Origin of the sequence: Nonomuraea mesophila, from assembly GCF_004352805.1 — a bacterium.
Taxonomy (GTDB): domain Bacteria; phylum Actinomycetota; class Actinomycetes; order Streptosporangiales; family Streptosporangiaceae; genus Nonomuraea; species Nonomuraea longispora.
The window spans coordinates 1-43,932 of record NZ_SMLD01000069.1 but is presented as its reverse complement, the minus strand read 5'-3'; the positions used below and the strand labels follow the sequence as shown (position 1 = coordinate 43,932).

General features: G+C 70.7%; 33 protein-coding genes and 1 pseudogene. 30 read left to right on the top strand and 4 right to left on the bottom strand.

Translation table 11 applies throughout. From position 1 onward, the window contains the following. Positions 1-25: 25 nt before the first annotated feature. A complete protein-coding gene (locus E1295_RS24835; protein ID WP_132633154.1) occupies positions 26-1,120 on the bottom strand; it encodes an FCD domain-containing protein in 1,095 nt (364 codons plus the stop codon). A 161-nt stretch (positions 1,121-1,281) separates the two neighbouring features. On the opposite strand from E1295_RS24835, the gene E1295_RS24830 reads away from it, so the two are divergent. The 9 genes from E1295_RS24830 to E1295_RS49690 all read left to right on the top strand — a co-directional run bounded on the left by E1295_RS24830 (position 1,282) and on the right by E1295_RS49690 (position 14,173). Continuing rightward, positions 1,282-2,553 carry an ABC transporter substrate-binding protein gene (locus E1295_RS24830; RefSeq protein WP_132633152.1) on the top strand — a complete coding sequence of 424 codons (1,272 nt, stop codon included), beginning with the start codon at positions 1,282-1,284 and terminating at the stop codon, positions 2,551-2,553. After that, entirely contained in the window at positions 2,550-3,479 is a 930-nt protein-coding gene (locus E1295_RS24825; RefSeq protein ID WP_220448879.1) for a carbohydrate ABC transporter permease, read from the top strand. Before E1295_RS24830 ends, E1295_RS24825 begins: the two co-directional genes overlap by 4 nt. Beyond that, positions 3,476-4,282: a carbohydrate ABC transporter permease gene (locus E1295_RS24820; RefSeq protein WP_220448878.1), complete on the top strand. Its 807-nt coding sequence runs from the start codon at positions 3,476-3,478 to the stop codon at positions 4,280-4,282. The genes E1295_RS24825 and E1295_RS24820 overlap by 4 nt, the downstream gene beginning before the upstream one ends. Positions 4,283-4,284: 2 nt before the next feature. After that, positions 4,285-6,243 carry a DUF8034 domain-containing protein gene (locus E1295_RS24815; RefSeq protein WP_132633150.1) on the top strand — a complete coding sequence of 653 codons (1,959 nt, stop codon included), beginning with the start codon at positions 4,285-4,287 and terminating at the stop codon, positions 6,241-6,243. Between the two features lie 8 nt (positions 6,244-6,251). Next, positions 6,252-7,019, top strand: a complete 768-nt coding sequence (locus E1295_RS24810) for an RraA family protein (protein WP_132633148.1) — start codon at positions 6,252-6,254, stop codon at positions 7,017-7,019. Then, positions 7,016-8,851, top strand: a complete 1,836-nt coding sequence (locus tag E1295_RS24805) for a right-handed parallel beta-helix repeat-containing protein (RefSeq protein ID WP_220448877.1) — start codon at positions 7,016-7,018, stop codon at positions 8,849-8,851. Before E1295_RS24810 ends, E1295_RS24805 begins: the two co-directional genes overlap by 4 nt. Next, positions 8,848-10,647: a right-handed parallel beta-helix repeat-containing protein gene (locus E1295_RS24800; RefSeq protein ID WP_132633144.1), complete on the top strand. Its 1,800-nt coding sequence runs from the start codon at positions 8,848-8,850 to the stop codon at positions 10,645-10,647. Before E1295_RS24805 ends, E1295_RS24800 begins: the two co-directional genes overlap by 4 nt. 77 nt (positions 10,648-10,724) lie before the next feature. Beyond that, the gene (locus E1295_RS24795; RefSeq protein ID WP_132633142.1) at positions 10,725-13,661 is read left to right on the top strand and encodes a glycosyl hydrolase; all 2,937 of its coding nucleotides are present in this window, start codon (positions 10,725-10,727) and stop codon (positions 13,659-13,661) included. 302 nt (positions 13,662-13,963) lie between these two features. Continuing rightward, positions 13,964-14,173 (top strand): hypothetical protein, encoded by a 210-nt coding sequence (locus E1295_RS49690; RefSeq protein ID WP_181958040.1) that lies wholly within the window; start codon positions 13,964-13,966, stop codon positions 14,171-14,173. Positions 14,174-14,340: 167 nt separating this feature from the next. On the opposite strand, the gene E1295_RS24785 is transcribed toward E1295_RS49690, so the two are convergent. Next, complete coding sequence (locus tag E1295_RS24785) at positions 14,341-15,549, bottom strand: MFS transporter (RefSeq protein WP_181958039.1); 1,209 nt, start codon at positions 15,547-15,549, stop codon at positions 14,341-14,343. A gap of 99 nt (positions 15,550-15,648) precedes the next feature. On the opposite strand from E1295_RS24785, the gene E1295_RS24780 reads away from it, so the two are divergent. Further along, positions 15,649-16,188: a MarR family winged helix-turn-helix transcriptional regulator gene (locus E1295_RS24780; protein ID WP_132633140.1), complete on the top strand. Its 540-nt coding sequence runs from the start codon at positions 15,649-15,651 to the stop codon at positions 16,186-16,188. On the opposite strand, the gene E1295_RS24775 is transcribed toward E1295_RS24780, so the two are convergent. After that, positions 16,177-17,103 (bottom strand): SDR family NAD(P)-dependent oxidoreductase, encoded by a 927-nt coding sequence (locus E1295_RS24775; RefSeq protein ID WP_132633138.1) that lies wholly within the window; start codon positions 17,101-17,103, stop codon positions 16,177-16,179. The genes E1295_RS24780 and E1295_RS24775 overlap by 12 nt on opposite strands. 139 nt (positions 17,104-17,242) lie before the next feature. Here E1295_RS24775 and E1295_RS24770 point away from each other — a divergent pair, with 139 nt between their 5' ends. From E1295_RS24770 to E1295_RS48940, 20 genes are all read left to right on the top strand, one after another. Continuing rightward, positions 17,243-18,730 (top strand): pectinesterase family protein, encoded by a 1,488-nt coding sequence (locus E1295_RS24770; protein ID WP_132633136.1) that lies wholly within the window; start codon positions 17,243-17,245, stop codon positions 18,728-18,730. Continuing rightward, positions 18,717-20,033 carry a hypothetical protein gene (locus tag E1295_RS24765; protein WP_132633134.1) on the top strand — a complete coding sequence of 439 codons (1,317 nt, stop codon included), beginning with the start codon at positions 18,717-18,719 and terminating at the stop codon, positions 20,031-20,033. The genes E1295_RS24770 and E1295_RS24765 overlap by 14 nt, the downstream gene beginning before the upstream one ends. An 82-nt stretch (positions 20,034-20,115) precedes the next feature. Continuing rightward, positions 20,116-20,985, top strand: coding sequence for a nucleoside hydrolase (locus E1295_RS24760; RefSeq protein ID WP_220448876.1), 870 nt, complete (start codon positions 20,116-20,118; stop codon positions 20,983-20,985). A 1-nt stretch (position 20,986) separates the two neighbouring features. Further along, positions 20,987-21,976: a sugar phosphate isomerase/epimerase family protein gene (locus E1295_RS24755; RefSeq protein WP_132633130.1), complete on the top strand. Its 990-nt coding sequence runs from the start codon at positions 20,987-20,989 to the stop codon at positions 21,974-21,976. After that, positions 21,973-22,881, top strand: coding sequence for a transketolase (locus E1295_RS24750; RefSeq protein WP_220448875.1), 909 nt, complete (start codon positions 21,973-21,975; stop codon positions 22,879-22,881). The genes E1295_RS24755 and E1295_RS24750 overlap by 4 nt, the downstream gene beginning before the upstream one ends. Then, positions 22,878-23,828 carry a transketolase family protein gene (locus E1295_RS24745; protein WP_220448874.1) on the top strand — a complete coding sequence of 317 codons (951 nt, stop codon included), beginning with the start codon at positions 22,878-22,880 and terminating at the stop codon, positions 23,826-23,828. The genes E1295_RS24750 and E1295_RS24745 overlap by 4 nt, the downstream gene beginning before the upstream one ends. Next, the gene (locus E1295_RS24740) at positions 23,815-25,308 is read left to right on the top strand and encodes an FGGY-family carbohydrate kinase (protein WP_132633126.1); all 1,494 of its coding nucleotides are present in this window, start codon (positions 23,815-23,817) and stop codon (positions 25,306-25,308) included. Before E1295_RS24745 ends, E1295_RS24740 begins: the two co-directional genes overlap by 14 nt. 37 nt (positions 25,309-25,345) lie before the next feature. Further along, the gene (locus tag E1295_RS24735) at positions 25,346-26,320 is read left to right on the top strand and encodes a sugar-binding transcriptional regulator (RefSeq protein ID WP_246080316.1); all 975 of its coding nucleotides are present in this window, start codon (positions 25,346-25,348) and stop codon (positions 26,318-26,320) included. Positions 26,321-26,690: 370 nt separating this feature from the next. After that, positions 26,691-28,955: an Ig-like domain-containing protein gene (locus E1295_RS24730; RefSeq protein WP_132633124.1), complete on the top strand. Its 2,265-nt coding sequence runs from the start codon at positions 26,691-26,693 to the stop codon at positions 28,953-28,955. Positions 28,956-28,973: 18 nt separating this feature from the next. Beyond that, positions 28,974-30,959 carry an ABC transporter substrate-binding protein gene (locus tag E1295_RS24725; RefSeq protein ID WP_166427395.1) on the top strand — a complete coding sequence of 662 codons (1,986 nt, stop codon included), beginning with the start codon at positions 28,974-28,976 and terminating at the stop codon, positions 30,957-30,959. Positions 30,960-30,968: 9 nt separating this feature from the next. Further along, positions 30,969-31,967 (top strand): ABC transporter permease, encoded by a 999-nt coding sequence (locus E1295_RS24720; RefSeq protein WP_132332102.1) that lies wholly within the window; start codon positions 30,969-30,971, stop codon positions 31,965-31,967. A gap of 6 nt (positions 31,968-31,973) precedes the next feature. Beyond that, positions 31,974-33,152 carry an ABC transporter permease gene (locus tag E1295_RS24715; protein WP_132633120.1) on the top strand — a complete coding sequence of 393 codons (1,179 nt, stop codon included), beginning with the start codon at positions 31,974-31,976 and terminating at the stop codon, positions 33,150-33,152. A gap of 6 nt (positions 33,153-33,158) precedes the next feature. Continuing rightward, positions 33,159-34,175, top strand: a complete 1,017-nt coding sequence (locus E1295_RS24710; protein ID WP_132633118.1) for an ABC transporter ATP-binding protein — start codon at positions 33,159-33,161, stop codon at positions 34,173-34,175. Beyond that, on the top strand, positions 34,172-35,221 hold the full coding sequence (locus E1295_RS24705; protein ID WP_132633116.1) for an ABC transporter ATP-binding protein: 1,050 nt from the start codon (positions 34,172-34,174) through the stop codon (positions 35,219-35,221). Before E1295_RS24710 ends, E1295_RS24705 begins: the two co-directional genes overlap by 4 nt. Then, positions 35,218-36,261, top strand: coding sequence for a sialidase family protein (locus tag E1295_RS24700; RefSeq protein WP_132633114.1), 1,044 nt, complete (start codon positions 35,218-35,220; stop codon positions 36,259-36,261). Before E1295_RS24705 ends, E1295_RS24700 begins: the two co-directional genes overlap by 4 nt. A gap of 17 nt (positions 36,262-36,278) precedes the next feature. Beyond that, complete coding sequence (locus E1295_RS24695) at positions 36,279-37,439, top strand: sialidase family protein (RefSeq protein WP_166427394.1); 1,161 nt, start codon at positions 36,279-36,281, stop codon at positions 37,437-37,439. A gap of 13 nt (positions 37,440-37,452) precedes the next feature. Continuing rightward, positions 37,453-38,901 carry an ABC transporter substrate-binding protein gene (locus tag E1295_RS24690; RefSeq protein ID WP_132633110.1) on the top strand — a complete coding sequence of 483 codons (1,449 nt, stop codon included), beginning with the start codon at positions 37,453-37,455 and terminating at the stop codon, positions 38,899-38,901. After that, positions 38,898-40,298, top strand: coding sequence for a DUF5060 domain-containing protein (locus tag E1295_RS24685; protein ID WP_132633108.1), 1,401 nt, complete (start codon positions 38,898-38,900; stop codon positions 40,296-40,298). The genes E1295_RS24690 and E1295_RS24685 overlap by 4 nt, the downstream gene beginning before the upstream one ends. A gap of 11 nt (positions 40,299-40,309) precedes the next feature. Next, a complete protein-coding gene (locus E1295_RS24680; RefSeq protein ID WP_132633106.1) occupies positions 40,310-41,296 on the top strand; it encodes a DUF5605 domain-containing protein in 987 nt (328 codons plus the stop codon). Then, the gene (locus E1295_RS48940) at positions 41,293-43,377 is read left to right on the top strand and encodes a hypothetical protein (protein WP_166427393.1); all 2,085 of its coding nucleotides are present in this window, start codon (positions 41,293-41,295) and stop codon (positions 43,375-43,377) included. Before E1295_RS24680 ends, E1295_RS48940 begins: the two co-directional genes overlap by 4 nt. A 34-nt stretch (positions 43,378-43,411) precedes the next feature. On the opposite strand, the pseudogene E1295_RS24670 reads toward E1295_RS48940, so the two are convergent. Then, positions 43,412-43,806: pseudogene (locus tag E1295_RS24670) on the bottom strand (RNA-guided endonuclease TnpB family protein); the annotation flags it as partial. Positions 43,807-43,932 lie beyond the last annotated feature (126 nt).

Below are 43,932 nucleotides of genomic sequence, written 5' to 3'. Positions count from 1 at the left end.
ACTTGCCGAATTGATCTCTTAGGTATCAAGCGGCGGCGCTGCGCGCCGCCAGCGCGGCCCTGCGCTCGGCCGCACGCTGCGCGTGCGGCCTGGGGGCCGTTCTCGCGCGCGTCCGTGCTCGGGCCGCCTCGTCAGGGTCGCCCGACGACAGGGCGGCCACCAGGTCGTCGTGGTGGCCCGCCATCGCCATCCAGTCGCCTTCGTAGAGCGGGTTGCCCACGACGTGCAGGCTCCACAGGTTCGACTCGATGGTCCGCCACAACCGCAGCAGGAAGGAGTTGCCGCACGCGGCGCACACCCGCCGGTGGAAGGCGAGGTCGGCGTCCCTGAACGCCCCGATGTCACCGTCGCCCGCCGCCCGGCGCATGGCCAGCACATCCCCCGCGAGCTGCTGCAACGTCTCGGGCTGGATGCGGGCGGCGGCGCCGCGTGCGGCATACTCCTCCAGCAGCACCCTGATGTCACGCACCTCCCGGGCCTGCTCGTCGGAGATCTCCGCGACGTAGCTGCCCCGGTTGGGATAGGAGATGACGAGTCCTTCGTGGGCCAACCGTTTGATCGCCTCTCTGGCCGGGGCCTGGCTGGTGCCGACCCTGCGGGCGATCTCGGCCTCCACCAGGCGCTGCCCCGCCACGAGCTCCCCCGAGACGATCCAGCCGCGCAGCAGCGCGTAGACCCGGTCCGACAGCAGCTCCCTGGGCAGCACCTGGCTGGCGGGCGGGGCGATCTGCTGCTCCTGCCAGATGCGCGCCACCGTCGACTGCGACAGCCCGAGCTGCCTGGCCATGGAGCGGGTGGAGGGCACGGCGGAGCCGCGCGCCGCGGCGGCGATCAGCCGTTCGGCCTCCTGCCGCTCGGTGCTGCGCGGCCGCCCGGGTCGCGGCGCGTCGGCCAGGCCGTCGAGGCCGCGCTCCACGAAGCGGGCGCGCCATTTGGCGACGGTCGCCGAGCTGACGGCGAGCCGGGCCGCGATCTCCTTGCGGGACAGCCCGTCGGCGCACGCCAGCACGATGCGGCTGCGCAGACCGAGCCCGCTGCCGGCCTGCTCCGCCCATGCCTCCAGGGTTGCGCGCTCCTCGGCGCCCACGGCCAGCCGCTTGTCGTCTTCACGTCCAGTCACACCCCGACCCTAACGCATTTATGACTCAGCCACCCGCTGGAAACGTATTTGTAGCACGACATAACCCCTTGACCGACCCCGGTTACCAGCATATTAAATAATCGCTAATCGAGTATCGACCCATTAAAAGGCGTCGCAGATCTCGCCCCCTTGGAGGTGCGATGCGGTCCCCCCGTCCATCCCTCGTCCTGTCCGGCATCGGATGTCTGCTCCTGCTCACCGGCTGCGGCGGGGGCGGCTTCGCCGGTGACTCGCAAGCGCGGCAGAGCGAAGGCGGCCAGATCACCGTCAGGATGCTCGTCAACATCAGCCCGAACCTCACGCAGGCGTACTGGGACGGCCTGGTCAAGCCGTTCGAGCAGGCCAACCCCGGCATCGACGTGAAGATCGAGGCGCCCACCGGCAAGGGCGTGGCCGACACGCTGCCGCAGCAGCTCGCCGCCGGCAACGCGCCCGACGTGGTCGAGACGCTCATGGCGGACGAGACGCTGGCCAAGCAGATGCTCGACCTCAGCGACCAGCCGTGGGCGAAGGACACGCCGCTGGCCGAGCAGGCCAAGCTGGGCGGCAGGATCTACACCGTCGGCGTCGGCGTGCAGGCCCAGTCGCTGGTCTTCTACAACAAGAGCGCCTTCGGCAAGGCAGGGATCGACGAGCCGCCGGCCACGTGGGACGAGTTCGACGCCGCCATGGGCAAGCTCAAGTCGGCCGGCTACCTGCCGCTGCAGACCGGCGGCGACTTCCTGACCGGCCTGCAGCTGCTCCAGCTCTCCAACCCCTCCCGCGCGCAGAAGCACCCCACCTGGCAGCAGGACGTCGGCTCCGGCAAGATCAAGGCCGGCGAGTCGCTGCTGCCGTACCTGAAGCGCTACCACGACTGGATCGGCAAGGGGTACGTCGACAAGAACGCCCTGGGCCTGAAGTACGCCGACGCCGAGACCGCGTTCCTGTCCGGCAAGTCGGCGATGTACGTCATGGGCAGCTGGTTCACCGCCGCCGAGGCCAAGGCCGAGAAGGACTTCGAGGTCGGCGTCTTCCCCGCCCCCGTCGACAAGGGCCAGCGCTACCCCGGCCCGCAGGGCGCGACGCTCGCGGCGCCGTACATGATCCTCAAGTCGAGCCCGCAGAAGGACGCGGCGCTCAAGCTCGTGCGGTGGCTCGTCACCGACCCGGCCGCGGTCAAGAGCCAGCTCAAGCAGGACGGCAACTTCCGCACCGGCGTCGAGCGCGAGTTCACCCCGCTGGAGCGGCAGGTGCAGGAGATCCTCGACGCGGCGCCGTCCGGCGTGCCGCAGGGCGAGGGCTACGGCGACGCCACCCTCCCCAAGGGCTTCAACTCCGCGTGGAACACCGAGGTCCAGGGCCTGTACGTGGGCAGGTCGCCCGAGCAGGTCGCCGAGGGCGTGGACCGCTGGCTGGCCGGACGGTCATGACGCTCACCCGAGAAGCACCCGTCGCCACCGTGCGGGAGACGCCCCCGAGGCGCAGGCGGTACGACGGCCTGACGACCGCGCTGATGGCCGGCCCGGCCACCGTCCTCTACGTGGTGATGCTGGTCGTCCCGGTCGGCCTGGCCTTCTACCTGAGCCTGACCGACTGGGACGGCTTCAGCGCCGACCCCGCCTTCGTCGGCGCCGCCAACTACGCGCGGCTGCTCGACGATCCCGAGCTGCGCCGCGCGGCCCTGGTCACGCTGCTCGTCGCGGCGGCGGGCACGGCCGGGCTCAACCTGCTCGGCCTCGGCTTCGCGCTCCTGGTGAACGGCGCCTCCCGGGCCAACGCCTTCTTCCGGATCGTGCTGTTCTACCCGCACGTGCTCAGCGCCCTCGTGGTCGGCTTCCTCTGGTCGGCCATCCTCGGCACCAACGGCGCGGTCAACAACCTGGTGACCACCTGGGGCGGCGAGGTGCTGCCGTTCCTGTCCGACCCCGCCTGGGCGACCGTGACGATGATCGCGGTGCTGGTGTGGGCCGGGTTCGGCGTCAACGTGGTGCTCTACCTCGCAGGGCTCCAGGCGGTGCCGCACTCGCTGGTCGAGGCCGCCAGGATCGACGGGGCGACCCGGTGGCAGGTGTTCAGGAACGTCACACTGCCCGCGCTGGGACCGTCGGTGACGATCAACATCGTGCTGTCGCTGGTGACGCTGCTCAAGACGTACGACCTGGTGGTGTCGCTGACGGCGGGCGGCCCGGCCGGGCAGACCCAGACCGTCGCCTACCTCATCCTGTGGAACTCCTTCCACGACGCCCGCCTCGGCTTCGGCTCGGCCCAGTCGGTGATCCTCATGCTGGTCACCGCGGCGCTGGCGTTCGTGGTGACCCGGCTGCGCCGGCGCGGCGAGATGGCGGTGCACCAGTGAGAAGGACCTTCCTCTGGGCGACCGTCGCGTTCATGCTCGTCCCGCTCTACGTGCTGACCGTCAACGCGTTCAAGGGCCAGCAGGAGATCCTGCGCGACCCGTTCGGCCTGGGCGGCCTCACGCTCGAACCGCTCGGCAGGGCCCTGACGAACCCGCAGTTCGACGTGGTCAAGGGGTACGCGATCACGCTGCTGTTCGTGGTCGCCGTCAACGTGCTGTCGGTGCTGCTGGCCGCACCCGCCGCGTACACGATCGCGCGCAGCCCGAAGCGGCGCTTCCGGGTGCTCATGCTGTTCTTCCTGGCCGGGACGTTCATCCCGGGCCAGGTGCTGGTCATCCCCGTCGTGTACGTGCTCAAGACCCTCGGCCTGATGGGCACGATCCGCGGGTTCGTGCTGTTCGAGACCACGCTCACGCTGCCGTTCTCGATCTTCCTGTACGCCGGTTACATCGCCACCATCCCCGCCGTGCTCGACCAGGCGGCGGCCGTCGACGGGGCGGGGCGGCTGCGCACGTTCTGGCAGATCGTCTTCCCGCTGATGCGTCCCGCGGTCGCCACGATGGTCATCCTCAACACGTTCTCGGTGTGGAACGACTTCGTGAACCCGCAGATCATCCTGGGCCCCGGCAGCGGCCTCTACACGGTGACCACGGGCGTCTACGCCGCCGTCAGCCAGTACTCCACCGACTACACGGTGGTCTTCCCGACGCTGCTGCTGGCCATCGCCCCGCTCCTCGTCTTCTTCGTCTTCATGCAACGGCACATCATCAGCGGCCTCACCACCGGGGCCACGAAAGGTTGAAGATGCGCACAGTGCCCTCGCCCCCCGATTCCCTCACCACCTCCGCCGGCGATCCGCAGCCCTCCGTCACCGCGACCGTCCCGCTCGGCACGCCGCCCGCCTGGGCGGTGCTGGAGCGCCGCCTGTTCGACACGCTCGACGAGGCCTGGCGGGTCTTCGCCGCCCGCTACTGCGGCCCCGACGGACGGCTCGTGTACCACGGTCCTGCCGCCGACCGGGACGGCGCCGACGACTTCTACGAGGCGTTCTTCAACTGGCCGACGCTCTACCAGCTCGGCGGCGCGGACGACCTGCTGGACGCCGCCAAGCACCACTGGGAGGGCGTCACCGCGCAGCTCACGGAGCTCGGCTACCTGGTGGACGAGTTCGAGCGCGGCTATGACTGGTTCCACCAGGGCGAGTCGCTGCTGCTGTTCTACGGCATCTGCGCCGCCGACCCGCGCGACCACCGTTTCCGCGAGCGCGCCCGCCGCTTCGCCGACCTCTACCTGCCCGGCTCGGCCAACTACGACGCCGAGCACGACATCATCCGCGCCCCGCACAACGGCGCCGGCGGCCCCCGCTACGGCCTGCAGTGGGAGTGGGCCTCCTACCACACCGACCTGGTGAGCATGCGGCCGTTCGGCCTGCCGCTGCGCGACCTGCCGGGCATCACGCGGTGGGAGGACCTGGCCGACCCGTGCAACGCGGCCCGCATGGGGGCCGCGATGAACGAACGCATCGGCCGCGGCGACGTGGCCGTCAACCTGGCCGCGACCAGCCTCGCGGTCAACGCCTGGCTGTACGACGGCGACGAGCGGTACCGCGACTGGGCGCTGCGCTACATCGGCGCCTGGCAGCGCAGGGCGGAGGCCAACGGCGGCGTCCTGCCCGACAACGTGGGCCCGTCCGGCGTCGTCGGCGAGTTGCACGGCGGCCGCTGGTACGGCGGCAACTACGGCTGGCAGTGGCCGCACGGCATCTACAGCGTGGGCGCCGCCGCCGCGATCGCCGCGGTCAACGCCCACCTGCTGACCGGCGACGACGCCGCGCTCGCGATCGGCCGCGACCCGCTGGAGACGGTGTACGGCCGCGCCGTGCAGGCCGGCGTCACCGCGACGGACATGAGCATCAGCGACCGCTGGCTGGCCGAGCTCGGCGACGAGGCGGGCAAGCCGACCATGCTGGTGCCCAACCGCCACGACGACCAGGGCTGGTTCGACTTCCAGCCGCCGCAGCTCGGCCTGCCGGTCTGGCTCTGGCACGCGAGCCAGTCGGGCGGCGACGCCGACCGGCTCGACCGGCTGCGGGCCGGCTCCGGCTACGACTGGACGGTCGTGCGCCCGTTCCGCAACAAGGAGGAGGCCGGGCACGAGGCGCCGTGGCTGGAGTTCCTGCGCGGCACGAACCCCGGTTTCCCCGAGGCGATGTTGTCGGCGGCGCTCGGCCAGGTGCAGCGGCGCATGGCGCTCATCGACGCCGACACCGCGGACCTGTCCACCATCCACGTGCACCACTGGCAGCGGCTCAACCCGGTCGTCACGGAAGCGCTGCTGCAGCTGGCCACCGGCACCCCGCAGGTGCTCTACAACGGCGGGCTGCTGCCCACCCGGCTCGCCTACTACGACGCCGACCGCCGCCGCCCCGGCCTGCCCCCGGACGTGGCCGCCCTGGTCGACTCGGTACGCCCCGGCGCCACCGGCGTCGAGCTGGTCAACCTCGGCGTCGCCCGCACCCGCAGGGTCGTGGTGCAGGCGGGCGCGTTCGGCGAGCACCGGATCGACCGCGCGGTGGTCACCCGGTCCGGCGGCGACTACCCGGGCGACCCGCGCTCCTACACCTCTCCCCCGATCACCGAGGCCGGTCAGGAGGTGGCGGTGGACGGCCCGCGCCTGCTCGTGGAGCTGCCGCCCGGCCGCCGCATCCGGCTCGACCTGCACACGACCGCGCGCGTCCGCACGCCGTCGCACCAGCACTACTGAGGAGTTTCATGGACGACGCCATCTGGGATCTGCCCGTTCGCGGGGACCTGCCCGCCGAACCCGATCCCGCCCTCGTGGAGGGACTGTCCCGGATCAGCTCGGCCACCGCCTGCGCCAAGCTCCACGCGCAGGGCATCCGGCGTACCTTCATCGAGGGACCGCGTCCCATCGCCCAGGGGCAGAAGGTCGCCGGCCGGGTGCGCACGCTGCAGTTCATGCCGCAGCGCGAGGACATCGCCTCGGGGCTCGGCCAGGAGTACGTCGAGCGGCACACCGCCCTGTGGGCCGTGCTGGAGGAGATCCGGCCCGGTGACGTGCTGGTCGTGCAGGCGTACGGCAGCGCCTACACCGGTTGTTTCGGCGACATGCTGGTCCGCTACTTCAAGCGCAAGGGCGGCGCCGGCATCGTCGTGGACGGCCGGATCAGGGATCTGCCCAGGGTGAGCGGCCTCGGCCTGCCGATCTGGTCGACGGGCGCCACCCCCCACTACGCCTCGCAGGCGGAGCTGTTCCCGTGGGCGTACGACGTGCCGGCGGCCGTCGGCGGGACGCTGGCGCTGCCCGGCGACCTGTGCGTGGCCGACGACGACGGCGCGGTGATCGTGCCGCGCCGCCGCGCCCAGCAGGTGCTGGACGCCGCCGCCGACCACGAGCAGTGGGAGCGCTACAGCCGCGCCCGCATCGAGGAGGGCGGGGCGCTTTCCGACTACTACCCCCTCACCCCCGAAACCCGCGCCGAGTACGAACGGTGGCGCAACATCAAGGAGAGCCAGTGATTCTCAGGTCCGTCGGCGCGATCGTCTTACTCATCGGCAGCTTGACCACACCCACCCCCGGCCCGTCGGCTGCCGGCAGACCCACCTGCGACTACCACGTCTCCCCCTCGGGCAGCGATCGGGGCGACGGCAGCGAGAAACGCCCGTGGAAGACGATCGAGCAGGCCCGCGACGCCCTGCGGGCCGACAGGAAACCCCAGAAGTGCGACATCGTGGTCAACGTCGCGGCCGGTGACTACGTCGTGGACAAGACCATCGAGTTCACCGAGGCCGACTCGGGCGAGAACGGCCACACGATCACCTACCGCAGCGCGGACGGGCCGGGCAAGGCCCGCCTGCTCGGCGCCAGGCCGCTCACCGGCTGGCAGAAGTACAAGGACAACATCTACAAGACCAAGATCGACCGGACCTTCTACACGCTGTTCGAGGAGGGCAAGCGCGCCACCACCGCCCGCCACCCGAACAGGACGAGCGACGACCTGTGGTCCCCTTACCTGTTCTCCATCCTCGGCGAGCCGGAGAAGGAGGCGGTGCGCCAGTGGCTGTACTTCAAGCCGGAGGACGTGCCGCAGGAGTGGGACGCGGACTTCGACCAGAACGCCCAGGTCGTGGTCTGGTCGGGCGGCTCGTGGAGCTGGTTCACCGACACCGTGCCGCTGGGCGGCGCCGACTTCCGCAAGAACTTCTTCACGCTCAACCACTGGGCCCGCTACTCGTTCGTCAACAGCCGCAGCGGCTCGCGCTACTTCCTGCAGAACACGCTGCGCTTCCTCGACCAGCCGGGTGAGTACTACTTCGACTTCGCCAAGGGCGAGGTCTACTACTGGCCGCGCGGCTCGATCGACAAGGTCATGGCACCGACGGTGAAGACGATCCTGCAGATCGCGGGCAGCACCCCCGAGCAGCGGGTGCACGACCTGGCCTTCGACGGGCTGGCGCTGCAGTACAGCGACTTCGTGGACTGGTACCGCGCCGGCTGGATCAGCGAGGGCGACTCGGGCTACGTGCACAAGTATCCCGTCTACGACCGGCAGATCGAGATGCCGCGCAACCGGTTCGGCATGATCACGGTGACGAACTCGCGGGACATCGACCTGACCCGGCTGCACCTGTCGGACAGCGGCTTCATGGGCGTCTACCTGCTGTTCGCCAACGAACGGGTCAAGGTGTCGGACAGCCTGCTGGAGAACATCGGCGCCGACGGCATCAAGGTCGAGGGCGGCTATCCCGGCGAGGGCGACATCTCCGGCCATCACACGATCACGAACACCTACATCCACCACGTCGGCGAGCTGGTCCCCGGCGACGCGGCCGGCATCGAGCTGATGAGCACGGGCAACAACACCGTCAGCCACGTCAACGTCCGGCACAGCGCCCGCTACGGCATCAGCCTGGAGGTGCGCCCCGAGATCAAGGACGAGGACAACTACGCCCGCAACAACCGCTTCTCCTACATCCGCATCGACGAGGCGGGGCTCGACAGCGGCGACATGGGCGCCTTCTACACCTACGGCGTCAGCAACACGGAGCCGCACGAGATCGACAACCACGTCTCGCAGATGGTGATCGGCGACGTCATCAACGACCCCGCCGGCGCGATGCCGGACAGCGGGACGCGCGGCGTGCACATGGACGCCGGCGGCTGCGGCTTCTCCTTCGCCAACATCGAGGTCGGCGAGGTCAGCGACGACAAGTACCAGAGCTACCAGTGCAACGAGGTCACCAACGCCAACTGGGCCGACGGCTTCGACGCCTCGAAGATGGAGTACGACAAGATCGGCGTGACCGGCGCGTTCCCGTACCCGCTGCCGGAAGCGAAGGTGACGCGGTGAAGGTCGTGAGCGCGGCGGTGGTCGTCCTGGCCGCGCTGGTCGTCGCCCCGGCCGCGAGCGCCCAGGCACCCTGCAGGCCGACGGAGTTCTACGTCGCGCCCGACGGCGCGGACCGCGGCGCGGGCGGCGCGCGGCACCCGTGGAAGACGATCGAGCACGCCCGCGACCAGGTCAGGGCCGCGAAGAAACACCAGAAGTGCGACATCGTGGTCAACGTCGCGGCCGGTGACTACGTCGTGGACAAGACCATCGAGTTCACCGAGGCCGACTCGGGCGAGAACGGCCACCGGATCGTCTACCGCAGCGTGGACGGGCCGGGCAAGGCCCGCCTGCTCGGCGCCGAGCCGCTCACCGGCTGGGAGAAGTACAAGGGCGAGATCTACAGGACGAAGGTCGACCGGACCTTCTACACGCTGTTCGAGGACGGGAAGCGCGCCACCACCGCCCGCTACCCCAACCGCAGGTCCGACGACGTGTGGGCGCCCTACCTCACCTCCGTGCTCAAGGAGCCGGAGAAGGAGGCGGTGCACCAGTGGCTCTACTCCAAGCCGGGCGAGTGGGACAAGAGCTGGAACCTCGACAACGCGCAGGTGACGGTCTGGTCGGGCGGCTCGTGGAGCTGGTTCACCGACACCGTCCCGATCCAGAACCCGTCGTGGGACGACAACCAGCTCACCCTGGAACACTGGACGCGCTACGCCCTGGTCAACAGCGGCGGCGGCTCGCGCTACTTCCTGCAGAACTCCCTCGACTTCCTCGACCAGCCCGGCGAGTACTTCTTCGACTTCGCCAAGGGCGAGGTCTACTACTGGCCGCGCGGCTCGGTCGACGAGGTCGTCGCGCCGACGGTGCGGACGATCCTGTCGCTGGCGGGCAGCTCCCCGGGCAAGCGGGTGCAGAACCTCGCCTTCGACGGGCTGGCCCTGCAGTACAGCGACTTCGTCGGCTGGTACCGCAACGGCTGGATCAGCGCGGGCGACGCGGGCGTGCCGCACAAGTACCCCGAGTACGACCGGCAGATCGAGATGCCGCGCAACCGGTTCGGCGCGGTCACCCTCACCAACACCCGCCACATCGACCTGACCCGGCTGCACATCGCCGACACCGGATTCACCGCGCTCTACCTGCTGTTCGCCAACGACCACGTCCGGATCTCCGACAGCCTGCTGGAGAACATCGGCGCCGACGGCATCAAGGTCGAAGGGCCGTACCCGGGCGAAGGTGACGTGGCCGGTCAGAACGTCTTCACCAACAATTACATCCACCACGTCGGCGAGCTCGTGCCCGGCGACGCGGCCGGCGTCGAACTCATGAACACCGGCGGCAACGAGGTCAGCCACACGGTGGTCCGGCACAGCGCCCGCTACGGCATCAGCCTGGAGGTGCGCCCCGAGGTCAAGGACGGCGACGGGTACGCCCACGGCAACGTGTTCAAGTATCTCCGCATCGAGGAGGCGGGCCTGGACAGCGGCGACATGGGCGCCTTCTACACCTACGGCGTCAGCAACAGCGACCCGCACCCCGTCACCAACCGCGTCTCCCAGGTCGTGATCGGCGACGTCATCCCCGACGCGTCGATGCCCGACAGCGGGACGCGCGGGGTGCACATGGACGCCGGCGGCTGCGGCTTCTCCTTCACCGACATCGAGGTCGGCGAGGTGACCGACGACAAGTACCAGAGCTACCAGTGCAACGAGGTCACCAACGCCAACTGGGCCGACGGCTTCGACGCCTCGAAGATGGAGTACGACAAGATCGGCGTGACCGGCGCGTTCCCGTACCCCGTTCCCCGCTAGACGGCGCCCGCGGGCGGCGGCCGACCCGCCGTCCGCGGGCGTTTCCACCACGGGCACGACCCTCTGGAGCACCCCCCATGAACGACCTGACGCGCCGTGGCTTCCTCTACCTGAGCACCACCACGGCCACGCTCGCCCTCTCCGGAACACCCGCGGCCGCCGGCCAGGGAAGGACCTGGTTCTCCCGCCCGGCCCGGTCCGTACGGCCCATGGTGCGCTGGTGGTGGCCCGACGCCCACGTGGATCCCGCCGAGCTCAGGCGCGAGGTCGACCAGCTCGCCGCCGCCGGGTTCGGCGGAGCGGAGATCGCGGCCGTGCACCACAGCATCCGCGACAAGTCCGTGCTCGATCCCGCCGGCCACGGCTGGGGCACCCCCGCGTGGAACGCCGCCGTCGAGGCCGCGCTCGACCAGGCGGCCAGGCGCGGCATCCGGATCGACCTGACCATCGGCCCGGCCTGGCCGGCGGCGGTGCCGTCCATCACCCCTGACAGCCCTGCCGCGGTCAAGGAGCTCGCCCACGGCTCGGTCACCGTCGCCGCGGGCGCCACGTACACGGGCGACGCGCCGCCCCCGGCCGTGCCGCCCGGCGAGGGCGTCACCGAGCGGAAGCTGCTGCTGGTGCAGGCGGCCCGGATCGAGCCCGCCCACTCCACCGGCGACGAGACCGGCCTCGACCCCGCCTCCGTGCGGGAGGTGCCGGTGAGCGGGGAGACCGTGTCGTGGACCGCGCCCGGCGACGGCGAGTGGGTGCTGATCTCCTACTGGGAGCGCGGCTCCGGCCAGCGCCCCGAGTCCGGCCCGCACACCGCGCCCGAGGCGTACGTGGTCGACCACTTCAGCGCGGCGGGCACCCAGGCGGTCATCGACTTCTGGGAGGCACGGCTGCTCACTCCCGCCCTGCGGCGGCTGCTGAGGAGGGCGGGCGGCGCGCTGTTCGAGGACTCCATCGAGATCGAGACCGACGCGCTGCCGTGGACGCCGGGGCTGCTGGAGGAGTTCGGGCGGCGGCGGGGCCATCCGCTCGCGCCGCTGCTGCCGGTAGTGCTGCTGGCGGAGGAGGATCCGGTCTTCGCCTACGACGCCGCGCTCACCAGGCACGCCCGCAAGGACTACTGGGACACGATCTCCGAGCTGTTCAACGAGCACCACTTCGGCCGGCTGCGCGACTGGGCCCACTCGCTTGGGCTGAAGCTGCGGGCGCAGCCGTACGGGCTGCGGACCGACGCCATCGCGGCGGCGGCCGTGCTGGACGTTCCCGAGGGCGAGTCGCTCGGGTTCAAGAACCTCGACGACTACCGCTGCCTGGCCGGAGGCCGGGACCTGGCCGGGGGCGAGGTGCTGTCGAGCGAGGCGGGGGCGTACGCGGGCGGCGCCTACACCACGACGTGGGCGAAGGTGCTCACCACCATGGGAGGCGCGTACGCGGCGGGGCTCAACCAGACGGTGCTGCACGGGTTCTCGTACGCGAGCGCGCCGGGGGCGGCCTGGCCGGGGTTCGCCGCGTTCACGCCGTACGACGGGACGGCCGGGTATGCGGAGTCGTGGGGTCCGCGCCAGCCGACCTGGCAACACATGCCCGATATTTCTGGGTATTTCGGGCGGGTGCACCAGGTGCTGCGGGAGGGCGTCCCACGCATCGACGTCGCCGTCCTGCGGCAGACCGGCTACACCAAGACCGGCATCGGCGCCTCCTGGTTCACCGGCGAGGGCATCCCCACCGGCTGGACCCACCAGTTCGTCAGCGGCCCCCTGCTCGCCCTGCCCGCCGCCCGCGTCTCCGGCGGCCGGCTCGCGCCCTCGGGTCCGTCCTACAAGGCGCTGTTCGTGGAGGGCGACAAGTTCTACGCGGGCGAGCCCACGATGACGCTGCCGGTGGCCGAACGGCTGCTGGAGTACGCGCGGGCCGGGCTGCCCATCGTGCTGCTCGGGGCGTGGGAGTCGGCCTCGGTGCCGGGCGTGCCCGGCGACGGCGAGAACGAACGGCTGCACGAACGCGTCGCCGCGCTCCTGGCCGAGCCCACAGTGCGGATGGTCGCCGGCCAGGCGGACGTCCCCGGCGCGCTCGCCGCCCTCGGCGTGCGGCCCGACGTGCGCTACGCCACCTCCAGCACGCTGCTCACGCTGCGGCGGGTGGCGGGGAAGGTCGACTACTACTACCTGTGCAACGGCAGGCACGTCGAGAACCCGAAACCGCCGGTCGCCCCGATCGACCACGACGTCACGCTGGCCCGCGCGGACCGTGACGGAGTCCCGTACCTGCTGGACCCGTGGACCGGCCGGGCCGAGCGGATCGCGTTGTACACCGAGGAACCCGAAGGGATCCGCCTGCGGGTCACGCTCCGGCCGGGACAGGCCCGGATCGTCGCGATCGGACGCCCGGGGTTGTCCGGCGACCGCACGGGCCGGCTCCCCCACGCCACCGCCACCGACGCGGACCGCGCCCTCTACGCCGGCGCCCACCTCGCCGTCCGCGCCGCCAGGGCGGGCACCTACACCACCACCCTTTCCACGGGTCGCACGGTCACCACGGTCGTCGGTGACGTCCCCGAGCCCGTGGAGCCGTCGTCGTGGCGGCTCAAGGTCGAGGACTGGCGGCCCGGCGCCACACCGACCCGGACGACGAAGGTCGTCCACGAGCTGGAGCTGGACGCGCTCGTCCCCTGGACGGAGCTCCCCGGACTGGCCGACGTGTCGGGCATCGGGACCTACACCACCACGGTGGACCTGGACGGCCCCGCGTACCTGGAGCTGGGCGAGGTGACCGACACCTGCCGGGTGCGCGTCAACGGCCGCCGCCTCGCCGCCGTCGACCAGCTCCACCCGGTCGTGGACCTCGGCCCGCACGTCCGGCGCGGCCCCAACACCATCGAGATCGAGGTGGCCACCCCGCTCGGCAACCGGCTCAGGGTCGCGGACCCGGACGTCTACGGCGGGCTGGGGCGGCAGCCGTACGGACTGAAGGGACCGGTCCGTCTGGTGCCGTACAGCGAAGCCCGCCTGCCCGGCTTTTGACCCAGCTCTTAACGCGTTCGATCCCACCAGGGCGGCATTACTACTGCTGGGTGGCGACAAGGCGGGGAACTGGGAGCGCTGGTACGAGAAGAACGTTCCGCTGGCCGAACAGCTTTATACCGTCTACACCAGCGATAGCAAGGAACGCGAGGCGGAGTGGGCCGAACTGGTCGAGTTCATCCGCGATGACTCTCCATACCCGACGCTCGGCGTGGTGTCGGGGAGACGGCGTCAGGGCAAGACGCTGCTCCTCGGCTCCATCGCCGATCCGGCTGATCCTGTGCGGCTCCGCCCTCACGTTCATGGGCGGGCTGCTCGCCGGCAACGCGCCGTTGCGCGGCAGGGCGGGCCTGGAACTGGTCGTCCCCACTCTGGACTACCGACTGGCCGCTGATTTCTGGCAGATCAGCGACCCCCGGTTCGCTCTCCTCACTCACGCCGTGCTCAAGGGAGGCCAGCTGTTCGAGGTGCTCTATCGGCAGCAGGCTCAGCCCGAGTCTGGTGAACGATAGCGGGAAGACGGCCAGGGGCCCAGCTGCGAGAGCGGCCAGGCTCCAAGGATCGCGGCAGCCCTTCGATCAGCGTGCTCACCTCGTCGGTGACCGCTCAAAAACAAGGCGCGCTCGCCGGAGCCTGTCCGGATCGAGCGCGCCGCGTGGTCGTTGCTTCGGTGTACAGCTCACTTGGTCAGGGAGCGGCCGGTGGCCCAGACGGCCAGGCCGGCGACGACGCCGAGGGCCGCTCCGATCCACAGCACGCCGGTGGTGCCGGTCGCCGTGACGATGACGCCGCCGACCGCCGCGCCCGCAGCGATCGCCAGGTTGAACATCGAAGTGTTCAGCGCGGTCGCGGCCTCGGCCGCCTCGGGAGCGGCCTTGAAGATCCAGCTCTGCACGCCTACCGGCACCGCGCCGAAGGCCAGGCCCCAGAGGACCAGCAGCACCAGGCCGCCGACCGGCGTGACGCCGACCAGGGGGAACAGGGCCAGGGAGGCGGCCAGCATCGCACCCGCGCCGATGAGGGCGTGGCGCGGGTCGCGGGCGGCGGCGGAGCCGGCGACGAAGGTGCCGAGGATCCCGGCGACGCCGAAGGCCAGCTGAGCGGGCCCGATCAGGGTGGTGTCGAGCCCGGAGGTCTGCTGAAGGATCGGGCTGATGAAGGTGAAGGCGGCCCAGTGCGCTCCGACCAGCAGGAACGTGGCGGTCACCGCGGCGCGCACGGCGGGGTTACGCAACTGGGCGAGCAGGGTGCGCGGTGAGACCGTCGTGGTGGCGGGCAGCTTGGGCAGCAGGGCGTACAGAGCGACGGCGACCAGGACGCCGAGCGCGGCGACCACACCGAAGGCGATCCGCCAGTCGGTCAGCCCGCCGATCAGGGTGGCGGCGGGCACGCCCAGCACGTTGGCGGCGGTGGCGCCGCCGAAGGCCAGCGAGGTGGCGCGGGGAATGTGACGCTCGGGGACGAGCCGGACGGCGACGCTGGCGGCCAGCGCCCAGAAGCCGCCGATGGCGATGCCGACGAAGACGCGGGAGACCAGCAGCACACCGAAGGTCGGGGCGAGCGCGGACGTGAGGGTCGCCACCAGCATGACGGCCAGCAGGCCCAGCAGGACCAGTCGCCGGTCGAGCCGCCTGATGAGCATCGGCAGGACCGGGGCGGAGATCGCCGCCAGCAGCCCCGGCAGGGTCACGGTCAGCCCGGCCAGCCCTGCGGAGACGCCCAGACCGCCGCTGATAGCGGTGAGCAGGCCTACGGGCAGCGATTCGACCGTGACCATGGCGAAGGTGGCGGTGGCCACCGCGATGACGGCCAGCCACTGCCTGAGCGGAACGTTCGGTGAAGCAGCCGCCGGAGTCGCACTGCCGACGGGTGCCGTGTCCATGAGCATGACATCCACCTCTAAATCTCAACGTTGAACTTTTCAACATTGAGGATCGTAGAAGATGGGTTACCTTAGTGTCAAACACTTCAATGTTGAGGAGTTCTGATGGAGCAGACCGAGGACCACGTCGACCAGGTAGTGCGTCAGTGGCGGGCCGAGCGCCCCGACATCGACCCCTCCTCCATGGGCGTGATCGGCCGCATCTCCCGCGCCGCTCAGACGCTGAGCAAACGCCATCGTGCCGTGTTCGCCCGTCACGACCTCCAGCCCTGGGAGTTCGACATCCTCGCGACCTTGCGCCGGTCGGGACCGCCGTACCGGATGACCGCCGGAGCGCTCGGCGGCGCGTCGATGGTCACCTCCGGCGCGATCACCAACCGCATCGACCACCTCGTGAGCCGGGGCCTGGTCACCCGCGAGACCGACCCGGACAACCGCCGCAGCGTCCTGATCACCCTCACCGACGCCGGCCTCGACGTCATCGACCGGGCCGTCACCGACCACGTCAGCGGCCAGGCGGAGTCCCTGGCGGCACTCTCTCCGGGCGAACAGGACCAGCTGGCCGCCCTGCTGCGCAAACTCCTGCTGAGCCACGGGGACACCCCGGCCCGGACTCAGGCAGGCGTGGCGTCATCACGCAGATGACCGGTCGTCCCGCGCCGTGCCCGTACCGGAGCCCAGGTCCAGCACCCGTTCGGTCCGGCCGTCTTCGGCAGGCATCGCGTCGATGATGGCGCGGGCGCGGGAGGCCACCACGCCGGCCGCCATCCGGTCGGTCAGGATGTAGAGACGGTTGTCCAGGATCCCCTCGACGACCTGCTCTCCCACCGTGTCGATGTCGCGGCCGTGAACAGCGATGATCTCGGCTCCCTGTCGGGCCAGCTCCGCCACCCGCGCCCGCTCCCCGGGCGGCACGATGTCGTCGGGCGCTGCGTGCAGGCTGTTGGTCGTGATTGCGGTGGCCACGAGGCCCGGGAGGAGCACGCTCGCCCCGATGGCGGCGCCTTCGTCGCGCAGGCCGTGGTGGAGCGTCTCGGTCAGCGCGATGACGGCTGCCTTGGAGGCGGTGTAGCCGTAGGCGGCGCTGCGGCCAGGGAAGACGCCCAGGCCGGCGACCGAGGCGGTGTTGACGATGTGGCCAGGCCCTCCCCGGCTCAGCATTCTGGGCAGGAACGTCTGCACACCGTTGTTCACGCCGTCGACGTTGACACCGGTGATGTAGTCCCAGATCGGATAGGTGACCTGCTCGGAGACCTTGCGCAGGCCGAGGCTGACGCCGGCGTTGTTGATCAGCAGGGAGACCGGGCCGAGTCGTTGCTCGGCCTGGTCGGCCACAGCGGCGAAGGCGGCGCGGTCGCGAACGTCGAGCTCGAAGGTCTGTACGCTCCCGGCGTCCGGAGCGCGGGTCGCCAGTTCGTTCTTGGCCGCGTCGAGAGCCATGGCGTCGATGTCGGCGAGCGCCATGCGCACTCCCCGGCCGGCCAGGGCCCGCGCGATGCCGAGCCCGATGCCGCGCGCGCCCCCAGTGATGAAAGCCGTCGTGCCGCGCAGGTTCTCCATGCTTTCACTCCTAGGTAGAGACTCTCTCTTAGTAGAGATTCTATACGAATCACAGCAACGCTCCGGCCTTGACCGGAACCACGGAGGCGTATACATATCTATTCACAGCCAACTAAACATTCGCCCCTGAGAGGTGCAGGTGAAGGCAACCATCACGGTGCTCGCGACCGCGGCTGCGCTCGTCTTATGCCCGGCGAGCGCACAGGCCGAGGCGGGTGACGAACCGCGCTTCTCGGTGCCCGGGAGGAGCGGCGGGACCTGCGTCGACGCGCCCCTGACCATCACGTTCCCCGAGCCGCCCACCCTGGGCACCACTGGCGCGATCGAGGTGCGCCGCGCCGACGGCACGCTCGCCGACCGCATCGAGGCCGCCACCGCCACCGACGACAGGAAGAACATCGGCTCCGCCGTCTCGGACACGGGGCTGCCGCACGACTTCTCGTACGAGTCGATCATGATCGAGGGGCGCAGGGCCTCCGTCCACCTGCACCACCAGCTGGCGTACGGCCAGGAGTACTACGTCACCGTGGACCCGGGCGTGTTCGCGGGCTTCGACGGTGTACGCGACCCGCAAGCCTGGCGGTTCACGACGACCAGGCGCGAGCCCCGGCCCGCACCCGGGCCGGGCCGGCTGACCGTGTCGGCCAAGGGCGCCGGCGACTTCTGCACCGTGCAGGGCGCCATCGACGCCGTGCCTACCGGCAACACCACCCCGGTGACGATCGACGTACGGCCCGGCGTCTACACCGAGATCGTCTACGTCCGCGAGGACCGCCCGCACATCACCGTGCGCGGCGCGGGCGCGAAGCGCACGGTGATCCGCTACCCCAACAACGACCTGCGCAACGGCGACAAGGCGCTGAGCGACGGCGGTCCTGAGGACGTGTGCCCGCGCCGTGTGCTGGAGACCTCCGACCTGCACAACTGCTGGCGGGCCTCGTTCGGGGTGGACGCCTCCGACTTCCGGATGAGCGACGTCACCGTGCACAACACGACGCCGGACGGCGGCTCGCAGGCCGAGGCCTTCCGCGGCAACAACGAGCGCATCGCGCTCGAACGCGTGCACCTGCGCAGCTTCCAGGACACCCTGCGCCTGCAGGGCAAGGGCTTCGTGACCGACAGCCACATCAGCGGCGACACCGACTTCGTCTGGGGCACCGGCACGGTGTTCATCCAGGACACGGTGCTGGAGTCGACCGACCGCGGCTACATCTCGCAGAGCCGCAACGACGAGACCCGGCCCGGCACGGTGTTCGTCAGGACCAGGCTGACGCGGGCGCCCGGCGTGCCGGACGGCTCGGTCGCGCTGAGCCGCAGCGCGGTGTGGCGGTTCACGCACAGCCAGGTCGTGTACATCGACACCAGGATGGACGGCCACATCGACCCGGCCGGCTGGCAGATCGACCCGGACGACTGCGCGCAGGCCCGGCAGACGTCCTTCTGGGAGTACGGCAGCACCGACCTGTCGGGCCGCCCGATCGACACCTCGCAGCGGCTGGCCTGCTCGCGTCAGCTCACGGACGCCGAGGCGAGGCAGTGGAGCGACCCGGCGTACGTGCTGGGCGGCTGGGATCCGGAGCGGGGCCACCACGGAGAGCACGGGAGCGGATCTGATGCACACGAATGACGAGACGGGCCACGACGCGACCGGCCCCCTGAGTGACGCCTTGAGCAACGCGGCGAGCCGGCGCGGCGTGCTGGGCGGGATGCTGGGCGGGTTCGGCGCGGCCGTCGTCGCCGGCACGGCGGCGCCGGCGACGGCCGCCACGACCCAGGCCACGACACACAGCACGGCACAGGGCGAGACGGGGGCGGCCGCAGCGGCCAAGCGGCCGGCGCGGCCGGTGGCGCCGGTGAACCAGGAGGTCGCCGCCAGGTTCGGTCCCGAGTACCGGACGTTGCCCGAGGCCGTGGCGGGCGTCGACATCGAACCGCTGATCGGCGTGCACTCGGCCGCCGACATCGCGGCCCGGCGCAGGGCCATGGCGGACTACATCTGGAAGGGCGCGGGCCTGCCCACGTCGCTGCCGGAAGTGGACGAGGGCTTCGACGCGCCCGACTTCGCCTCGCTGACGGGCGTGCGCAGGATCGACCGGCTGACGGTCCCGCTGCGCTACCGCGTCTCGGCCACGGTGTACGACCTCCTGCCGCGCAAGCGCTGGAACCGGCGGCTGGCCCTGTACCACAACGGGCACGGCGAGCCGTTCGACACCATGCTCCGCACCGTCCAGGCGCTGCTGGACCGGGGTTACCGGGTGATGGTGTACGCGATGCCGTTCCACCACTGGAACGCCCAGCAGATCGCCGACCCCGACGACCCGGACACGCTGCTGCCCGGCCCGTCGCACCGGGAACTGCCGCCGTGGGAGCGGGCCGGGTTCTCGACGCTGACGTTCTTCCTCGAACCGGTCACCGTGACCCTGAACTACGCGCAGGCGACGTACCGGCCCGCCTCCGTGGAGATGGTCGGCCTGTCGGGCGGCGGCTGGACGACCACGGTGTACGCGGCGCTGGACCCGCGGGTGACGCGCAGCTATCCGGTGGCCGGGTCGCTGCCGTTCTTCCTGCGCCCGGCCTCGCCCAAGCCGAGCCCGACGATCGGCGACTTCGAGCAGACCAAGGACGCGCTGCCGGGCTTCTACGCCGCCGGGTCCGACGACTTCCTCGACATGTACGTGCTGGCCTCGGTCGGCCGGGGGCGCGGCCAGTTGCAGATCCTCAACCGGTTCGACGACTGCTGCTTCAACGGGGTCGGGCACCGCGCCTACCACGCCCCGGTGCGCGACCGGGTGGCGCTGCTCGCGGGCGGGCGGCCCGAGCAGGGCCGGTGGGACATCCTCGAGGACGCCACGCACGAGGACCACACCATCTCGCCGTACGCCCTTTCCGTGATCCTCTGGGATCTTGACACCTCAAATATCACAACCTAATATCGGAATATAGATACGTTCTTGAATAAATATTCGGGCGGAGGATTGCGTGGCGGTCAGGACTTTTTCCCAACGGCGCCGGGTGATCGTGAACACCGACGCCAAGAATGAGGCGGACGACCAATTCGCGATCGTGCACGCCCTGCTTTCCCCGAGCCTCGACATTCGAGGGCTGGTCGCCGCGCATTTCGGCAACAGACGCACCCGGTCGAGCCTGGAGGAAAGCCGGGAGGAGATCGAGCTGCTGCTGCGGCTGATGAAGCTCGACGGCCAGGTGCCGGTGGCCGACGGAGTGCCGTACGCGCTGCCCGACGTCGGCACCCCCGTCAGGACGCCCGGCGTGGAGCTGATCATCTCCGAGGCCATGCGCGACGTGGAGGAGCCGCTGTTCGTGGCGTTCCTCGGCCCGCTCACCGACATGGCCTCGGCCCTGATGCTGGAGCCGCGCATCGCCGAACGGGACGTCACCGTGGTCTGGATCGGCGGCGGCGGTTACGACGGCAGGGAGGGCGAGCCGGGACGTCCCGAGTTCAACCTGTCCAACGACATCGTGGCGGCCAACATCGTGTTCTCCTCGTCGTTGCGGGTCTGGCAGGTGCCCGCGCCGACGTACCGGATGATGGCGGTCGGCTACGCCGAGCTGGACGAGAAGGTCGCCCCGTACGGCGAGATCGGCGACTACCTCGTGCGCCAGCTCGTCGAGTGGAACGAGAGCCGGCACGGCGGGTCGATCGAGTTCCGCGTGCTGGGCGACTCCCCCGCGATCGGGCTGATGCTGCACCCGGCGTGCGGGACGTGGGTGGAGCGCCCCGCGCCGAACTTCCGCCACGACGGCTCGCACGACTTCTCCGCCGCCAACCGGCCCATCCGCACCTACGACTCGATCGACGCACGGTTCATCCACGAGGACTTCTTCGCCAAGCTGCGGGCCTTCGCGCAGAGGAGGGTGTGACATGAGCGCGCTGACGTTCGGCGCCGGGATATGGGCGTTCGGGCAGATCGTCGACCGGTACGCGACCGACGGCTACGGCCCGTCCCGGACGATGACCGAGATGCTCGACCTGGCGGCCTCCGTGGACGGGCTGGAGTGCCTCGACATCAACGTGCCGTTCGCCGAGGGCGTCTCCAAGACCTCCGAGCTGGCGGCGGCGCTGGCCGAGCGCGGGCTGCGGGCCAGGGCGATCACGCCGCACCTGTACACGCGGGAGTTCGCCAAGGGCGCCTTCACCAACCCCGACCCCGCCGTGCGCGAGCGCGCCGTGGAGCGCGTGCACGAGGCCGTCGCCGTCGCGCGGGAACTCGGGGCCGGCTACGTGAAGTTCTGGCCCGGCCAGGACGGCTTCGACATGCCGGGACAGGCCGATTACGCACGGCTGTGGGACCTGACGGTCTCCGCGATCCGCGAGACGGCCTCGGCGCACCCGGACGTGCAGTTCGCGATCGAGTACAAGGCCAAGGAGCCGCGGGTGCGCATCACGCTCTCCGACGCGGCCCGCACCCTGCTCGCGATCGAGGAGGCCGGGCAGCCGAACGTCGGCATCGTCATGGACTTCGGCCACTCCCTGCTCGCCGGCGAGACGCCCGCCGAGGCGGTGCAGCTCGTGCACCGGCGCGGGCGGCTGGTGTCGGTGGAGCTGAACGACAACTGGCGCGGATGGGACGACGACCTGCCCGTGGCGTCGGTGCACCTGTTCGAGACCATCGAGTACCTGCTCGCGGTGCGGCGCATCGGCTGGAGCGCGCCGGTCCTGCTCGACCAGTTCCCCTTCAGGGAGGACCCGGTACGCGCGCTGTCGCAGAGCATCGCCACGATCCGCGTGCTGGAGCGGGTGTGCGACCGCGTCGACCTCGACGCGCTGCGTGAGGCGCAGGAGCGGCAGGACGCCCTCGCGGCGCAGGCGCTGCTCTGGTCGGCGCTCGCAACCGCCCGCGAGACGCCGTGACCCTCGCCCAGGCGTCCGGCGGCCTGCTGCTGCCCGACCACGACGCCATCGGCGCATGGCGCCGGCTGCGCGACCGGCTGGCGCACGCCGACCGGGCCGCCCGCGCCGCCGCGCTGGCCGCGCTGGCGGTCGGCATCAGGCGTACGGCGATCAGCACGATCCACGCGGCGGGCCTCGGGCACACCGGGGGCGACCTGTCCGTCACCGACATCCTCACCACGCTGTACGGCGCCGTGCTGCGCATCGACCCGGCCCGACCCGGCTGGCCCGAGCGCGACCGCCTCATCCTGAGCAAGGGACACTGCTCGGTCGCCCTCTACACCACGCTCACGACCTGCGGTTTCTTCCCCGCGGACCGGCTCGCCACGTTCGCCGCGCCGATGTCGCCGCTCAACGGCCACCCCAGCCGCAGGGCGGTGCCGGGCGTCGAGACCAGCTCGGGCCCGCTCGGGCACGGGCTGCCCGTCGGCGTCGGCGTGGCGGTCGGCCTGCGCCTGCGCGGGTCACCGGCGCGGACCGTGGTCGTGCTCGGCGACGGCGAACTGCAGGAGGGCAGCAACTGGGAGGCCGCCATGACCGCGGCGCACCGGGGGTTGTCGTCGCTGACGGCCGTCATCGACCGCAACGGGCTGCAGCAGGGCGCCCGTACCGGCGACACCAACGACCTGGAGCCGCTCGCGGACAAGTGGCGGGCGTTCGGGTGGGAGGTCGCCGAGGTCGACGGCCACGACCATCTGGCGCTGCTGGACGCCGTGACCGCGCCGCACGCCGGGTCGCGGCCGCGCTGCGTGATCGCGAGAACCGTGAAGGGGCGAGGGGTGTCGTTCATGGAGGACCGGGTGGAGTGGCATCACAAGGTGCCGGACGCCGAGCAGACCCGCATGGCGCTCGAGGAACTGCGTTGACCGTCGAGGAGACGTACGACTGCAGGGACGCCTTCGCCGCGGAGCTGGCGCGGCTGGCCCGCGCCGACGACCGGATCGTGGCCGTGTGCAACGACTCGGTGGGGTCGAGCAAGCTGGCCGCCTTCGCCCGGGAGTTCCCCGACCGGCTGATCAACGTCGGCATCGCCGAGCAGGACATGGTGGGCATCGGCGCGGGGCTGGCCAACGCGGGGCTGGTGCCGTTCGTGTGCGGGGCGGCGACGTTCCTGACCGCGCGGGCGCTGGAGCAGATCAAGGCCGACGTCGCCTACAGCCTGGCCAACGTCAAGCTGTGCGGGATGAGCCCCGGCCTGGCCTACGGCGCGCTCGGGGCCACCCACCACTCGACCGAGGACCTGTCGTGGTTGCGGGCCATCGCCGACCTGCCCGTGGTCGTGCCCGCCGATCCCGCGCAGACCAGCGCCGCCGTCCGGTGGGCGGCCGGGACGACGGGGCCGGCGTTCCTGCGGATCGGCCGTTTCCCCGTGCCGGACGTCTCGCCGCCCGGCGGGCCCGCCTTCACCTACGGGCGGGCGGCGCGGCTGCGGGACGGCGCGGACGCCACGCTCGTGGCGACCGGCACCATGGTCAGCCGCGCCCTGCGGGCCGCCGACCTGCTCGCCGTCCAGGGGGTGGACGCGCGGGTGGTGAACGTGTCCACGATCAGCCCGCTCGACCGCGACGAGATCGTCGCCGCGGCCCGGCAGACCAGGGCGGTCGTCACGGCCGAGGAGGCGGTGCCCACCGGCGGGCTGGGGGCGGCGGTGGCCGAGGTCGTGCTGGAGGCCAGGCCGGTGCCGATGCGGCTGCTCGGTCCCCGTACGTTCGCGCCGACCGGGGAGACGGCGTTCCTGCTGGAACACTTCGGGCTCACCGCCGCGGGCATCGCCCGTTCGGCGCTGGAGGTGCTGGGCCTTGACGACGGGTGATCCGCTGGTGCTGGGTGTCGACCAGGGCACCAGCGCGACCAAGGCGATCCTCGTGGACGTCGCGGGCGAGCCGGTGGCGCGGGCCTCCGCGCCGCTCGCGCAGCGGCATCCGGGGCCGGGCCTGGTCGAGCAGGACGGCGAGGAGGTGTGGCGCAGCGTCCTCGACGCGGTGTCGGGGTGCCTGTCCGGGGTGCCGCCGGGACGGGTGGCCGCCGTGGGGCTGAGCGTGCAGCGGGAGTCGCTGATCCTGTGGGACCGCGCGTCGGGCGCGCCGCTCGGCCCGCTGGTGAGCTGGCAGGACCGCCGGGGTGCGGACCTGTGCGCCCGGCTGGCCGCCTCCGGCGCGGCGCCCATGGTCCGCCGGATCAGCGGCCTGCCGCTGGACCCGATGTTCTCCGCGGCCAGGGCCGCCTGGCTGCTCGGCCACCACGGAACCCGTGACGGTCCCTGTCTGGGGACGGTGGACTCATGGTTGTTGTCCCGGCTGGGCGCCGGGCACGTGATCGAGGTCGGCAGCGCCTCGCGTACGCAGTTGCTCGACGTGCGGGCCCGCCGCTGGAGCCCCGAGCTGCTGGAGCTGTTCGGCATTCCCGAGGAGTCCCTGCCCGGGATCGTCCCGTCCGCCGGGGCGCACGCGGACGCCGCCGCGCTGCACCCGTCGCTGGCCGGGGTGCCGGTCGGCGCGGTGATGGGCGACTCGCACGCCGCCCTGTTCGCGCACGCGGCCGGCCGTCCCGGGCGGGTCAAGGTCACGTACGGTACGGGCTCCTCGGTGATGGGCCTGGCCGGCCCGGACGCCGGCGAGGACGAGGGGTTGTGCCTGACCATCGGGTGGCAGGACGACGAACCCGCGTACGCGCTGGAGGGCAACGTCCTGGCCGCCGGGGCGACGCTCACCTGGCTGGCCGGGTTGCTCGGCACGGAGCCGGGGGAGCTGGCGCGGCTCGCGACGCGGGGGCGCAGGGGCGCGGTGCACCTCGTGCCCGCGTTCGGCGGTCTGGGCGCTCCTTGGTGGGATGATCGGGCGGTGGCGGTCATGGCGGGGTTCGGGCTCGGCAGCCGCAGGGAAGATCTCGCGAGGGCGGCGGTCGACTCGATCGCGCTGCAGGTGGGCGACGTCGTGACGGCCCTGGAACGGGCGTCGGGCCCGGTGGAGGAGCTGCTGGCCGACGGTGGCCCCACGGCCAACGCCGACCTCATGCAGTGGCAGGCCGACGTGACGGGGCGCGCGGTGCGGGTGGCGCGGCAGCCGGAGCTGTCCGCTCTGGGGGCCGCTCACCTGGCCGGGGTGGCGCACGGTGTATGGTCCCGCCGGGAGCTGTCCGGGCTGCCCCGCCACGGCCGGCGCTACACGCCCGGCCTTCCGGTGTGCGAGCGCCGCCGCGCCCTAGCAGAATGGCACTCGGCAGTGGCCCGGGCTCGCCACCGGACCAGCAGGAGCGGCGGAGCCGAAGCGGAGGCCAGCGATCGTGGGAGCTGACAGTCAGTTCGAGAAGAGCCGTGGCGGCGGGGAGCCCGTGAGATACACCGGGCGCCGGATCAGCCAGGAGTCCGAACGCATGCGGCTGCTGGTGCGGGTCGCGCGCCTCTACCACGAGCACGGCGTACGCCAGCCGCAGATCGCCGCCCAGTTGCGCATCTCGCAGCCGCGGGTGTCCCGGCTGCTCAAGGAGGCGGCGGAGATCGGGATCGTGCGCACGGTCGTGGTGGTGCCGAGCGGCGTGCACGCGCTGCTGGAGGAGGACCTCGAGCGGAAATACGGCGTGGAGCAGATCATCGTCGTGGACGCCGCGGGCGACAACCACGACGTGGTGGCCGCGCTGGGCTCGGCCGGGGCCACCCATCTCGACGCCACCCTCATCGGCGGCGAGCACCTCGGCATCTCGTCGTGGAGCGCGAGCCTGCTGGCCACGGTGGAGGCCATGCAGCGCCGTCCCGTGCGGGTGGCCGAGGAGGTCGTGCAGCTCATCGGCGGGGTGGGCAAGGGGTCGGCGCAGGTGCAGGCCACCCGGCTGGCCGCCCACCTGGCGGACCTGACGGGCGCCGAGCCGGTGTTCCTGCCCGCTCCCGGCCTGGTCAGCACACCGGAGGCGCGTCAGGCGCTGTCGGAGGACCACGTGGTGCGGCAGGTCGTCGACGCGTGGTCGCGGCTGACGACCGTGCTGGTCGGCATCGGCAGCCTCGACCCGTCGCCGTTGCTGCGTGACAGCGGCAACGCCATCGACGAGGAGGAGCTGGAGACGCTGCGCGGGCTGGGCGCGGTGGGCGACGTGTGCCTGCGCTTCTTCGACGCCGAGGGCCGGCTGGTCGACTCGCCGCTGGAGCGGCGCATCCTCGGCATCCCGGCCGCCGACCTGCTGCGGGTGCCCCGGCGCATCGCGATCGCCGGGGGCCGGCGCAAGACGGCCGCTATCCGGGCGGCGCTCAGGGGCGGCTGGGTGAACACCCTGATCACCGACGTGGGCGTGGCCGAGCAGCTGCACAAGGACTGACCCCGCTCCCCCGGGCGGCGATCCCGCCCTGGGCTCTCTCGTGCGCAAGGCCGCCGGGCATCTGGCTCGGCGGCCTTCGTCGTCTCCGCTCCCAGGGCGCCGTGACGGGTCTGTTAACCGACTGTTTCATCCGCGTACGTAACCGCTCTTGACAGCCACAACCGTGTCGTTCACGATGTGATGAATCCACTCCATTCATGCGTGAATAAAAATTCTGAGCAAACGCCGGCGTGGTTCCGGAGTCGTGCCGAAAGAGGGCACAGCCCTGTCTATTCGGGGCGGAAAGAGAGCGTTTCGCATGACCGAGGCCCTTGGCTTCGATCGCCAACATTCATCATTCAGCCGCCGGAATTTCGTGCGATCCGCGGCGTTGGCCCCGCCCGCTGTGGCGTGGGCGGGCACGTCGAGCGGCACATCGAGCGTGGCGGCGAAGCCGAGCCCGAGCCCGAGCCCCACGGTCGAGGCGAAGGAGCGGGCCAAGGGCGTGCCCGCCTTCCCCGGCGCCGAAGGAGCCGGGATGTACACCACGGGCGGCCGGGGCGGCGCCGTGTACGAGGTGACCACCCTTGACGACGACGGCCCAGGCTCGTTACGCGAGGCGGTGGCGAAATCCGACGGGACGATCGTCTTCCGGGTCGCCGGCAACATCCGGATCCAGGGCGGCCTCGACATCACCGGCTCCAACCTCACCATCGCCGGCCAGACCGCTCCCGGCCACGGCGTCACCGTCATCGGCAACGAGACGCAGATCAAGGGTGACAACATCATCCTGCGCCACCTGCGCTTCCGCGGCGGCGACGAGCTCGGCACCCCCATCGACACCTTCGGCGCCCGCGACGTGCGCGACCTCATCATCGACCACTGCTCGTTCAGCTGGGGCGTGGACGAGTGCTTCTCCGTCTACGGCAACACCAACGTGACCGTCCAGTGGTGCATCATCTCCGAGGGCCTGGTGAACTCGGTGCACCCCAAGGGCCGCCACGGCATGGGCGGCCTGTGGGGCGGCGACACCATCACCTACCACCACAACCTGCTCGTCCACGAGAACGGCCGCAACCCGCGCTTCAGCTTCACCGAAGGCATGAGCCTGGTCGTGGACCACCGCAACAACGTGATCTACAACCCCGGCATCACCTCCTGCTACGGCGGCGAGTGGTCCAACGGCATCAACATCGTCGGCAACTACTACAAGCCCGGACCGAACACGCGGCCCCCGATCGCCAGGACGATCGTGGCGCCAGGACGCTTCGGCCAGTGGCACGTCAGCGGTAACACGGTCGAGGGCCACGACGACATCACGGCCGACAACACGCTCGGCATCACCTACCCGGTCGGCGGCATCACGCTGCTGCCCAGGCCGGTGGAGTTCGAGCACGGCATCACGGAGCAGACGTCGGCGCAGGCGTACGCCACGGTCCTGGAACAGGCCGGAGCCACCCTGCCGCGGCGGGACGCCATCGACGCCCGGCTGGTCAACGAGGCCCGCACCGGCACGGGGCGGCACATCAACTCGCAGAAGGACGTGGGCGGCCCGCTGCCGACGCCGACCGAGGTGCCCGCCCCCGCCGACAGCGACCACGACGGCATGCCGGACGACTGGGAGACCGCGCAGGGGCTGGACCCGGAGAACGCCGACGACGCCAAGGCGGTGGACGGCAGCGGGTACACGAACCTGGAGCGCTACCTGAACTCCGTCCAGCGGGCCGGGGCCCGCAACCCCGAGGTGGCGATCCTGTCCCCCAAGGCCGACCAGCTGTTCGCGGCCGACCAGGACAAGCAGTCCATCGTGGTCAAGGCCGACGCCAAGGCCCTGGACGGCGCGTCGATCGCCACGGTCGAGTTCTTCCACGGCGACAAGAAGATCGGCGAGGCCACCGCGGCGCCGTACCAGGTGACCTGGGCGGACGCGACCGACGGCAGCTACTGCCTGACGGCCCGCGCGACCGACAGCACGGGATCGGCGACCACCTCGTCGCTGGTGCCGATCCACGTCACCCGCACCAGGACCCACAAGCCGTGGACGGCGCAGGACATCGGCGAGGTGCCCATCCCCGGGAGCACGGCGCTGAAGGACGGCGTGCTCACGTTGAAGGGATCAGGGAAGATCGCCGGCTGGAAGGACTCCTTCCACTTCGCCCACCAGGCGGTCGGGTTCACCAAGCGGGGGCAGGTCGTCGAGATCACCGCACGGCTGGACAGCATCAGCACGGGCCACATCGACGCCGTGGCGGGCGTCATGGTGCGCCAGGACCTCGCGCCGAACTCGCCGTTCATGATGGCCGGCATCGGTTACTCCGCGAGCGGCGACGACGGCGGCGGCCTGCGCGCCAAGGCCATCAGGGTCGCCCAGAACGGCAAGGAGCCCAGCGTCGGGCTCTGGCCGTACGACGAGGATCCGCTGAGCGTGAAGCCGTACTGGCTGCGCCTGGTCTGCCGGAGCCTGCCGACCGGCGACCACGAGTTCGAGGCCTTCCTCTCGGACAACTCGCTGAACTGGGACCGCATCGGCTACGAGCGCATCGCGATGCGCAGCGGCCGGTTCTACATCGGCCTCGCGGTCGACGGGAACCAGGAGGCGATCGCCGTCCGCACCTACACCACGGCGCGGTTCAGCCTCGTGAAGATCAATGGCTGACCAGACAGGAGCATGCTCATGACACCACGACCGTTGACGAGGAGGGGTCTGCTCGCCGGCGGCGGCTTCCTGCTGCTGGCCTCCGCCGGCGGATGCGGCTTCTTCGACACGAGCCCCGACACGGGCGGCAAGGCCGCACCGGTCGCCGACCTGTCGGCCAAGGAGGCCCCGGCGCTGGCCGAGCTGGTCAAGAACGGCAAGCTGCCGCCGCTCGCCGAGCGCCTGCCGAAGAACCCCCTGGTGGTCAAGCCGCTGAAGGAGGCCGGTGCGTACGGCGGCACGTGGAACTCGGCCATGGTGGGCGAGGACGACTGGGACTGGCTGATCTACACGCTCGCCTACGAGCCCCTCGTCCGGCTCAGGCCCGGCACCAACGGCCAGAAGGGCCCGGACGACATCGTCCCCAACGTGGCCGAGTTCGAGGTCAAGGACGACGGCCGGGAGTACGTCTTCCGGCTGCGCGACGGCCTGAAGTGGTCCGACGGGCAGCCCTGCACGGCCGACGACCTGCTGTTCGCCTTCGAGGACGTGACCGTCTACAAGGGCCTGCACACGACCGGCGTCTACGACCTCTTCCTGGAGAACGGCACCACGGACGAGCTGGTCAAGGTGGAGAAGGTGGACGAGCGGACGGTCCGCTACGTCTACAAGGAGCCGAAGGCGGGCCTGCTGTTCCAGATCGCGGTCGCCACGTTCGAGCGTGGCGGAGCCACCGGCCTCCTGCTGCCCAAGCACTACCTCAAGCAGTTCCACAAGAAGTACAACCCGGACGCCGACAAGCTCGCCAAGGAGCAGCAGTTCGAGGACTGGACCCAGCTGTTCATGCAGAAGAACGACTGGGCGCACAACGCCGACATCCCCACGCTGCACCCATGGAAGATCACTACCGCGATCGGCGACGGCACGGCGGTGGTGGCCGAGCGGAACCCGTACTACTGGAAGGTCGACGACCAGGGGCGCCAGCTTCCCTACATCGACCGGTTCAGGTCGGACCTCCTCGGCGACGTCGAGGTGGAGCTGCTGAAGATCATGAACGGTGAGATCCACATGCAGCTCCGCAACTTCAACACGCCGGAGAACAAGCCGGTGGTCGCGCAGAACGCCGGTAAGGGCAAGTACCGGCTGTTCAACGTGCCGAGCCGGCTGAGCAACACGATGATCATCCAGATCAACCAGACGATCGGCGACGACAACCTGCGCGAGTTGTTCCAGAAGAAGGACTTCCGGATCGGGCTGTCGTACGCGATCAACCGCAAGGAGATCATCGACGGCGTGTACGCCGGGCAGGGCGAGCCCTGGCAGGCCGCGCCGTCCAAGAACAACGCCGTCTACGACGCGGAGTTCGCCAAGCAGTACACGGAGTACGACGTCGCCAAGGCGGGCGAGTACCTGGACAAGGCCGGGCTGACCGAGAAGGACTCCGCCGGCAGGCGGCTGGGCCCCGACGGCAAGCCACTGATCGTCACTGTCATGACCAGCGCGGAGTTCCCGCACCACGTCCAGGCGCTGGAGTTCGTCAAGAAGCACTGGGAGGCGGTCGGGGTCAGCCTGCGCGTCGATCCCGTCTCGGACACGCTGTTCACCGAGCGCACGATGGGCAACAACCCGCAGGCGTCCACGTTCACGTGCAGCGACTTCGACGTGATCACCGGCACCGGCGGCAGCCACTACTACGTGCCGAGCAACTCCGGCAGCGCCCGCTACGCCATCCGCTGGGCCCTGTGGTACGGCAGCAAGGGCAAGAACGGCGACGAGCCGCCGGCGGTGGTCCGCGAGCAACTCGAGGCGTTCACCGCGATGCGTACAGAGCCGGACGTCGACAAGGCGCTGGAGCACGCCAGGAAGGTCGTGCGGATCGCCAAGGACCAGTTCTACGCGATCGGCATCAGCTCGCACCCCGACGAGTACGGCATCGTCTCCAACGAGGTCAAGAACGTGCCCGACTCCATGTCCGTCTGTCCCGTGAACCCCGGGCCGACCCAGCCCGAGCAGTACTCCTTCTGAGGCGCCGGCATGCTGGGTTATTTCGGCCGCCGCCTGCTGTACGTGGTGGTGACGCTGTGGGCGATTTCGATCGCCGCCTTCGTCATCATCAACCTGCCGCCGGGCGACTATGTCTCGACGCTGATCGCGAACGCGCAGGCGGGCGGCGAAGGCCTCACTCCGGCGGAGATCGAGAACCTCAGGCTGCGCTACGGCCTGGACGATCCGATCTTCTTGCAGTACTGGCGCTGGATCACCGCGATCCTGCTCCACGGCGACTTCGGTCAATCGTTTGCCTGGAATCAGCCGGTCGCCACGCTCATCGGTGAGCGGGTCGCGCTCTCGGCGATCCTGTCGATCAGCTCCCTGCTCATGGTCTGGGCGATCGCGTTCCCCATCGGGATCTACAGCGCGGTCAAGCAGTACTCCTGGGGTGACTACGGGTTCTCCTTCCTCGGCTTCATCGGGATGGCGGTCCCCGAGTTCATGCTGGCGCTGGTCCTGATGTACATCGGGTTCCGCTACTTCGGCGCGAGCGTGGGCGGCCTGTTCTCGCCCGAGTTCCAGGACGCGGCCTGGAACCTGGGCAAGGTCCTGGACCTGATGGGACACCTGTGGGTGCCGATCCTGGTCATCGGGGTGTCCGGCACGGCGGGCATGATCCGGGTGACCAGGGCGAACCTGCTCGACGAGCTCTACCGGCCCTACGTGCACACGGCCAGGGCCAAAGGGCTGCCGGAGTGGAAGCTGCTGCTGAAGTACCCGGTACGGATGTCGCTCAGCCCGTTCTTCAGCACGGTGGGCTGGCTGCTCCCGGGGCTCATCGGCGGGGAGACCATCGTGTCGGTCGTCATGAGCCTGCCGACGGGGGGCCCGCTGCTGCTCAGCGGGGTCATGAGCCAGGACATGTACCTGGTCGGCAGCTTCATCATGATTCTCAGCACGCTGACCGTGGTCGGCACCGTGGTGAGTGACCTGGCGCTGGCCTGGTGGGATCCGCGAATCCGCAAACGGTACAAGAGAGAGTAGCGCCACATGTTCCTCAGGCGACCGAAGAAGGAAGTAGGGACGCTGCCGCAGTGGCGGCTGATGTGGCGGCAGTTCCGCCGGCACCGGCTCGCGATGGCCGGCGCGGCGATCCTGATCCCGGTGTACTTCGTGGCGATCTTCGCGGAGTTCTTCGCGCCGATGTCCAGCTCGACGGCGAACACGTCGATGACGTACGCGCCGCCGCAGATGATGCGGTACTCGGGCGAGCACGGCCTGCACGTCTACGGGTACACGACCGAACGCGACGCGACGACGTACGCGCAGACCTACACCGAGGACCCCGCCAAGGTGGTCAGGGTGGGGCTGTTCGTGCACGGCGACGAGTACAGGTTGCTCGGCCTGATCCCGTCCGACATCCACCTGATCGGCCCGGTCACCAAAGGCGAGCCGGTCTTCCTGCTGGGCTCCGACGGGAACGGCAGGGACCTGCTGTCCAGGCTCATCCACGGCGCCCGGGTGTCGTTGTCGATCGGGCTGGTCGGGGTCGCCGCCAGCTTCTTACTCGGCATGCTTATAGGCGGCATTTCCGGATATTTCGGGGGCGGCGTCGACAACGTCGTGCAGCGGGTCATCGAGTTCCTGATGGCGATCCCGACGTTGCCCCTGTGGATGGCGCTGTCGGCCGCGCTCCCCACGGACTGGGGGCCGCTGACCCGATATTTCGCCATCACGGTGCTGCTGTCGCTGATCGGGTGGACCGGGCTGGCCCGGGACGTGCGCGGGCGGTTCCTGTCGCTACGCGAGGAGGACTTCGTCACCGCCGCCCGCCTGGACGGCGTCGGCCGGCTGTCGATCATCTTCCGGCACATGATCCCGTCGTTCGCCAGCCACATCATCGCCTCGCTGTCGCTGGCCATCCCGGCCATGATCCTCGGCGAGACCAGCCTGAGCTTCCTCGGCCTGGGGCTGCAGGCGCCGGCGGTGAGCTGGGGCGTGCTGCTGGAGGGCGCACAGAACGTGCGCGTCGTCGCGAACGCGCCGTGGCTGCTGGCGCCGGGCGTCGCGGTGGTGATCGTCGTGGTCGCCATGAACTTCTTCGGAGACGGCTTGAGAGACGCGGCCGACCCGTACGGGTCGGCCGGCGGAGCCCGGAGAAGGAAGCCCTTCTGGCGCCGCGCGGGGCGACGAGCGAGCGCGACCATCAACATGGCGACGGAGAGGTGAGCAGGCGTGCCCGCAGACGACGTGCTGCTTGAGATCGAGGACCTGCGCACCCACTTCCTGCTCGACGACGGCGTGGTGTGCGCGGTCGACGGCGTGGACCTGCGCGTGCGCAAGGGCGAGACGCTGGCCATCGTCGGCGAGTCCGGCTGCGGGAAGAGCGTCATGGCCCGCTCGATCCTGCGCCTGGTGGACCCGCCGGGACAGATCGAGGGCGGGCGGATCACGCTGCACCGGGAGGACGGACCCGTCGAGCTGGTCGGCGCGGACAAGCGCCTGCTGCGGCAGGTCCGCTGGCGCGACATCGCGATGGTGTTCCAGGAGCCGATGGCCTCGCTGAGCCTGGTGCACACCATCGGCAGCCAGATCGTCGAGGCGGTCCGGCTGCACGACAACGTCGGCAAGGCGGAGGCCCGCGAGCGGGCGATCGACATGCTCGACCGGGTCGGCATCCCCAAGCCGCGGCACCGGGTCGACGCCTACCCGTTCGAGCTGAGCGGCGGCATGCGGCAGCGGGCGATGATCGCCATGGCGCTGTCGTGCCGCCCGAGCCTGCTCATCGCCGACGAGCCGACGACAGCGCTCGACGTGACCACCCAGGCGCAGATCCTGGAGCTGCTGCGGGACCTGCAGGCGGAGTTCGGCATGGCGATCATGCTGATCACGCACGACCTCGGCGTGGCCGCGCAGGTGGCCGACCGCATGGCCGTCATGTACCTGGGCCGGGTGGTCGAGTACGGCGCCGCCGAGCAGGTGCTCTCCGCGCCCAGACACCCGTACGCGCAGGCGCTGCTGCGCTCGATGCCCCGGCTCGGGCGCGCCTCGCGGACCCGGCTGGCCGCGATCAGGGGCATGGTGCCGCCGCCGTTCGCGCGGCCGGGCGGCTGCACGTTCCACCCGCGCTGCGACAGCGTCATGGCCGGCCGGTGCGACACCGTGACCCCGAGCCGCATCCCGGTGGGCGACCGCGAGGTCGCCTGCCTCCTCTACGACGACGAGCACAAGGAGCAGGAGGAGCGGCGATGAGCACGGAACCCCTGCTCAGGCTCGAAGGGCTGACCAAGCACTTCCCCATCCGCAGCGGTCTGCTCGGCCGGCAGGTCGGCGCGGTCAGGGCCGTGGACGCGGTGGACCTGACCATCGAGGAGGGCACCACGCTCGGGCTGGTCGGCGAGTCCGGCTGCGGCAAGACCACGCTGGGCCGGTGCATCGTGCGGGCGCACGACCCCACCGGCGGGCGCATGCTCTACCGGCGGCCGGACGGCTCGGTGATCGACGTGGCGGGACTGAAGGAGAAGGAGCTCAAGCCGTACCGGGGGCAGGTGCGGATGATCTTCCAGGACCCGCACTCGTCGCTCAACCCCCGCAAGACGCTGCGCGAGATCATCGGCGAGCCGATGCGGGCGCACGGGTACGGCAGCAAGGAGGAGATCCACACCCGTGTCGGCGAGCTGCTCGACCGCGTCGGCCTGCGCCCCGAGTACGCCGACCGCTACCCGCACGCCTTCAGCGGCGGCGAGCGCCAGCGGGTCGGGATCGCGCGGGCGCTGGCCCTGTCGCCCCGGCTGGTCGTCGCCGACGAGGCGGTGAGCGCGCTCGACGTGTCGGTCCGCGCCCAGATCCTCAACCTGCTGACCGACCTGCAGGAGGAGTCGGGCCTCGGCTTCCTGTTCGTCAGCCACGACCTCGGCATCATCGAGCACGTCGCCGACGTCGTCGCGGTGATGTACCTCGGCAAGGTCGTCGAGCAGGGCCCGACCGGCGAGCTGTACGGGCGCCCCCTGCACCCCTACACCGAGGCGCTGCTGTCGGCGGTGCCCGACCCCGACCCGGCGGCCAGGAAGCGCCGCGAGCGCATCAAGCTGCTCGGCGACATCGCCGACCCGGCGCACGTGCCGCCCGGCTGCCCCTTCCACCCGCGCTGCGTGTACGCCAGGGACGTGTGCCGCACGGACCCGCCGCCGCTGCGCGAGGTCGGAGGGCGCCGCGTCGCCTGCCATTTCGCGGAGGAACTGGAGTTGCGCGGCGTCCCCGACCCGGACGTGCGCGAGGACCCGAAGGTGAGCGCATGACCGACCCTCGTTTCGACGGCGTGCTGCGCCCGTCGGCCACACTGCCCGGCGCGCGGGAGGCGCTGCTGCCCGCGCCGCACGGCCCGGACAACCACGCGGCCAACCTGCTGCGCACGCGCGACGGCGAGCTGCTGTGCACCTGGTTCAGCGGCCCCGAGGAGGGCTCTCCCGGCACGGACGTGGTCGTCTCCCGGCTGGCCGGCGAACGCTGGGAGACGCCGCTGCTCGTCGCCGCCGACCCGCTGCGCAGCGAGCAGAACCCGGTGTTGTTCGACGGCGGCGACGGGCTGGTCCGGCTGCTGCACACCTCCAGCGAACCGTACGACCAGACGACGGCCCACGTCGTGGTCAGGGCGTCGGCCGACGCGGGCCGCACCTGGAGCGAGCCGGACGTGCTCTTCTCCGAGCCGGGCGTCTTCGTCCGGCACCCGCCGGTCGTCCTGGCGGACGGGACGTGGCTGCTGCCCGCCTACCACTGCGGCAAGGCGGGCGACCGCAGCGTGGTCCAGGTCAGCGACGACGGCGGCCGTACGTGGAGCGAGCACGCGGTCCCCGGCAGCGGCGACCTCGTGCAGATGACCATCGCCGAGCGGCCCGGCGGAGGGCTGCTGGCGATGTACCGCGACCGGCGGGCGGGGCGGATCCACGCTTCCACCTCGGCCGACGGCCGCACCTGGTCGGCGCCGGAACGCACCGGCCTGCCGAACAACGACTCCTCCGTCCAGCTCACGAAGCTCGGGGACGGACGGCTGGCGCTCGTCCACAACGACGCCAGCCTGGAGCGCGGTGAGTACCGGTGGGTGGTCAAGAACGGCAGGCAGCGCAAGAAGGCGCTGCGCACCCCCTTGGTGCTCGCGGTGTCGGACGACGGCGGCGAGAGCTGGCCGTACCGGCAGGTCCTCCAGGACTCCGACGACGAGTACTGGCAGAACGAGCTCGGTTACTCCTATCCGAGCGTCATCGACGGCGGGGACGGGCGCGTGGACGTCGCCTTCTCCTACCTGCGCAAAACCATCAAACATCTGGAGATCAGCCTGTGATGAAACTTCGGCAGAGCATGTTATACGGGGTCGCGGCGGTGGCCGTGGCGCTCCCCTCGTCCCTCGCGGACGGTGCCGGGGACGGCGACGTACGGGTGGAGCCTACCGGCTCGTACGCCTGCCGCCAGGACGTCGCCGCGCCCGACCCCGACGTCCCGAAGGTGCACGCGGCCGGGCTGGCGCAGGCGCCGAACGGCGACATGCTGACCGTCTACTACGGCGGCACCACGGAAGGGGCGCCCGACCAGGCGCTCTACCTGTCGCGGCTGGCGGCGGGCAAGCGCACGTGGTCCGCGCCCGAGGTGGTGTTCGACGAGGCGGGCAAGGCCGACGGCAACCCCGTGTTGTGGTCGGACGGCAAGCGGCTCCACCTGTTCTTCGTGACGATCGAGGGCCACGGCTGGGAGCAGGCCCCGATCCGGCTGATCACCTCGGACGACAGCGGGAAGACCTGGAGCGACCCCGTCACCATCCGCGAGGAGTGGGGATGGATGGTGGGCACCAACCCGATCCGCATGTCCAACGGCGAGGTGCTGCTGCCCATCTACGACGAGGGCGGCTCCAGCTCCGGCTTCTACGTCTTCAGCCAGGACATGTCGTCGTGGAAGGCGTACCCGGAGGAGCACGGCGACTGGATCCGCACGCCTGAGGGGTCGATCCAGCCGACCGTCGTGGAGGTCGAGCCGGGTCGGCTGCGCGCCTACCTGCGCACCGGCGACGGCGCCATCTACACCAGCGACTCGACCGACTTCGCCCGCACGTGGAGCGCTCCCGTGGCCGAGCCCATCGGCAACCCGAACTCCCGCGTCGCCGCGCTCAAGCTGGACGACGGCAAGCTCGTGCTGGCCTACAACCCGTGGGTCGAGCACCGCTCCCCCATGCGGCTGTCGCTCTCGCCCGACAAGGGCCGCACGTGGGAGCACTCCGTCGACGTGGAGGCGCAGTCGGGGCCGCAGTTCACCTATCCCGTGCTGACGCAGAGCGGCGACGGCTTCATCCACCTGGTCTATTCCTACAACCGCAACAACATCCGGCACGTGGTCTTCAACGAGCCGTACCTCCGCGACGCGGTGGGCCTGCTGTCCAACTATCCCGAGCACACGATCACCGAGTTCAAGAACGGCGTCCGGCGCGACGTGGTGCGCCGGTGCAGCTACTCGCCCGCGAAACAGCCCTGAGGAGACCCACCTGATGAAGAAGTCCCGCGGCTTCGCGCTGCTCGCGCTCACCCTCGCCGTCACGACCGCAGTCCCCGCCGCCGCCAGTGCGACCTCGTCGCGGCAGGCCGCCTGCAAGGACGTGCCCAACCAGTATGACGTGCCGTTCAGCGTCTGTGACGACGAGTTGTTCGTCTTCGCCGCCAACTACAAGCCGTTCGAGTCGACCATCACAGAGGACACCCGGGAGGGCACGAGGGTCTTCGACGAGGTCATCGGGAACAAGCTGCGGGCGGCGTTCCCCAACGTCAAGATCAAATATGCGACGTGGGACCTGCCCGTGCGCTACGAGGAGCTGAAGAACGCCGGCGTCGTCCCCGACATCATCATCGAGGACCCGAAGAACCGCATCGACCGCGACCTCGAACCGTTGGGCTGGGTCGGCGACCTCACCCCCGACCTCGAGCGGGCCGGCATCGACCTGAGCACGCTGAACCAGGCCGCGGTGGAGCTGACCAGGTCGCGCTCGGACGGCGGGATCTACGGCGTGCCGCTGTTCATCGACGAGCACGTGCTGCTCTACAACAAGAAGATCTTCGACAAGTTCAAGGTGAAGCACCCCCAGCCCGGCATGACGTACGACGAGGCGTACAAGAAGGCCAAGCGGCTGACCGCGGACGACGGCCTGGACCACTACAAGGGCTACATGCAGCACCCTGACCAGTACCTGGACTTCAACCAGGCCGGTCTCTACCCGTTCCTGCCGACGTCGAGCGAGGAGCCGGCGCCCGAGGACGTCAAGGTCGACATCAGCAGTGACGCCTGGAAGGCGTACGTCGACAACCTGTACCGCTTCCTGGAGATCCCGCGCAACGAGTTCACCACCGTCACCGACTTCCTCAAGGGCGACATGAGCCAGCCGGGCCACCTGGCCATGGCAGTCGACACGCTGTCGCGGCTCAACATGTACGCCGGCAGCGAGCTGTTCATCGAGGACGGCGACGAGGAGTCCTTCGCCGAGTACGCCAAGAGCGTCGACATCGGCGTCAGCGCGGTCCCGGTGCTCGAGAAGGGCTCCACGACGACCTACCAGCCGAACACGCGGGCCGCGTTCATCCCGCCGTCCTCGCCCAAGAAGGAGCAGGCCCTGCAGATCGTGAAGTGGCTGGTCTCCGAGGAGGGCCAGACCGAACTGTCCAGCCACGGCCTCAAGGCGGTCCTGCAGACCGACGAGGTCGTGCGGAGCTTCGGCAAGGCCGTCCCCGAACTGGCCAAGATCGACGCCTCGGCCGTCTACTGGGGCGAGAACGCCACCATCTCCAACTACGAGAACACCGAATACTGGGACCTGCCGCTGTGGTCGGTCTACCGCCAGCACATCCTGCGCGACGGCGGGACGCCCGAGCAGGCGCTGACCCTCTCCCAGCAGCAGGACATCCCCAACTACATCAAGGCGCAGGCGGAAGCGGGCAAGGACTGGTGACGTTCTCCACCACCGTGGAACGCTGGGGCGTCCACGAGATCGAACTGGCCGGACCGTCAGGCGGCAACCCCTTCGCGGACGTCCGCCTGTCGGCCCGGTACCAGTACCGCAACCGCGTCGTCGAGGCCGAGGGCTTCTACGACGGGGACGGCGTCTACCGCGTCCGGTTCATGCCGGACGCGGTGGGTCCGTGGCGGTTCACGACTGTCAGCAACGTGGAAGAGCTGGACGGATGCTCGGGCGGCTTCGAGGCAGGGCCGCCCGGCCCGGGCAACCACGGCCCCGTGCGGGCCGCCGGCACCGGGTTCGAGTACGCGGACGGCACGCCGTACCTGCCGTTCGGCACGACCGCGTACCACTGGACGCACGACATGGACGAGGAACGGGAACGCCGGACGTTGCGCACGCTCGCGTCGTCGCCGTTCAACAAGCTGCGCATGTGCGTGCTGCCGACGGGGCCGATGACGCCGCCGGAGGTGCCGTTCGCCGGCGAGGACCCCGGCGGGCTGGACGTGACCCGGTACAACCCGGTGTTCTTCCGCCACCTGGAGGCCAGGGTCCGCGACCTGCGCGACATCGGCGTGGAGGCGGACGTGATCCTCTTCCACCCGTACGACGGCGGCGTGCGCGGGTTCCAGGACATGGGCCGCGAGGCCGACCACGCCTTCGTGCGCCACGTCGTCGCCCGGCTGTCCGCCTACCGCAACGTGTGGTGGTCGGCCGCCAACGAGTACGACTTCAACCGGGCCAAGACCGTGACCGACTGGGACGACATCCTGCGCACGATCGTGCGCCACGACCCGTACGAGCACCTGCGCTCCATCCACAACGGGACCCGCATGTTCGAGGTCGCGTCGTTGTACGACTTCACCAAGCCGTGGATCACGCACCAGAGCATCCAGCACTGGGACGCCACCCCGACGGACGCCTGGCTGGCGGCCTGCCCGAAGCCTGTCGTGATCGACGAGATCTCCTACGAGGGGAACATCGGCAAACGCTGGGGCAACGTCACCGCGCAGGAGCTGGTGGACCGGTTCTGGGAAGGCGTGACGCGCGGCGGCTACGTGGGCCACGGCGAGTCGCTGGCCGGCTTCCAGGACCGCGCGTGGATCGGCAACGGCGGCGCCCTGTACGGCGAGAGCCCGGCGCGGATCGCCTTCCTGCGCACGGTCATGGAGCAGCGCGGCGACGGCACCCTGCTGCGCTACCTGGGGCGGCGGCAACCGGCCCAGGTCACCGTGGACCTGCCGGCGGGCGGCGCGTACGAGGTCGAGCTGATCGACACCTGGAACATGACCGTCACCCCGGTCGACGGGGTGCACCGCGACCGGGTGCGGGTCGGGCTGCCGCGCAGACCGTACCTGGCGCTGCGGATGACGAGAGTGGGAGATCGATGAGGATCGGGCCGATGGCGACCACCGCGCTCGGCTGGCACCTGCACGACGAGAAGCGGCGCGCGCGGACCCTCGCCGCGCTGGAGTCGTCGCCGTTCGATCGGGTGCGGATGGCGGCGTTCGCCACGCGGTGCTCCCTCGACGCGCTGGAGGAGCGGGTGGCCGAGCTGGCCGGGATCGGCGTGACCGCCGAACTGGTGCTCATGCATCCCGGCGAGGGCGTCTCCGACGTCGAGACCGCCCGCCGCTACGTGCGGGACGTGGTGCCGCGCCTGTCCGCGCACCCGAACGTGTGGTGGTCGCTGGCCGAGGACCCCTCGCGGTTCCCGGCGTTCACCGAGCACGACTGGGTGGGGCTGGCCGACCTGGTGGCCGAGGAGGACCCCGGCCACCACCCGCGCTCGATCACCGTGCCCGCGGGCTCGCCACTGTTGTGGCGGCGCACGTTCACGCACGGCAGCGTCCGCGCGCCGAGCCCGCGCGACGCGTGGGTGGCGACGCGCGACCACCACAAGCCGGTGCTGATGGACATGTGCGGGTACGAGGGCGACGCCGAGGACCCGTCGCTGAGCCTGCCGCCCGAGAAGGTCGTCACCATGGCCTGGGACGGGTCGGTGCGCCGGCGCCACCTGACGCACGGCGAGTCGTACGTGGACGACGACGGGCTGACGTGGTCGCAGGACGGCGGCACGCTCACCGGGGCCGCCGTGCCCCGGCTGGCACTGCTGCGCCAGGTCGTCGCCGGCACCCCGGACGAGGCGCGCTACCAGGACCGGGACGCGCCGATGCTGGAGGTGCCCGGCGAGTTCTACCTGGAGTACTGCGGCGAGCACCGCTTCCCCGACAGGACGTACGAGGTGCCGCAGGGCCGGTACGAGGTCGAGGTGATCGACACCTGGGAGATGACCGTCACGCCGCTCGGGGTGCTGGACGGCGGGACGATCACGGTGCCGCTGCCCGGGACGGTCGGCCAGGCCGTCAGGATCCGGCGGCGGCCATGACGGCGGACGTTCTCATGGCCGCCGAGGAACCGGGCGGGAAAATCGTCGAGGTGGTGGCCGGCGCGGGCGGGCCCGAACTGCTCCTGCGCCGCCGCGACACGTACGGACCCGAGCTGCCGCGGCGCCGCGACGCGGACGGGCCCGAGCTGCCGCCGCGCCGCCACGACGAGGACGGGCCGCATCTGCGGGCGCCGCTGAGCGGCATGCTCACCGCCTCCACGGGCCGTCCGTGGCGGATCGAGCCGGCGTTCGGCGACTCCGTCCGCGTCCGTACGGCGGGCGGGACCGTCGTGGTCACGGCCGGGCTCGGCCCGCTGAGCGCCCGGCTGGAGCTGGCCTTCACCTCCGGCGGCCTGCTCACCCTCACCACCACCTGGCGCAACGACGCCGAGCACGAGGTCACCGACGTGGCGGCCGGCCTGCTGCTGCCGCTGCCCACCACGGACGCGCACGTCACCATGCCCGGCGTGCTCTACAACGGCAACCCCTCGTCCGACCCGCGCAGGAAGGTGCCGCGCGAGGGGTTCGTGGGCGAGGAGCACCGCCTGCCCATCCCCGCCGTCAACGCCGCATGGGACGGCCGCTACCTCAGCCTCTTCGCCCACCCCGCGCCGGCCAGGCTCGGCGACGGCACGGTCGCGTACGGCTCGCTCGGCGTCGTACGGTCGCCGGGCCTGACGGTCGCGGCGATGACCGGCGTGATCGCCTTCGACGGCGAGCCGGACGTCTGCTACGTCAGCAAGGCGGAGGTGGCGGACCGGCCCGTCGGCTACCGCGACCTCGCGCCCGGCGAGACCATCACCACCCGCCACACGCTCGACTGGGGCTCGGTGGAGCCGCGCGGCCTCGGCTTCACCACCCTCGTCCACACGGACCTCTACCGGGACAAGGGCGCCAGGCCGCTGTCCCGCGACGAGATCGTACGGCTCAAGACGAACGCCATGGACGCGCGCCGGGCGGGCGACGGCTACCTCGCCTACGACGGCGCCCGGCCCGGCAAGCCCCGCTCCTACCTGTACGGCTGGACGGGCCAGTGCATGAAACTGGCCCGCTGCGACGCCGACCTCGGCCTCGCCCGCGCCGAGCCGGAGCGGGTCGAGCGGGCCCGCCGGGCCGCCGCCTTCTACGTCGAGGGCAGCCGGACGTCCGTACGCGGGCTGCGGCAGGGCCGTTACCTGCTCGACGAGGACAGGTGGGAGGCGTTCCGCAAGGACGGCGCCGCCTTCGTCTCCAGCCGCGCCCACGGCGAGACGGTCGCCGACCTGGCCGAGCTCGCGCTGCGGTTGCGCGAGGCGGGCCTGCCGGTGCCGCCTGACTGGGAGGAGGCGGTGGAGGACGCCGCCGCGTTCTTCTGGCGGACCCGGCTGCCGGAGGGGGTCGTCCCGCTCGGCTGGACCCCGGACGGCGACCCGTTCACGCCCATGGTGACCGCGGCGGGGGTGGCGTGCGTGCAGGCGCTGCTGGGCGCGTACCGGCTGGGCGGGGAGAAGGTGTGGCTGCGGCGCGCGGAGGAGCTGCTCGGCCGCTACCACCGGCTGTACGCGGCCACGTTCGAGCGGCCCTTCGCCCACGCCACCCTCGACGCCTCCGGGGAGGACAAGGAGGCCGGGATGTACTACTTCCAGGCCGCCTTCGAGCTCTACCGCCTGACCGGGCGGGAGACGTACGCGCGGTGGGCGCGGACGGCGGCCGACTGGCTGCTGACGTTCGTCTACGTGTGGTCGCCCGAGTTCGACGCGGGCAGCACGTTCGAGCGGCGCGGCTTCCAGGCGTGCGGCTGGCCCGCCGTGAGCGTGCAGAACCACCACCTCGACGTGTTCTTCCCCACGTCAGAACTGATGGAGTTCGGCCTGATGACCGGCGAGACGCGGTACGCCGAGCGGGCTGGGACGATCCTGCACGCCATGGGCCAGGGCATCTGCACCGAACCCGGCGACTGGGGCTTCGACGTCCCTGGCGAGCAGGGCGAAGGGTTCTTCCAGACCAACTGGCAGCGCAAGGGCGAGGCGAACACGTGGAACCCGTCCTGGGTGATCGCCCTGCCCCTCCACCACGCACTGCGCATGAGGAAGGTGTCTTGACATCCTCCCCCTCGTAAACGAGGGGGATCCCCACGGTCGCCCGTGAGGCTTCCTGCTTCACAGCCGGTTGCCCGTCCGAGAGGACTCTCGTTGAGGTCTGACACCAGCTCCACAGGCGTTTCAGCTCTCCGCCAGCCCGGCGGCGAGCACGTTCCTGGCCGCGTTGACGTCCCGGTCATGGACCGCGCCGCAGGCGCAATTCCACTCCCGGACCTTCAGCGGCATCGTCTCCTGCAGGGCCCCGCACGCCGAGCACAGCTTGGAGGAGGGGAACCAGCGGCCCACCGCCACGAGCGTGCGCCCGTACCAGGCGGCCTTGTACTCCAGCATGGAGCGCATCTCCCGCCACGAGGCGTCGCAGATGGCGCGGGCCAGGCTGTGGTTCTTCACCATGGTGCGGACGGTCAGGTCTTCCACGGCGATCGTTTGGATGCCCCTATGTTCGTCAAGTGGTCAGGCTGGGTCAGGAGCGTGGTCGGCTGTCGCTGCTTTGATCAATGCGTAGACCTCGCGGGCGACATAGCGTTTGAGGCAGCGGATGACCTCGCGGCGGGT

Coding starts and splice junctions, on each gene's coding strand:
- E1295_RS24830 (WP_132633152.1), top strand. CDS start 1,282: ATGCGGTCCCCCCGTCCATCCCTCGTCCTGTCCGGCATCGGATGTCTG.
- E1295_RS24825 (WP_220448879.1), top strand. CDS start 2,550: ATGACGCTCACCCGAGAAGCACCCGTCGCCACCGTGCGGGAGACGCCC.
- E1295_RS24815 (WP_132633150.1), top strand. CDS start 4,285: ATGCGCACAGTGCCCTCGCCCCCCGATTCCCTCACCACCTCCGCCGGC.
- E1295_RS24810 (WP_132633148.1), top strand. CDS start 6,252: ATGGACGACGCCATCTGGGATCTGCCCGTTCGCGGGGACCTGCCCGCC.
- E1295_RS24795 (WP_132633142.1), top strand. CDS start 10,725: ATGAACGACCTGACGCGCCGTGGCTTCCTCTACCTGAGCACCACCACG.
- E1295_RS49690 (WP_181958040.1), top strand. CDS start 13,964: ATGGGCGGGCTGCTCGCCGGCAACGCGCCGTTGCGCGGCAGGGCGGGC.
- E1295_RS24785 (WP_181958039.1), bottom strand. CDS start 15,549: ATGCTCATGGACACGGCACCCGTCGGCAGTGCGACTCCGGCGGCTGCT.
- E1295_RS24780 (WP_132633140.1), top strand. CDS start 15,649: ATGGAGCAGACCGAGGACCACGTCGACCAGGTAGTGCGTCAGTGGCGG.
- E1295_RS24775 (WP_132633138.1), bottom strand. CDS start 17,103: ATGGAGAACCTGCGCGGCACGACGGCTTTCATCACTGGGGGCGCGCGC.
- E1295_RS24765 (WP_132633134.1), top strand. CDS start 18,717: ATGCACACGAATGACGAGACGGGCCACGACGCGACCGGCCCCCTGAGT.
- E1295_RS24755 (WP_132633130.1), top strand. CDS start 20,987: ATGAGCGCGCTGACGTTCGGCGCCGGGATATGGGCGTTCGGGCAGATC.
- E1295_RS24725 (WP_166427395.1), top strand. CDS start 28,974: ATGACACCACGACCGTTGACGAGGAGGGGTCTGCTCGCCGGCGGCGGC.
- E1295_RS24720 (WP_132332102.1), top strand. CDS start 30,969: ATGCTGGGTTATTTCGGCCGCCGCCTGCTGTACGTGGTGGTGACGCTG.
- E1295_RS24715 (WP_132633120.1), top strand. CDS start 31,974: ATGTTCCTCAGGCGACCGAAGAAGGAAGTAGGGACGCTGCCGCAGTGG.
- E1295_RS24705 (WP_132633116.1), top strand. CDS start 34,172: ATGAGCACGGAACCCCTGCTCAGGCTCGAAGGGCTGACCAAGCACTTC.
- E1295_RS24700 (WP_132633114.1), top strand. CDS start 35,218: ATGACCGACCCTCGTTTCGACGGCGTGCTGCGCCCGTCGGCCACACTG.
- E1295_RS24695 (WP_166427394.1), top strand. CDS start 36,279: ATGTTATACGGGGTCGCGGCGGTGGCCGTGGCGCTCCCCTCGTCCCTC.
- E1295_RS24690 (WP_132633110.1), top strand. CDS start 37,453: ATGAAGAAGTCCCGCGGCTTCGCGCTGCTCGCGCTCACCCTCGCCGTC.
- E1295_RS24680 (WP_132633106.1), top strand. CDS start 40,310: ATGGCGACCACCGCGCTCGGCTGGCACCTGCACGACGAGAAGCGGCGC.
- E1295_RS48940 (WP_166427393.1), top strand. CDS start 41,293: ATGACGGCGGACGTTCTCATGGCCGCCGAGGAACCGGGCGGGAAAATC.